This window comes from Nostoc sp. (assembly GCF_036919495.1).
Classification (GTDB): domain Bacteria; phylum Cyanobacteriota; class Cyanobacteriia; order Cyanobacteriales; family Nostocaceae; genus Nostoc.
Genome location: NZ_JBALBZ010000170.1, coordinates 172,410 through 230,080 on the forward strand (window position 1 = coordinate 172,410; position 57,671 = coordinate 230,080).

Here is a 57,671-nt window from a genome sequence, read left to right on the forward strand (position 1 = left end):
CTAAAATTCTGGCAAACTAACATTTTGCGGAAAAAATATAAATAAATCTGAAATAGGTGCTATATGAGAGTTTTGTGATTTGGATGCTCTCAGCTCACAGGGATTATGGCAGGTTAAGGAAGTTTTTGGTAAAAAAATCAAGTTATTTTCTTCCCCTATCTCCTCTGCTTACCTTCACCCATCATTTTTGGGTTGGTCAAGTACTAAGGTTTGCAGAGTGGTGAAATCTAACGCATCAGATCACTAAGAATTAGCTCCTCACTGGTGGGTTAATTTCAAAATGAATATGATTATCGTAACCACTCAGATAAATACAAAGTCTCTCTCCAATTAGCTGTTGATCGTTGAAAAAGACTGTCCGTAACAACTTTTGCTTATCAATAGACTTGAGAATAGCTCGTGCAGCATCTCGATCGTATTCAGTTTGATTGCGTCAAATAGTCCTCTGTCTCTGTCTGCACTGTTAGAATTACCTACCCATGTGTAGGCTAGCTCATGCAATTGAGCCTTTATAGCCTTAACGTCATCAGCTTTATTGACTCCGCCAATTCCCACACTACCAGCGAGTTTAATTACCTTCGCTCCTGGTAAACTGGATGCTGTAGGTTGTTGAGTGTTCATTATTGCTAAATCTTTCTTGAAATAATTGCTGGCTAAATCATCTAGTAATGACATATATTTGCCTATTAAAAAGCTTTTTGCATACCCATTTTTTTATAGAAATAGGGAATTCCTATGTTGGCAAATGAATTAGATTTTAAGAAGAATTCAGGAGTAAGAAGTTAGAATACACAACTGAATTTTGACTCCTGGCTCCTAAATTATGCTTGATAAATAGCTAATCTTTTTCTATAACTTTGCTGTATCCAGCAAAAAGAAAATGCTCGTTTCGGTTTACTTTTGTTTTATCAGGCCACTTAACCCAATAATGGTTTTCCTCAAAACGGACATCTAAAATAGGGTAACTCCCTGGCTCAATATCGAATAGAGATTCTTTTGGTAGCTCTGATGCCTGTTCTGTAGAAGGCTTTAAAACTGTTTTTGTTGTAACTTGTAAAATGTAACTTTTATCAGGTTTAACTTCATCTTTTGACTCACCAATTAATCCATCTTTAATTGCTTCGGCCATTTTTTCGGCATCAAAGCGATCCATATCTGTTTTAGAGTCACAGAAGCAGCACTCAATTAAAATAGCTGGCATTTGTGTATTCTTCAGAACAAAGAAACCTGTATTTTTAACCCCTCTACTATGAAAACCAAGTTTAACAATCTCTTTAAGAACTGATTGAGCAATACCTTGTGATGCATTACTAATGGCAAAAACTTCTGTGCCATTGGCTATACCGTTGAATTTATTAAAATGAATCGAAATATAGACATTAGCGTTATTGGCATTCGCCTTATTAGTTCTTTGTCTTAGAGAATCGGTTACACTGCTAGCGCTTGTAGGAGTGCAATCAATAGCAATATGACCTGCTGCTTTGAGTTTTTATATCAATTGTGTCCCAACTGCTTTAGTTAAAGCATCTTCTTGTTTTATACCTGTTGCTCCTGTATCTGGAGGGCAATTATGCCCCATATCAATACCAAATTTCATAGCGTTGATGTCCTTTTTGTCACTTTAGAGGTACGGTTTAACTTACTATACTGTATTAATTATTAACCCAAGTGCGATCGCTCTGTCAGTGACATAAAGTAAGTTTTTAGTGTAAAGAAATGTAATATTTAACGCAAAAATCCCATTAAAAACAGAAATCTCATAAGTTCAAGCTATAAATAAAGCAGGCTAACCCATGACGGCACAAGAGTCACTGAATCTAGCCGATAGTCTTTTATGCTCTATTTTTGAACAAAGACTCAATGAGGTTCAATCTCTAGTTTTCCTGGAAAGTTACCTGGGACTGACCTATGCGGAAATTGCGGTGTACATAAGTTATAAACACGACTACATCAAACAAGCCGATTCTCAGTCGTGGCGATCGCTTTCTTAAGTAGTTGGTGAAAACGGTTGTAAAAAATGTGCAATCTATTTTGCCTCGCTACCAGCAGTATCAAAGTAGTAATAATTAAAGATGATGTTTACGAGGGGCTACGCAGTTAGGCGTTTCAGACTAATATTCTCATAAAGGTTAGCGATCGCCACCATACCTACTTATCTGGTAATTAAAGATTGTTGTCATAAATTTGATGAATCTCGGATTTTAATCTCTACATCTCTATCACTGCATCAAGATGCAATCTTTTAATTTGCTTCTCAAATTATGGTGCTATTTCTAGCATGATAGAACTTAATTCTTGATTGAAGTTGTGCCCTCTCAAGCTCAAGACAAATAAAGCATAAATTAACAACTAAATCGTCAGCGCTCTATTTTTGAAAAATTTTAGACATAACAATTTTTAGGATATTTCATTATTTTGTGCCTTGTAAGTGAGAAAAAGTGAGTATTTACTTAAATAAATCTAAATTTAGCCTAATTATTTCATAAAACAGTTAAATACCACGAAATTTAACCAATATAGCCATAAAAACAAGTTTATGGCGAAGAATTAAAAGACAGTCATAAATTTACCTACCTAAAGATGGTTCACAGAAAAAAATTTCAATGTTAATTTATGTTAATTATAGTTGGACGACGGTCGCTATCTGGAAACATAAATTTTTCACCTATGTTGGTTAAGCAAGATAATTTTAGCTCAAAAAAATTAGTTTGCTAATTGCTCTAATCATAAAATCTTACAAATATGAAACGACCTAACTATTTTCAAAATAATTCCAAAAACACTTTAATAGAAAAGTATCACCTTTACAAAGGCGAAAAATTGAATTGGTTTCAAGTAACTCTTCGCCTTGAAAGGTCAATTATTTCTATCATTCTTCCTTGGGTAGTTTTGTGTACTGTCTATGGTATTTTTATATCATGTTTATATCATTTAGGATTACCAATAGCATTCGCAGATTCAAACAGTATTATTACTAATGCTGTTTTAAGTTTTAATATTGGTTTCACATTACTATTAGTTTTTCGGACAAATACAGCCCATGATAGATTTTGGGAAGGTCGTCAACTATGGGGATCTTTAGTTAATACATCTCGTAACTTAACTCGTGGAATTTGGATAATAGTTAAAGAGAAAACACCGCAAGATAAAGTAGAAAAAGAGGCAATGCTTCGGTTAGTAACTGCTTTTGCATTTGCAATGAAGTTACATTTAAGATCATCACCTTTAGACACTCAGTTAGCATCGTTAATATCTGAAAAACAATATTTTCAACTCCAAAATACTAATCATCCTCCCCTACAAATTGCTTACTGGATAGGAGATTACTTGCAGTATCAACATGATCGGAATTGTCTCAATGTCTATCAACTGACTACTCTACATAACTGTGTAGATGATTTAGTAGATATTTTAGGTGGTTGTGAACGTATTTTAAAAACGCCATTGCCTTTGATATATACTATTAAACTCAGACAACTGTTATTAATTTTTTGTCTGATCTTACCTTTGGAGATTGTTAGTTTGTTGAATTGGTGGACTGGTATAGCAATGGCTTTTGTAAGTTTTACCTTATTAAGTATTGAACAAATTGGTTCAGAAATTGAAGAACCTTTCGGGTTTGATCCCAATGACTTACCTTTAAATGCGATTTGCAATACAATCTCAAGCAATGTTGAAGAATTAATTAGGCTAGCTTCTAATAATGTTCGTTCTTCTTAAATTTATAAACAAGTTTTACCAGATAAATTGCTGATGAGATGAGAGAAAATTTATCTTTCCTTAAGAATAGATAATACTTGGGTTAAAATGCATAAACCTAGCCTGCCTGCACTTTTCTACAAGAGGCAGTATATAGCTTGCTTCCACAAAGCAGTACGGCAAGCTCAATGACCATTGTAGACATCGCTTAATAAATGTTTCGCCAAGCTTTCACTGTTACTTTGCCAATTTCGCTATCAACAGTTTGACCACCTTCCAAGACTAGTCTGATATTTAAGTTCTCATCGGGAGCATTTTTCAAAGCAGTGGCTAATTCTTGACTGACAGTAAAAGTGCCGGTTGAACCGTCTAATTAAAAAACTTTTTCCCTGATTTTAAGCAAAAGTTTATCGACTTTCTTGGTAGTGACAAACCTAAGAAATTCAGGTCTAGGATACACACGGCCTGCGGTGTAGAAAGGAGAGCTTGCTTCACCCGAATTTACAGTTACAAGAACTCGAATACTTGAAGGAGTCCACAAACTAATAACTTGCGTTGAACCCTCACGGAACAAATAGCCATCTAAGGAGTTGCGGTCAAAAACCCCAAGAAACTCCCCTTCAAAAGGGTCAACGATTCTCACGGCTTTCGACCAAGGCACATCCATATCGGGGGACAATCCTGCTGATTTGACTATTGGTAAATCATTTGATGCTTTGGCAAGGCTAACTACCTCTTGAACAGTGAATGCAGGACAAACTTGGGGTGAAAGTACAGCCAAGATAGTCCCTAAAAAAAGAACTGGAATTGTCTGCGGTAAGTTCATCATTAATCAGGGGTATAATCTTCAAAAAGAATAATCGGACAGTCTTTATTAGTCATCCCCCGCAAGACTTTTGTTTGCTATGAAGCTTTGACAATTTAGCAAATTCTAGTGTTTTGGGGCAATCTCTTAACTCGCCGCATCCTCTATGAGACGCTTTGCGTAGCTTACTATTAATAATACAGAAGTACTAATATTTACAGATACTTAAGTAATATCATTTAATATTGCTAAAAGGCTTGAGGTTTTTATGTAAAAGTTAGTAAATGAAATTTTATTTTTGACATACAGATAAAAGTAGACATTCCCAAACTAGCCGTGGTTGAGCGAAAGAAAGTAAGTATTTACGAGATTGTTCTAGCTGGTTGATGATGCTGGGTTGATGCCACTGCTGCCAGTAGAATTGCTGAAGATAATCAACTAACCACAGTTGGGCTTCTGTATCTAAATCCTTATCAATTTTCTTGGCTAACTCCAAGGCTTTGCGGTAAGAAGTAGGAACTTTTTTTAAGTCTTCGAGTAATTCAGAAGGAATAGCTTGTAATTGCTCGTAAGATGCGATCGCACTTCCGGCACTGCCAGCTGCTATGCTCAATACTGCCTGATTTGACAAAATTTCTTGATGACCAGTTTGTGTGAGTACAACAGCCAAAGACTGTGCATCTAAGCGATAAAAAGGAATACGTTGACAGCGTGACACCAAAGTTGGCAAAACAGACTCTAAGGTAGGTGCAATTAAAATTAACGTCGCCTGTCCTGGTTCTTCTAAGGTTTTAAGTAAAGCATTCGCTGCTGCTTCTGCCATTGTTTGGGCTTCTTCCAGCACCACTACATTCCTTGGTGCTTCCAAGGGTGGACGACTGAGAAACTGGGTAATTTCCCGAATTTGCTCTAGCCGAATGACAGGTGGTGCTTTACGCTTAAGTCCTTTTTCAGCCGCTTCTGCTGCTGTTAATCGTTGTCCCTGGTATTGGTACGTCGGTTGCACCCACAACAAAGCTGGGTGGTTCCCTTGACGCAAACGGTTTTGTAAAGCCGCAGTGATTCCCATCTCGCTAGAAAATAGCAACTCTACGAAACACTTGGCTGCTAAACTTCTTCCTACGCCATCTGGCCCCACAAATAGATACGCTGGAGCAACCCGATTTTGTCTAACAGCCTGAGTGAGTAATTCTATGGCTTGCTGTTGTTTTACAAGTGGTGCAAATGGGTTAATAGTTCAGTACCTTCGGCAAAACAATAATATAGAAAACAGAGGGCTGATGTAGTAGAGTTGTTGTCTTCTAGAACAACTTAGAAGCTACAAAATGCCAATATTTGACATACTAGCACTGTTGCAATGACTTCTACCACGTCAGGGTTGTATCCTTTTTAATGAATATCTAGTCTAGTTATCCAATTGACTAGGCAGAGCTAAGAGAAGTTGGAAAATTTTCAACTTTTCTCCCAAGAAAGTCACTTTTATACTGTATCACCTTAATCTTGGGCTAGAAGCAGGCGGATAACTACAAGATAATGCCACTACACAAAGCTAGAACTGCAAGATAGATATAATAGATTTAATGCTAGGCACAAAATTCGGTTTCATGCTGTGTGATTGTAGAACTGCGGTTCAATAATCCTATATCCCTAGTATTTATAGTAAGGTTACAGAGTTTTTCTAAATAGGGCCAACTTTCTGGCTGTAGGGGTCGTAAGGCAATGACACAAAACTTCATGCTCACACAGGAAACAATCTCAACATTTCAAGCACAAGTAGAGTTGTTTGAGCAATGCCTGCATTGTCCTAATGCACAACATGAAACCAGTGCCAAACTAGCCGAAATAGCTAACACTACAGGTATCTCACAGGATGAACTTAGACAAAAGATAGCCCAGCTTCTACAAAAGCTTGATAAACTTGTCAAACTACTTAAGAGAATTAGGGAAAGAGCGAACGAAGGTCAAGCAGTACTTTACTTTGTCAAATCTAATTTTCTTTTAAAGGAAATTTTAGATGACGGATATTGGTTTTTTTACTGGGGAGAAGACGTAAAAAAAACATTTGAAGAGCTAACATTAGGTTCTGTCGCTTTATACAAAGACCTCAAAAAGGCAGTTAGTCTTGAAACTCCTAAAAGAGACATAAATTATCTTGTCGTAGAAACTTTAAAACATAGTCTAAAGTCGCTGATTGAAGCAGGATTACGAGTAAACGCATTTTCCCAAGAGGAGGTTAACGCATTTAATTTAGGAGACATAACTCCTCAAGAATCAGAAACTGTGTTAATCTTCCTATCAACAATAAAAAAATGGGAACCGGTTTACAAGAGACTTGCAGCATCCTAAATTCCTTGGGAAAGAAGACGTAATCCGTATACATAATGAACTCGTCAGTGAAACTGGCGAGTCATCAAACATAATTAATGAAGGCTTGCTAGACTCCGCTCTTTACTCACCTCAAGCAACCTTTGGGGGAGAGTATTTGCATCCCACAATTTATGAACAGGCATCTGCATACCTATTCCATATAGCCTGCAATCACGCTTTTGAGCAAGATAACAAACGCACTGCTTTTGCTGCTATGGTGACTTTTTTAAATGCGAATGATAACGATATTGAGATAACAGAAGAAGAAGCTGAAAAATTAACTGTACAGATAGTTACGCATGAAATAAGCAAGGAAGAACTGGCTGCTATATTGAAAAATTACATCACAAATCTTATTTAACGTCGATTACAAAATCATCAACGCATTCGCTGTCCTCCGCAATCTATCTTGCAATTATCTGCAATATTCAGTCACGTTTTTTTGAAGGAAATTTGTTACAACAAATTTATGTAATCTTTTACTTAGGAAGTTTTTAATGTCGTACAAACAATTTATTCATTGGTGGCAAAAATACTTACCTCCTATCTTGTTACGTGCAGTGGTAATTATTTCTCTAACAGTAGGGGTATTGGGCATTTTGGGAAGCACTGCTTCTATGAGTAATGCTCAACTGTTAAGTACTACTAAGTGTATCCAAGATAAACAGACACAATTAAAATCAACAACGCTAAATGCTACTGTATATCACAGTCCCGATTGTAATTGTTGTGGCGGGTGGATTGACCACTTAAAGGCACAAGGTTTTCAAATCACAGACTTTTCCACGCCTGACATCGAAACAGTTAAACAAAAATATAATGTGCCAGATAACTTGTCATCTTGCCACACAGCAATTGTGAATGGATATGTTATCGAAGGACACGTTCCAGCAGACGACATCAAACGTTTGCTTCAAGAAAAGCCAAATGTTACTGGTTTATCTGTTCCTCAAATGCCCGTAGGCACTCCTGGGATGGAGATGGGGGATCGAAAAGACCCGTTTTCTGTGCTTTCTTTTGATCGTAAGGATTCAGTTGCGGTATTCAATGAATACCCATCCTCTTGATGTAATCTCGCTGTATTTCGAGGATGTTTTAAAAGCGGATTTTCATGTATTTTAGCGATTTCTAATCACCAAAGCCTTTTAAAACATCCTCACATTACCTGAATCAGTGGTGAGAGATATTACTGGTTAGAATCAGCTTTGATGAACTGCGATAAATGACTTAACCATCTCCCTAACCAGAAGGGAGATGCTGCACTTGAAACATTTTGAGAAAGAAGCTCAATGGCATGGTTACAATCTTGCAGACTTGCATCAAGTCCCATTGTGTGATAGATGTCACGCGCATGGCAAAAGGCATCCATCGCTTCTGATTCTCGATTGATTTTTTCTAATACCAGACCCAAATTAAACCAGGCGTTTGCTTCTGCATTTTGGTCATCAAGATTCCTTCTGATCTCTAATGAATATTTATGAAACTCAACTGCTTTTTGGTACTGTCCCAGAGCATTATAAGCATTGCCCAACGCACTCAAGGCCATGGCTTCCCCGTTGCGTTGGCTTTGCCCGCCGTAAGCATCGCAGATAAATCTAGCCAGTTCTAACCATTGCTCGTAAAACTCAATTGCCAGTTGGTATTGCCCCAAAGATTCATAAGTATTGCCCAAACTTCCCAGACAAATGCATTCTTCAGTCCAATCGCCTATTTTCCTGGTAATACTCAACCACTGCTGATAATACTCAATCGCTTGCTCGTACTTGCCCAGGCATTCATAAGTATTGCCCAAGCTTCCTAAGCAAATGCCTTCGCCAGTGCGTTGGCTTTGCCTGCCGTAGGCATTGCCTATTTTTCTGGTGATGCTCAACCACTGGTGATAATATTCAATCGCTCGCTGGTATTTTCCCAGTGATTGGTAAGCGTTGCCCAACCCAGATAAAGATTTGGCTTCCCCGAAGCGATCGCCTATTTCTTTCGCTATATCCAACCACTGCTGATAAAACTCAATTGCCAGGTGATACTCGCCGAGTGACTGGTAAGCATTGCCCAAACTTCCTAGACAAACGACTTCCCTATTGCGATCGCCTGTTTCTCTGGCTTTGTGTAAGCACCGCTTTTCAAACTCAATGGACTCAATGTTATTTAGTCCCCCGGATTTAATTACTTCTGTCATTCTCTATAGAAAAGGAAATTTGTGGTCGATAAGCTGTCGATTATACAATTTTCTGTGTCTTTCGCCCACTATAAGTACAATTTATAGACACAACTTCTCTCGAAATATATAAATCGTTTTTCAATATCAAACTTACTTTTATACACATAAATTACTGTGTATAAAAAGCTTTTATTTATATTGGTAACAAGCGCACGAATATACTACAATAAAAAATTTCGTTTTTTAAAAAGATATAAGAAAAACCAAATTAATCAGCAGCAGCATAATCAGGCAATGCGTTGAGTTGTAAATTAACAGCACTGAGATAATTTTGGTCATTTAAAAGTTGTGATGGTAATTTATCTGCATTAACAGCAGCCTTTACCAAATCTTTTGCAATAATATTTCTGTTCTGAGTTTGAAATATTAGCATTTCTCCACTAGGAATCCCGTGCTGCTTCAGACCTCCCTGATAAGCAAAAGTAACTAGATTGAAAGGCTGGAGGTAGCTAATAGAACTAGAACTACTGGATAAATTGTTAGAGTTAATAGCTATTTCACTACTGGTGCTAGTAGCTGTTTGAGCGCCAGCGATTCCAGGTACAAGAGTAATTAAAGCAAAAAGCAGTCCAGAATTTATTAAGGTAACAAGTTTCATAAGGTTTTTCTTAGGTAAAATGCGATCGCTGTTATTTACTAATAGTTTCCTCTTTATTCTTAATCTCAGCTTCCTTCAGTCAGGTCACCTGATGGGTTGATATATAACTCACCCAAAAGGGTGAGCTAATTGAGAAATACAAAGTCCAGACACACAACAGATTGGTTGAAATTTCCAATTAATTAACTGAGGCGAGTTGAACATTTATGCAATTTTTAATTCGCCTCTTGAGTTCCCTTAATGGGCAAGAATGCCTGAATATCTGCAAATTTAGTAATACAGATGTATTTATCTGTATAAAACTCATATTTTATTTTTAAATATACTAGGACTTACGCATTGACAAATTAGACCACAGATGAATTAAGGAAAATATGCGATCGCTCTTTGGGAAAACTTTTTGGTTTACTGTTACTCCAATTAACTTTGGTAGGTAGATTATTTGTATACTTAATCTTGTTAATGAGTAGAAATCCTATACCATCAATGTAGTAACAGCTGATCATTTTATAGTTTTGATGGGTTCAATGAGTAAAGTTGAACCCCGTATTCTGTCCTAGTCTTTTTCAAAAATAAAATCGAATTTCGATATTCAATCTATCTATAAGAATCCTTGTCCAAATTTCACAAAAGGAACAATATGCCAGGAAGTACATTAGCGACTGCTCAAAACATTGGTGTTCTCAAATCTTTTAAATACAATGATGCTATAGGGAATACAAATCCAATTGATTACTATAAATTCTCCCTAACCAGCACAAGTAATATTGCTTTGCTTTTAAGTGGAGTGACTCAAAACTATGTCGATGCAGCTATCTATTACGATAGCAACAATGATGGATTGATTGAGAGTGGAGAACAACTTTACTCTGATTATGCTGGGTCGAGTCGTAACGGTCAAATTACTGCAACCTTGGGAGCCTCAGGGAACTACTATGTTGGAATTACTCAAGATTCCAGCAATGTCAACTCTAACTATTCCCTACAGTTATCCGCAACATCTGCACCTCCTTCCATTGTTCCAAATCCTGGGAACACACTCAGTAGTGCTTATAATATTGGCAATCTAACTGGTACTAAAACTTTCAAAGAATTTGTCGGGAATGTAGACTCAGTTGATTACTACAAATTCTCCCTAACCAGCACAAGTAATATTGCTTTGCTTTTGAGTGGAGTGACTCAAAACTATGTTGATGCAGCTATCTATTACGATAGCAACAATGATGGATTGATTGAGAGTGGAGAACAACTTTACTCTGATTATGCTGGGTCGAGTCGTAACGGTCAAATTACTGCAACCTTGGGAGCCTCAGGGAACTACTATGTTGGAATTACTCAAGATTCCAGCAATGTCAACTCTAACTATTCCCTACAGTTATCCGCAACATCTGCACCTCCTTCCATTGTTCCAAATCCTGGGAACACACTCAGTAGTGCTTATAATATTGGCAATCTAACTGGTACTAAAACTTTCAAAGAATTTGTCGGGAATGTAGACTCAGTTGATTACTACAAATTCTCCCTAACCAGCACAAGTAATATTGCTTTGCTTTTGAGTGGAGTGACTCAAAACTATGTTGATGCAGCTATCTATTACGATAGCAACAATGATGGATTGATTGAGAGTGGAGAACAACTTTACTCTGATTATGCTGGGTCGAGTCGTAACGGTCAAATTACTGCAACCTTGGGAGCCTCAGGGAACTACTATGTTGGAATTACTCAAGATTCCAGCAATGTCAACTCTAACTATTCCCTACAGTTATCCGCAACATCTGCACCTCCTTCCATTGTTCCAAATCCTGGGAACACACTCAGTAGTGCTTATAATATTGGCAATCTAACTGGTACTAAAACTTTCAAAGAATTTGTCGGGAATGTAGACTCAGTTGATTACTACAAATTCTCCCTAACCAGCACAAGTAATATTGCTTTGCTTTTGAGTGGAGTGACTCAAAACTATGTTGATGCAGCTATCTATTACGATAGCAACAATGATGGATTGATTGAGAGTGGAGAAAAACTTTACTCTGATTATGCTGGGTCGAGTCGTAACGGTCAAATTACTGCAACCTTGGGAGCCTCAGGGAATTACTATGTTGGAATTACTCAAGACTCCAACAATGTCAACTCTAACTATTCCCTACAGTTAGCCAATGCTACCATCACAAGCAATCAGCGTCTCACTGGTAATGCACAGAATAACACTCTAATTGGCGGTAACGGAAATGACCAACTGCAAGGGTTAGCAGGAAATGACACCCTCCAGGGAGGTAATGGTAATGATATTCTCACTGGTGGAACTGGTGATGATTTACTTTGGGGAGGTAATGGTGACGATATTCTCACTGGTGGAGCCGGGAAGGATAAATATCTGTTCCAAAGTAGTGAGGTTTTTAACACAAACTTAGGTATTGATTACATCACTGACTTTGAAGCGGGACAAGACCAGATTGTGCTGAGTAAAACCACCTTCAATGCTGTCACTAATACTTCGGGACAGGTTTTAACTGACTTTGCAGTTGTCGCTAACGATCAACTCGTCAACGCTAAGAATGAACATATTGTCTATAGTCAAAGTAGTGGCAGCCTATTCTATAACCAGGATAGCAAGATTCTGGGTACTGGAGATGTGTTTGAGTTTGCTCGTTTAGGGAATCCTGATATTACTTTGAGTAGTAGCAATTTTAGTGTGATTGCCTAGTTTTTTAGCTATTAAGATGTAGAACAATTTTCGCTCTTTAGTTCCGATTCCAATTGAATTCGGAACTTTTTACCAATGATTGCGATCGCAGTTTTGATGCCGTACTCTCGGCGATCGCGTTTATTGGTGAGATGTTATAAAATACAACAGCGTTGCATTAAGACAATAGGCAAAATCCACACCTGAAAGTATCCGGTTTTGCTCACTAGCTTTGAAGCTAGCTTGTTAAGTTAGAGAAGTGCTAAATAGCAAGCTCAATCTTTACTCACAATAATAATCATTAACACTTGTAAAAACTATTGTCTTTAGGGTTTGCAGAAAAGTTTAATGCAAAGAAAAAAGTGGCTTTTAAGAACAGGACTTGCTCTCCTTATTTTTATCATGGTTGTAGCGGCGAAATTTATGGATAAAACTCATCCCATCTCAGAACTTTATGTATTTGGGGATAGTCTTTCGGATACAGGGATGGTATTCCGGGCGACAGGAGGAATGTACCCACCTAATCCAACTTACTTTCAGGGGCGTTACTCGAATGGTCGGGTTTGGATTGAGTATCTTGCCGAAAGCCTCCATCTCTCCTCTAAACAAACTCACAATTTTGCTTATGGAGGAGCAACTACTGGCAATGTTGGCAACAGCTATGTACCTAGCTTGCTAAATCAAGTGCAGACGTTTACGCAGACACATCAACATCTGAATCCAGATGCTTTGTATGTGCTGTGGGCAGGCGCAAATGATTACTTGCAAGGGGTAAGCAGTGCAAATGTTCCTGTTAAAAATGTGACAACGGCAATCAACTCTTTAACTGATGTGGGTGCTAAAAAAATTCTGGTTGCAAATTTACCAGATTTAGGACAGTTACCTGCCACTAGAAACAGTGCGAATTCTGTCAACCTCAGTGCATTAACCCAAGCACATAATCAAGGCTTGAGGCGATCGCTCAAGGTACTTAGTCAACAGCATTCCGATGTGGAGATTGTGCAATTAGATGCTAACGCGCTGTATCGAGATGCAATAGCCAATCCGGCAGGCTTTAAATTTACCAATGTTACCAGTTCATGTTTGTCTGGCTCTAACACCTGCGGTAAACCAGACCAGTTTTTGTTCTGGGATGGCATTCATCCGACGACTGCGGCTCATCGCATCATCGGGGAAACTGCTTTTTCAACAATTCAAGAAGCAGGGATGATTAATCCTCATTCGATGTTGGTTCCCTAACTGAGTCGATCAGTTTTTGCAGGGATAAAATTATTTATGTCAAAAATGCTGTAATTTAAAGCATTTTTCGTCTATTTTAACGATAATTATTGGTAGGGGCCCATAGCTAGCTGTGCGCCCCTACAGTATGTTTAATTAACTAAAAATAGCTGTAAAATACGGTAAGTCTGACGAATTACCGTTGATTAATCTAACAAGTATATTACTTTCTTCTCTAATTGGAAACTCAAATAACTGCTTATGTCTGAACAATATCGTTTTGAAACCCTGCAAGTTCATGCTGGACAAGAACCGGCTCCTGGAACTAATGCTCGTGCTGTACCAATTTACCAAACGACTTCCTACGTTTTTGACGACGCCGATCACGGAGCGCGGTTGTTTGCTCTCCAGGAGTTTGGCAACATTTACACCCGGATCATGAACCCGACGACGGATGTATTTGAAAAGCGAATTGCTGCTTTAGAAGGGGGTGTAGCAGCATTAGCAACAGCTAGTGGGCAAGCAGCGCAATTCTTGGCAATCACTACGATCGCTCAGGCTGGGGATAATATTGTTTCCACTAGTTTTTTGTATGGGGGAACATATAACCAATTTAAAGTATCTTTACCACGTTTAGGTATTAACGTCAAGTTTGTCGAGGGAGATGATCCAGAAAGTTTCCGTCAGGCGATCGACGATCGCACCAAAGCGTTATACGTTGAAACCATTGGTAATCCTCAATTTAACATTCCCGACTTTGCCGCTTTAGCTCACATTGCCCACGAAAACGGCATACCTTTAATTGTGGATAATACCTTCGGTGCTGGTGGGTATTTAGCTCGACCCATTGAACATGGTGCAGACATTGTAGTGGAATCTGCAACTAAATGGATTGGTGGACATGGTACTTCCATTGGTGGCGTAATTGTCGATTCCGGTAAATTTGACTGGGGTAACGGCAAGTTTCCCTTGTTTACTGAGCCAGCCCCCGGTTATCATGGGCTGAATTTCCAAGAAGTGTTTGGGCCTGGTGGAACATTTGGTAACATTGCCTTTATTATCCGCGCCAGAGTCGAGGGGTTACGGGATTTTGGCCCGTCCTTGAGTCCATTTAATGCCTTTCTTTTACTGCAAGGATTAGAGACTCTTTCCTTACGTGTAGATCGGCATGTGAGCAATGCCCTAGAATTGGCTCGGTGGTTAGAGCAACAAGAGCAAGTATTATGGGTTAATTATCCGGGACTTCCTAATCACCCATATCATGAACGAGCAAAGAAATATCTCCGGCATGGGTTTGGGGGAGTTTTAAACTTTGGCATCAAAGGTGGATTGGAGGCAGGCAAAGCTTTTATTAATCATGTAAAATTGGCGAGTCATTTAGCAAATGTTGGTGATGCTAAAACCCTCGTTATTCATCCCGCTTCCACAACCCATCAACAGCTAAGTGATGACGAACAGCTTTCAGCAGGTGTGACACCCGATTTGGTGCGGGTATCAGTGGGAATTGAACATATCGACGATATCAAAGAGGATTTCCAGCACGCATTCCAGCAAGTTAGGAGTTAATAAATGGGGAATGGGGAATGAGGCATTGGGCATTGGTTATTAATTCTTCTCCCCCTACTCCCCCTGCTCCCTCATCTCCCCACTCCCTACTCCCCACTCCCTATGATCTACTCAGACTTCATCTCACCGCAAACCCAGTTTTACCAGTTGACAGTGCCATTTCAACTTGAAGGGGGCGAAACATTAACTGGAGTTCAGGTTGCTTATCGCACATGGGGACAGTTAAATGCTCAAGGCGATAATGGGGTACTGATTTGTCATGCGTTAACTGGTTCGGCTGACGCTGATGATTGGTGGGAACCTTTGTTTGGTTCAGGGAAAGCTTTCAATCCAGAACGCGATTTTATTGTGTGCAGCAATATCTTGGGAAGTTGTTACGGCACAACTGGGCCAACTACTATCAACCCAATAACGGGAAAACCTTATGGCGTATCCTTTCCTGAGATTACAATCCGAGATATGGTTAACCTGCAAGCTGTACTACTAGAATACCTGGGTGTTCAATCTCTGCGGTTAGTAATTGGCGGTTCACTTGGTGGGATGCAAGCACTGGAGTGGGCGTTGTTATATCGAGAAAAGGTGAAAGCGATCGCACCTATTGCTGTTTCTGGAAGACATTCAGCTTGGTGTATTGGATTAAGTGAAACCCAAAGACAGGCAATTTATGCCGATCCAAACTGGCAAGGAGGGAACTACACCCTGGATGCGCCCCCAAACCAAGGACTAGCAGTGGCGCGGATGATGGCGATGAGTACTTACCGTTCTTGGGATAGTTTTACAACCCGCTTTGGGCGGCAGTATGATCCATCTGAGCAGTTTGCTATAGCCAGTTACTTACAGCATCAAGGTCAAAAGCTGACAGAACGATTTGATGCCAACACTTACATTACCCTCACCCATGTAATGGATCGCCATGATGTTGCACGCGATCGCACAGTTCCTAATTTATCAGGTTATGAATCTGTTCTACGAAGCATCCAGCAACCAACTTTAGTTATTGCAATTGATTCTGATATCCTCTATCCTCCAGTAGAACAACAAGAATTGGCAAATTTAATCCCTAATGCTCAACTGGCGTGGCTAAAGTCAACCCACGGACATGATGCATTTTTAATTGACATGGATGCATTGAATGAAATATTAATCTCTTTTGTGCAAAGTTTAGATTTCTCAGCCTCCTAACTCGACGGATTGAGAAAAAAGCTTGGTGTTCCGAGTTCCGAACACGAACTTCCGAGATAAAAGCTAGACCTTCCGAGTTCCGAACACGAACTTCCGAGTTCAGAGCTTGAATAATGAGGCTCAGAAGTGGAACTATAGAGAAAAAACCTTGGCGCATCGCATTTACTGCTACAAAAACAAATGTGGAGCGGTGATTTATGATTGCCAAGACGTGATGCATTGTGTAAATCACCTTCAGCACGAAGTAGATTAGGACATCTGTGCTAACCTACAAACTCTGAACAAGCGGTTGATAATTAGATATGCGATGTTTAACGACAAGCCGCTCTGTATCTACACATCCTTTGGCAATATACTTTTTCAGCAACTTACCCACAATCGAAATACCTTGCTCAATCTCCTCTGGCGGGAGACAGAAAGTCAGACGCATCGCTGGATAACCCTGCTTATCGGGGAAAAATGCCGAACCACACGCCAGGTAGACATTTTGTGCAAAGGCTTCTTTACGAATTGTCCCAATCGGAAAATCATCTGGTAATTGTACCCAGAGAAATAATCCACCCGTGGGAACTGTCCACCTGATCTCTTCAGGAAAATAACGCTCCAAAGCTTGCAACATGGTATTACGACTTTGCAGATTATCTGTGCGAAGTCGGCTAAGATGACGGCGGTAATGTCCTGAAGCGAGATATTCGCTAACTATTGTTTGCGAAATACTGGATGTGTGCAAATCATGGAGCAACTTCTGCTCAATAATTGCTTGATAATGCTTACCTGTAACTACCATATAGCCCACTCGTAAACCAGGCATTAAAGTTTTAGAAAAGGTACTTAAATAAGTGACCAAATTATTTTTATCTAAAGCTTTAATTGGCGCTGGCACAGCATCAAAATTTATTCCTTCATAAGCATTATCTTCTAAAATAGGACACTCATATTTTTCAGCTAATGCTAATAATTGCTGACGATGAGCTTGTGTTGTCGTCAATCCAGTTGGATTGTGGAAGGTACTAATCGTATAAATTAATTTCGGGCGGTGGCTGTGTAGATATTGCTCTAATAAATCTAAATTCATTCCCTCCGCAGTCATGGGAATGCCAATAATCTTAGCTCCTAAGTTTTCTAAGATTGAGATTGCACCATAATAGGTAGGAGCTTCGACAATCACCCAATCACCAGGTTGTACATAATAATTCATCGCTAATGACAACCCTTGCTGAGAGCCATTAGTAATAATTAAATCCTCGGGAAAAACCTCTAATCCTTGATGTACTAGCATTTGGGCAATTTGTCTGCACAGAGTTAGCTGTCCTTGAGGCATCTCATGAGGAAAGAAAATATCAGTATCATCTTGTCTTAATGCTCGTCTAGCAATCAGGTTAATATCTTTTGGTGGACGAGGATAACCGTAGCCAAAATTAATTATTCCTGGCTGTGTTTGTGCTTGCACCAGTGGAGTATACATCTCATAAAAAGAACACTTTCCTAGTTTTGTAATTATGACATTTTGGGCTGGAGCGAATTTAGATTCTAGGTTGGTGCTTTTAGGAGAAACGCTGCTGACAAAATATCCTGAACCTTGACGAGCAGAAATAATACCATCTGCTTCTAAAACGTTATACGCTTCAATAATCGTGAGTTTATTAACTTGTAAACTTTCTGCCAGAGAGCGGATAGAAGGCAGGCGATCGCCACTTTTTAGTGCGCCAGATTTAATCAGACGACTGATGCGATCGCGGATCTGCAAATAAATCGGTTTGTGTGACTGTCGTTCTAACAAAATTTTCATTTTGGCGCACTCGTTAATGACTAAAAAATCATCAATACTGGAAATATAAACTATTTTTACCAAGTTTACCTAGTACAGTTGTGAGTTTTTTTACTATACCAGTTGAGATGCCGCTTAACTGTACTAGATAAAATCTGCCAAAACTGTACCTTCTCAGTTAAAAATTCTTACGTGAAAGTAAAGGTAATAGTTCACTATTCATCAGGTTATTTCACTATGAATAAATTTAATTTCCTGTCAAATTTACGAAAATATTGGCAACATTTTACCATCTGGATCGCTAGTGCTTCTGACCTCCAAGTATGGCAGGAATCAGACTGGCGCGGTCAAATTTCTTATTGGCGTGCCTACGATCCAATGACAGGACGTTCTGCCTGTTTTGGTTCTGAAGAAGAAATGCGAATTTGGATTGATAAGTGTTATTACAAATAAAATATTTTGCCAATCAATATGAAAAGTAGACAGTTCAGAACAAGCGATGACATTTGGAAACTTTCAATTCAGGAAAATACTGGTACTAGGAGACTTTACCAAATCCGCCTCCGCCAGGAGTTTCTATTACAAAAACATCTCCAGGTTTCATCTCTACTGTTGCTGTGCTGTCTAAATTCTCTTCAATTCCATTCTGACGTTGTATCCAGTTGCGTCCGACAATCCCGGCTTCCCCACCATTTAATCCAAAGGGAGGGACAACCCGATGTCCAGAGAGAATATTAGCTGTCATGGGTTCTAGAAAACGGATGCGGCGGACAACTCCATTACCACCGGAATATTGCCCTTTACCACCGCTATCGGGACGAAGACTAAAGCTTTCTAAAAGTACAGGATAACGGGTTTCCAAAACTTCTGGATCGGTCAAACGGGAGTTAGTCATGTGAGAATGAACACCATCAGTTCCATCAAAATCAATTCCTGCCCCAGAGCCGCCGCAGATAGTTTCATAATATTGATATTGCTCATTACCAAAAGTAAAATTATTCATCGTTCCTTGAGAAGCAGCCATAACACCTAAAGCGCCATATAAAGCATCGACAATGGTTTGAGAAGTTTCGACATTACCCGCTACTACTGCTGCTGGATAAGTTGGATTCAGCATACAGCCAACCGGAATAATAATTTCTAGAGGGTTAAGACACCCGGCATTAAGTGGAATATTATCATCAACCAAAGTCCGAAAGACATATAAAACTGCGGCTTGAGTTACAGCTTTGGGAGCATTAAAATTACTATTTAGTTGCTCAGAAGTTCCAGTAAAATCAATGGTAGCACTACGATTTTCTTGATGAATAGTAACTTTAACTTTAATTCGTGCCCCACTATCCATTTCATAAACAAATGAGCTATCTTTGAGAAGATTGATAGCCATTCTCACCGACTCCTCAGCATTCGCTTGCACAAACTTCATGTAAGCTTGAACAGTATCGAGCTTGTATTGGAAAACCATTTTAATAAGTTCTTGTAGTCCCCGTTCATTTGCGGCAATTTGTGCTTTAAAATCAGCGATATTTTGGTCAGGGTTACGAGCAGGATAAGTATGAGTTGAAAGGTGCTGTCTGACTGCGGGTTCTCGAAAATTGCCCTCTTCAACTAAGAGAAAATTATCAAAAATAATTCCTTCCTCTTCTACTGTGGTACTGTGGGGAGGCATTGAACCGGGAGTAATTCCACCGATATCTGCTTGGTGTCCACGAGAAGCAACAAAAAAGAGGGGAGTGGGGAATGGAGTATTTTCACAACTCTCTAAAAAAACAGGGGTAATTGCAGTGACATCAGGGAGGTGGGTTCCACCGTTATAAGGATTATTAGATAGATATACATTCCCTGGTTTTATGGTGTCGCATTTTTCGTTTATTAAACTGCGGACACTTTCACTCATGGAGCCTAAATGTACGGGAATGTGGGGGGCATTAGCAACTAATAATCCAGATGAGTCAAAAATAGCGCAGGAGAAATCCAGCCTTTCTTTGATATTTACAGATGCAGCCGTATTTTGGAGAACAATTCCCATTTGTTCGGCGATAAATTGATAGAGATTTTTGAAGATTTCTAAGCGGATGGGATCGGGTTGAGATGTTGTGTACATTTTTAACTCCTTTTATAAAAAAACACAAAACTTAATAAATTATAAAGTAAGATACTCATCCTTCAAATCACTAATAAACATATATCCAGGAGAATGAGTAATTGCTAGTTCAGGTTTTGCTTGCATAATTGCAGTTTGAGTAGTGACTCCGCAAGCCCAAAAAACGGGAATTTCTCCATCACGAACTGTGACAGCATCACCATAATCAGGTTTTTCTAAATTTTAATTCCTATCACTTCTGGATTGCCAATATGCACAGGAGAACCATGTGCTTTATAATATCGACTCGTTACTTCTACAGCACGAACAACGTTATTAGCTGGAAGTGGACGCATCGAAACTACTAACGGACTGGAAAACATTCGAGTCGGTATACATTCAATATTTGTTTTGTACATTGGGACGTTTTTTTGCTCTTCTACGTGCCTAACTGGTAGTCTAGAGTTGAGCATGGCATTTTCAAAGGAAAAGGAACAACCAATTAAAAAGGCTACTAAATCTCTTCTCCAAAATGATTTGATATTGGTTGTTTCTTCAATTAATTCACCGTGTTGAAAAATTCTGTAGCGAGGTAAGTCTGTTCTAATATCGGCGCCTGGAGCGATTATTTTAGGTTCATAATCTCCAACTTCTGTGACATCAAGTATTGGACAAGATTTTGAATTTCGTTGACAAAAGAGTAAAAATTCAAATGCTAAAGAGTATGGCAATACAACTAAGTTCGCTTGAACAAACCCTAGTGCAAGCCCAGAAGTAGGTGTATCTAATTTTCCGTCTCGACAAAGCTGGCGTATTTCCGAAGGAAGAGAAGAAAAGTTTAACATTGAAAATCTCCTAATAATTTTCAGAAAGTAAGTAGGTTTGGTTAATAAAATTAAACTTTAAAGCTTTATGCAAGACGTTGCAAAATCAAATGATTACTTTTAGTTAATCTTGCTTGCCAGTTAGATTCAACTACAATTGTGCTAATTTTTTCAACAACGATCGCAGGCCCATTAATACTATCTTCTGGTTGCAAATCTTCCCGCCGATAAACAGGCGTATCATACCATCTATCAGCAGTAAACATCCTTACTATCTCAACGGCTTCGGTGGCTCCAGCTATAGAACATGTACGAGTAATTAAGGGTTCTTCGGGAGTCTCCATTTTCTGAATTACTTCTACTGATGCTGATTCAACAATTAAATTTTTATCTAATTGAATGAAACCATAACGGGATTTATGTTCATCCTCAAATCCTTGCCGCATCAATACCACATCATCGGCAAAGTTAACGGTTAAAGTAGAGTTAGTTCCTTCATATTTTAAGTTGACTTTCTGAACTATTTCTGTTTGAAGATTATCTTCATTAATTTCACTTCTAGCTTGAGTTTCTAAATATTCCATTAACTGGTGTAATTTAGAAATTAATGCTTGGGTTAAAGGCTGTTCTACTCCTGCTTCTCTAATCGCCCGGACATCAGCTAATCCCATTCCATAAGCAGAGAGAACACCAGCATAAGGGTGGAGAAATATTTTTTTCATTCCCAAAGTATCGGCAATTAAACAAGCAACTTGTCCGCCTGCGCCGCCAAAACAACAAAGCACATATTGGCTGACATCATAACCCCGTTGTAGACTGATTTTTTTAATTGCGTTCGCCATATTTTCGACTGCGATCGCAATAAATCCAGCCGCTACTTGTTCGGGAGTACAATGATTTAATGTAGCGCCTTGAATATCTTGGGCTAGTTGTGTAAATTGCTCAATTACAGTATCTCTATCTAAAGGTAAATTCCCATCAATTCCAAAAACCGATGGAAAATATTGTGGGTGGATTTTGCCTAACATCACATTAGCATCAGTAACCGCTAATGGCCCCCCGCGTCGGTAACAAGCAGGGCCAGGATTTGAACCAGCAGATTTAGGGCCGACACGATAACTAGAACCATCAAAAAAGAGAATTGAACCGCCTCCAGCCGCAATCGTATTAATTGCTAATACAGGAACTCGCATCCGTGCCCCAGCAATTTCTGAATCTAGTTGTCGTTCATACTCTCCTTTAAAGTGGGCGACATCTGTACTTGTCCCTCCCATATCAAAGGTAATAACTAACTCAAAACCTGCTCTTTTACTAGTTTGTACTGCACCGACAATACCTCCAGCCGGCCCACTTAAAATACTATCTTTGCCTTGAAATTGTTCGGCTGCAACTAAACCGCCGTCAGATTTCATAAACATTAATTTAACTTCAGGTAACTGACTCGCTATTTGGTTGACATAGCGACGGAGAATCGGAGTCAAATAAGCATCGACTACTGTTGTATCTCCTCGACTGACTAATTTCATTAACGGACTAACTTGATGAGATACAGATATTTGTGTAAAGCCGATTTCTTGCGCGATTTTGGCTATTTGTTGTTCGTGTTTAGGATAGCGATCGCTGTGCATCAAAACAATAGCACAACTTTGAATTCCTGTTTTGTAAACTTCTTCTAAGTTATTTTTGACTTCTTCAATATTTACAGGGGTTAATTCATTGCCATGAGCATCATAACGTTCATCAATCTCAATCACCTGCTCATAAAGCATAGTTGGTAAAATGATATGACGGGCAAAGATGTTAGGACGGTTTTGGTAGCCAATTCGTAGTGCATCTTTAAAACCTTTGGTGATGAGAAGAACGACGCGATCGCCTTTCCTTTCTAACAGCGCATTTGTTGCTACTGTTGTTCCCATTTTTACCACTTCTATGGCTTCAGTAGGAATGGGTTCGTTGCTAGAAATACCCATGATATCTCGAATTCCTTGGATGGCTGCATCTTGATATTGTTCGGGATTTTCTGAAAGCAGCTTGTAGACTATAATCCATTGCTGATTAGGCAAAGTCACAATTAAAAAACGTTCTGGATATCTTGAGAGTTTGTCTATAATTGCTTGATTATTAGTAACAGCAACAATATCTGTGAATGTACCACCGCGATCGGCAAAAACTTTTAACATAATTCTGTTTCCTCTACGCTATATAGGTAGCATAACAATGGCTCACGAAGTCTATCTACTTCAGGTGTGGAATATTTTTCTACAGATGTGTAATCTTAGATATAGTCAATTAGCTGGGAAACATAAATCTTAAATTGTCCACTGCCATTTAGACTGTTGTTTATTCCATTTTACGGCTACTATTTCTGCCGGGGGATTGATGCGATCGCCATTTTTTTCAAATTGGATAATTCCTGTAACTCCTTTCACTTGTTTTTTGTCTTCTTTGAAATATTTATTCATGTATATCAGTAAAGATTGACTATCCGAAATGTCAAATTGCTCTAAAATTCTCAGAATTATTAACACTGAATCGAAAGCTGTTGCACTACGCCATGTTAAGTTTTCTTCTCCCCATAATTGAGTGCCTAGTTGACAAAACTTTTGCCCTAGTTGATTTTCACTATTGCACCCATTTGTTTTGCTGTGCCAATGCCAAGGAACGCAAGCTATAATTTGACACTCATTTTGATTTACCAAATTATACTGACTTTGCTCATGAATCCAATGTAAAACATTCTCATGATAAAAAGTTGCTGAACCAGCTATTAGACAGTTATTGATTTGTAATCTACTAATCAGCCCAGCATTATCGAGGGAATTAGGTTCAATTCCTCCATCAGTAATTATGATAATAATATCAACGCCATTCTGTTTAATGTCTTCTAGATAAGCTTGAATCTGATAATATTTTTCGCTAATGTAACTACATTCTTGTAGAAAAATAAACTGTTCCTTATATTGCTCTAGACATTGTTTAATAGTATTTCTGTATGAAGTGCTATAACTACTATTTTTATTATAGATAATAGCTACTTTTTTAGGATTTTTACCAGGCAATATGTTTGTCAAATAATGAGCTAATTGTGTGGCATTTATGCTATCTTGAGTAGTCAGTCTAAAAAAGGATAAGCTTTTACCCCCAGATAAATGAGAAAGTTCATTAGAGGTACTGCTAGAGTTTACTAAAATTAGTCCATTTTGAGAATATAAATTTAGTGCCTTCTTAGTCATTTCACTTGAATAGTGACCGATGATAGAAATCAGGTTTAATTGTGGCGCTAAATTGGCTAAATTCTCTGCTGTTTGGCTATATGGTGCATATAAATTATTAGGATCATTGACAATTAAAATCTTGAAGGCTATTTGACTATCTGTATTATTTAGAGTAAAAATTTTATCGGGTTTTATCTCATCTAAATTTATCTCTTTTTCTAGTGAAATTTTCTCAAAGCTTTGAAGATTTACTTGGAGTTGAATTTGAGCAATACCTCGTAAAATTTCAGATGCAACATGACCTTGATTATGATAAAATGGCACAACTACAGCCAAAGTATAAATCTTAATTTTTTTCTGTTGTAAAAGAGATTCTTTATATTCGATTAAGCAGTTATTTATATAAATTAAAACTTCTGGATTCCCTGTACCATAAATTTGTCTTTCTTTTTTCCAAGCCCAAATAAAGCACTTTAATGCTTGATAATAAAGTCCTTGCTGATAAAATTTATTCCCTTGTATCTGTAACTCCACAATATCTTGATTTGGGGGAGAAAGGAAAATTTGTCTGCCAAAACTACCTTGAAAGCTATCATTGTTTAATTGAGGAGCATTCTGCAATTTATATCCGTTATTAGGATGAAGTAAGAAATTAAGCAGCTTAACCCACTTCCCAGCTATCTGTTCTTGGTCAATTTGCATCAGTTCTGCTATTCTGGGATAAATATTATTACTGAGCCTATCTCTAATTTGTTGGTCAGATAAATTGAAGATTGTAGCTAAATGTTGTCCTGAGTGTCCTAATAGAGATTGACAAATGATTTCCTTGTCAAGTTCACTGATTTGCTTTCTATTTGAAGCTGTCTCTAATTTCTGAAAGAAAAGGTCAATATTAATATTTAGCTGTTCTATAACCTGTTGACAGTTTTGACACACCATAATTATCCATCATCCTTTTTTCAAAATGATAGTCTAATTCCTAACTTAGGTGATCCTATGGGTGTCGAACTAATTTCTATCTATGTTGACAATTAGATAGCTTACTGGTTTAGCGGAATTACAATTACAATAAAAAAATATGAGTGGCAAATTAATTGTATTTGAAGGGGTGGAAGGCTGTGGTAAAACCAGCCAAATGCAGCTTTGTTCTGAGTGGCTGAAAAATCTGGGTATTTCTGTAGTTGTTACTCGTGAACCCGGTGGAACGGAGTTAGGCTTACATCTTCGCCGCTTGCTACTAGAAAAGGCAGAGGATAAACCAGTTGCACAAGTGACAGAACTTTTGTTGTATGCTGCTGACCGATCGCAACACGTTGAACAAGAACTCAAACCAAATCTGGCAGCAGGGAAATATATTTTATGCGATCGCTACACTGACTCTACCATTGCCTACCAAGGATATGGTCGCGGTCTTAACATGAGTTTAATCAATCAGCTTAATCATATTGCCACTGCTGGTTTAGAAAGTGACTTAACTATTTGGTTAGATGTCGATGTCGAAGTAGGACTAGCCCGTAAACGGGGAGATGGAATGGCATTAGACCGCATTGAACAAGAAACAATCGCTTTTCATCGGCGCGTTCAGCAAGGATACGCAGAGTTAGCAACATCCTATCCCTCAAGAATTGTGCGGGTAGATGGCAGTTTGAGTAAAGAAGCTGTACAACAAGTAATTCAAGGAATTTTGCGCGTACACCTGAAGGAGTTGTTATAGGCAAATGACCAATGATTAATCAACCCGCTTAACTTCAAATCCCCGCAACCCTTCTGCTTCTTCATACTCAACTACAACATCTTGAACTACAGCAGCAGGTGGCCCAGAGTGACACCAGCGAACCATGTTATCTACAACATCTTGCGCTCCTTCAAAGACTGCCTCTACTCGATTATCAGGGAGATTCCGCACCCAGCCGGTTAATCCCAACTGCCTAGCTGTATCTACAGTGGAATACCGATAACCGACTCCTTGGACTCGGCCAGAAATAAATACATGGGCGCGGATGATCTTTGGCAGTGCTGTGGAATTCTGCATAGACTGGTATAATCTTTACGATTTCCAGTCTACCTACTTTGTGTATACACAAGCTGTTTTTAACTCCAACTAGCGAAATTAATCCTGGTCATCATCACTGCGATGTCTGTACTGGCGTTATTGTCACCGACTATTCCCATAATTTTCCTCCTGAGTTAGCGAATCTCTTTATTCAGAGTCACTTTAGTAATTTGTCTATCTTTGGGAGTGTCGCAGAGTAGTGATAAAGTATTTTTCAATACCTACTAACTGTAGTGAATTTAATTAATCAGTAGTCAGTTTTTAAACTTGGAATTTTGAATTGCTTATGTCTAACTTGCCACCACTCAATACAGAAACAATTTGGGCAATTATTGACGAAAAACTTGATGATGCCACAGTCAACCAGTTGCTATGGCATTATTTAGGTTATCGCTATGATTCTTCAACTGCACAATGGGACATTAGCCTAGTTGCACCAGAATGGCAAAATGATTACCCCCAACCCCCAAATTTTATTGAATCTCGCCCCGCAACAGTCAAGTTGACTCGTTCAATTCCTGTTGAAAATAAACAACTGCTCAAAGAAAAGCTGGGTTTCAAAGGTTACAAAATTGGGGAATTTGGACCTCGGCAAACTCGCAGGGCGACAGCAGCAGGTTGGTTGTTAAGTTATCTGCAACAAACTAACGGCAAAATTGAGTAATCTTATACAGCAGATATTTAGCAATAACCATTTTAGTTTTACTTAATATCTGCTAATTAACAACTTAATAAAAACTTTTGAAATTTAGTATTATAGGCAGCAACTATACTAAATATAATCTGGATATTAGTTAAAAAACAAATTTTAAAAGCAGTCAAAAATAGCCAAATATTAGTAACTTTTATAAATAATTTATAAAATCATCCTCAAGATACAAGCGCTAGTTATGTAATTATTTCTCTAGAGCGATTTGTAAATTTAATTAAGTATCCGAGAATACTTCTATCAACCCTTGATATTACAAACAGTTCTATGGCAAAGCCAATTGAATTTAGTTTATTTGCACCTTATAACAAAGGAGCTGCATTAATTGGTTCTTTTTCTGATTGGCAAGAAATTCCAATGGAGAGAGGTGATGATGGTTATTTTCGTACAAGTGTTGAACTAGAAGACGGCGTTTATAAATATAAATTCCGTGTCCAGTCAAATTCATGGTTTTTTGAACCAGAACAATGGGTTGATGTTACAGACCCTCAGGCAACTGATATAGATGAACAGAGTGGAAAAGATGATGGTGTTATCCGGGTCAAAGATGGCAAAAGGATTACCGATACCTATATTTGGCAACATGATGATAAACCTTTACCTGCTGACCACGAATTAGTAATTTATGAATTGCATGTTGGTGACTTTTCTGGTGGTGAGGATGACCCTTATGCACGAGGTAAGTACAAACACGTCATTGAAAAGTTAGATTATTTATGCGAACTAGGAATCAATGCTATTGAGTTGATGCCACTTAAAGAATATCCTGGTGATTATAGTTGGGGTTATAACCCCCGTCACTTCTTTGCAACAGAATCTAGTTATGGTTCTACTGCTGAGTTAAAAAATTTGATTGATGAGTGTCATGGTAGAGGTATTCGTGTAATTCTTGACGGTATTTATAACCACTCAGAAGCATCTGCTCCTTTAACACAAATTGACCATGATTATTGGTATCATCACGAGCCTCGTGACCCTGATAATAACTGGGGCCCTGAGTTTAATTATGAACATTATGACGAAAAATTAGATATTAAACCTGCCTGGAAATTTACTGGTGAGGCAATTCGTTTTTGGATATCAGAATATCATCTTGATGGGATTCGCTATGATGCGGCGCGGCAAATTGCTAACTACGATTTCATGCACTGGATTGTTCAGGAAGCCAAAAAAACTGCTAGCATGAAGCCTTTTTATAACGTTGCCGAACACATTCCTGAAACTACCAGCATTACCAATGTAGATGGGCCAATGGATGGTTGCTGGCATGATAGTTTTTATCACTGCATTCTAGAACATATCTGCGGTGATACATTTGATTTAGAGCGTCTCAAAGATGTTATTGACTGCAAGCGCCAAGGCTTTTTAGGTACAACCAATGTAGTAAATTACCTCACCAACCACGACCATAACCATGTCATGGTAGAACTGGGGAACCGTGAGATTTTTAACGAAGAAGCCTTTAGGCGGGCTAAATTAGGAGTAGCCATCCTAATGACTGCTGTTGGCGTACCTTTGATTTGGATGGGAGAAGAATTTGGGGAGTACAAACCTAAACAACCCGAATCATCGAAAATCGATTGGACGCTGTTAGGTAATGATTTAAATCGTAGTTTATTTGAATCATACAAAGGCTTAACCAACCTGCGTAAAAGCAATCAAGCTCTTTACACAGAAAATATTGATTTTATCTACGAAAATCCAGAGGCAAAAGTATTAGCTTATACTCGTTGGAATGATGAAGGTTCTCGTGTAGTCGTAATTGCAAATTTCTCTGAAAACTTTCTAGCTGAGTATCATGTTCCTAACTTTCCTAGCACTGGTACATGGCATGAGTGGACAGGTAATTATGATGTTGAATCTGGTGACGATGGCATCATAACTGACTTGGGGCCATACGAAGCTAAAGTCTTTGTATGGCAGTAATTATATACACTACTACTGAGCAGGTAGCCCAATAGCAAATGAAAAAGGGGAAATATTTTCCCTTTTTCATTTATTTTTATTATTTTGAAATACAATACAATTAGAAATTTGTCAAGTAAAAAATAAGCCATTTTAAAATTTTATGGGTTTGTGTTACACTTTTGATTTGAAGTGCGTATATAGAATTGCCAGAGTATCACCATGCACAACAAATTATTTAATAGTAATATCAACAACGCTAACAGTAATATCGACAACGTTAACATTGAGAACGATCGCATTTTATTAACTCCCAATGAAATAAAATCAAAATTACCTTTAACACAATTAGCCGGGCAAAGAGTTTTAGCATATAGGCAGGAAATAGAACAGATCCTAGATTTTCAGGATCGTAGAAAATTTATAGTAGTTGGCCCATGCTCAATCCACGACCCAAAAGCAGCACTCGAATATTCTGAACGGTTGAAAAGATTGTCCGAGCAAGTTCAGGATAAGCTGCTACTAATTATGCGAGTGTACTTTGAAAAACCAAGAACAACTGTAGGCTGGAAAGGGTTAATTAACGACCCACATATGGATGATTCTTTCCATGTAGAAAATGGGTTATTAATTGCACGGGATCTATTATTAAAAATTACAGAATTGGGATTACCTGCTGGCACAGAAGCATTAGATCCAATCATACCTCAATATATTAGTGAACTAATTACGTGGTCTGCTATTGGGGCACGCACAACCGAATCACAAACTCACCGCGAAATGGCAAGTGGACTGTCGATGCCTGTGGGTTTTAAAAACGGTACTGATGGTAATATTCAAGTAGCTTTGAATGCCTTACAATCAGCTAGAAACCCGCATAATTTTATCGGAATTAATCAAAACGGACAGGTCAGTGTCTTTCAGACTAAAGGTAATGGCTACGGTCATGTAATTTTAAGGGGTGGTAGTCAACCTAATTTTGATACAGCGAATGTGAAACTGGTAGAAGAGAAATTAAAACAGGCAGATTTACCACCGAGGATTGTTATCGACTGTAGCCACGGCAATACCAATAAAGATTACAAATTACAAGGTGCTGTCTTAGAAAATATTATTCAGCAAATAGTACATGGTAATACATCAATAGTTGGCATGATGCTGGAATCGAATTTGTATGAAGGTAGTCAACCAATTACTGGTAAAGAACAATTAAAATATGGGATTTCTGTAACTGATAAATGTATTGGCTGGGAAGAAACCGAAAAAATTATTTTGGCTGCTCACGAAAAACTTAAATCAATACCATAGTGGAGGTTTTCAGACGCTTTGAATCTTACTCCCCAATGCAAGGAGGGCTTGTCATTACTTAATATATGGCAATCCCCGCTTCGGAATAGAATTCCAAGGTTAATATATACGGCGATCGCCACGAGAACACCGCAGGTATCGCAGATTGAGAAGCTTGGTTACACAATGACTTCGGGTGAGCAAGCGATCGCATATCAGCTAATTCGCTCTAGCAGTATGTCCCACAAGGAATTTCAGTTCCTTGCTAATAGCAAAAGTCATCTGAAGATGACTAAAATTTGAATTAGCGATGTTTACGACGAGCTAGTTTACTAAATGGTGCCCGTAGCTTGCTTCTGGGTAAGGGTACGCTAAAGCCAAGCAAATCTATTAAGCCTGTAATGCCTTAAACCACTTATTCAAAACTGTGCTGATGGTTTTCTTAATCTCATGCTTACGATTCCACTTCTGGAAGGCCATTTCATACTCTTCGCCTTTCATTTGAAAGGTATTCCAAACATCCAGTCCTACAGGCAATCCGCAGAATAGCAAAATGTACAGCGACCAAGAAATCCCGCCACCAGTGATTAAATTTAGGAGTATAAAAAAGCCATTGAAAATTGCATAATTCCCTAGACGCTTTTGAAATCTTCTGATGCGGTAAGTGTCAAAAGCCTTTCGGCGTTGGACTTGTCCCTGTTGTATTACCCAATCGCGTTCTGCTAACTTTAAAGACTCAGGTGAAATTTCTAACTCAGCAGCAATTTCTAATATCTGCTCATAAGAAAATTCTGTATCTTTATCGTCAGCTTGACGAGCGATCGCTAATTGCAGAATTTGTTGGACATCATCTTGGCTATAAGAGCGGAGGCTCTTGGGTTCAAATGTTGTCATAATTCTTTCTCTTATATTACTTTTAATAGAAATTTGCTGCCGGATAGATTTTAAACAGCTACGCCAGTACTATTTCCATTATTCCTACATTAGCAAATCTATTAGTCATTAGTCATTAGTTATTCTCCCTCTACCTCCCCACTCCCCACCAATATAAAGACTCTCCAGATATCTAGATATTATTAAGATGCAGCAGAGGATAATAACTAGGTAACAAGCAGTAAGAAGGATATAACTCAATGGTTGACGAAAATGGATCGATTCGCACCCTATCGGTTGATATTGGCGGTAGTGGCGTTAAGGCTATGGTTTTGGATATTACGGGGAATCCTGTAACGGAAAGAGCGCGTTTAGATACACCCCAACCTGCTACACCAGAGGTTGTAATTAATGCAATTGTGGTGTTAGCAGCCGCTCAAGGTGAATTTCATCGCGTTTCGGTCGGTTTTCCCGGTGTAGTGCGGTCTGGAGTCACGGAAACTGCGGTAAACTTACATCCAGATTGGATCGGATTTGATTTGGAAACAGCATTATTAAAACATTTAAATAAGCCTGTACGGGTGATTAATGATGCAGACATGCAGGGGTTTGGGGCGATCGCAGGTAAAGGTGTAGAATTGGTGATTACTCTGGGTACGGGGTTTGGTTCGGCTTTATTTGTAGATGGTAAGCTAGTGCCGAATATGGAAATGGGACATCACCCGTTTCGTAAAGGAGAGACTTTCGAGCAGCAGCTGGGACGTGCAGAGTTAGAAAAAATTGGTGAGAAAAGATGGAACAAGCGTTTAGAAAAAGCGATCGCATCTTTGCAACATCTGTTCAATTATGATTACCTTTACATTGGTGGTGGTGAAGCTGTAAAAGTGAATTTACAGCTACCGTTAAATGTAAAACTTATCCCCAATATCACTGGTTTGTTAGGCGGTATTGCTTTGTGGCGAGATGAGAAAAGGTAAAAACTTTTTCAGTATCCACAACTGGGCGTACTAAGCGATGTCTCTGAGGGGCTACGCCTACGCACTTTTTATTAAGGTGCTTCTTTCTCAATATTTTAAATTATTACAAAAATTAACACAGATTAGGTAAGAGAATTGTACAGACATAATGTTCAGTCCTACTGTGTAATTTTATTATGTATAGGACTTACGCAAAAACTCTCTGAAACTCTTGTTCCTTTGTGTCCTTTGCGACGGCAGTCGCTCATGGGGGAGACCCCCAAGACCGCGCGGCCTCTCCTTTGCGGTTCGTTTTTTCATGATTTTGCGTAAGTCCTGATGTAATAATCTAAATTCTAGTTAAAATTCAAGACTGTGCAACAACGTTGTACCGTTTTATTTTATTTACGTTTCGGGGATCTTCTTATGACTGAAATTGGCCTGATGATGACGAGCGTGTTAACAATAAGACAAGCATCTGGAGCCAATTTGCCACAGCAGCAATTAGTTCAGATGGAGAATGACATAAACCAATCAAAACAGAGTCAGTTAGAGATAACTGCTCAAGTCACACCACCTGAATTCATGCAGACAGATTGCATTTCTCAGGCTTATTCGTGTGCGATCGCACCAGAGAAAAAACATATACTTAAGAAAATCAGCAAAAAGAATCCGAAACTAGGTTCTTCTAATTTAGGTGAGTCTAATAAGTATTCTCAGTCTGGAGATCAAGTCCGTACAAAGGCTATAGGACAGTTCCAAAAGTTTAGTAGTCAACCTATGCCGACTCTTTCTTTCGGTAGCTCTGGTATTGCTGTCAGAGCCTTACAACGGTTGTTAGTGTCTAACGGTTATGCCGTTAGAGTGGATGGAATTTACGGCGCACTGACAGAGACTGCTGTCAAAGCCTTTCAAAATCAGCAGAATTTAGCAACAGATGGAGTAGTTGGTCAACGAACTTGGCGGGCGTTAACAATTTAGTCATTTGTCTTTAGTTTTTAACTAATGACAAATGACAAATGACAAACTAACGGTATTTATGCTGCTCTAATAGCTGTTGCGCTCTTGGCTTGTAAATTAAATAGAACAAAGCCTCAAGATAACGCAATAAATCTTCTCGATTCTCCTTCGAGGTAAAGTTCCAGAAGCCATAAATCCGTGCTAATGATAACAGCTTGCTAGTATGAATTTTCCAAGTATAGGTGCTATAAACTCGGTCAATTCCTCGCTGCGAAATTTCACTCCAATAGTTAGGATTTTGTTCGCATTTAGTGATAAAATCCACAATTTTTGTGGCTGTCTCGTCTAAATTTGTTGGGTTAATCAAAAAGCCATTAACTTTATCTTGAATAATCTCCAACGGGCCACCAAACTGTGTGGCAAAAGTCGGTAATCCTGAAACCATCGACTCTAAAATTGTCAAACCAAAAGCTTCAAATAAAGCTGGTTGTACAAAAATTCCCTGATGATCGGCAATGACTCGGTAAATTTCACCAGAATCAGTTTTAGTCAGGCGCACACCCAACCAACGAATCTTGCCGTGGAGATTGTACTCATCAATTATTTGGTAGAGTTTGATAATTTCGTCACGTTCTTCGTTGTCGCCTGATTCTTCGACGCGCAATTTACCCGCCACTAAAATTAAATTGCAATGCTCTTGTAGTTCTTTACTTTGACCATAACATTCAGCTAAACCTGTGAGGTTTTTGATGTGGTCAAGACGCGCCATTGAGAAGAGAGGGCGCTTGTTAGGATCGTCGAGTTTGCCAAAGATGTGCGCGGGATCTTCCAAAGTAAAGAGTGTTTCTGCAAGGCGTTGGCGATCGCTCTCTACTCGGTCTTTAGTCCGGGTGTAGGGGAAGTAATTATTTTCGTTTACTCCAGGCGGTACGACATTAAATTTGGGACTAAATAATTCAATGCCATTAGTCACATGATACAACTCCGGCATGGTGAAGCACTTATAAGACTCGTACTGTCCCACACTATCCGGTGTTCCCACAATTTCTTGATAGGTGCTGCTGACAACAAAATTGGCAGCATTCATTGCAATCAAGTCAGCTGTAAATTGTAATGAAAAATGATATTTCTCCTCTAATTCTTGCCAGTAGAGGTTACTGAATAAGTATTTAGATTTTTCCAAAGCATGGGCAACATTGCATTGGGTAACTTTCAAGCGTCGCGCCAGCAAGAATGCTATTAAATTCCCATCAGTATAGTTTCCAACTATTAAGTCAGGTGTGCCGTGAAATTCTGCCCGTAGTTCTCTTTCTGAATCAATAGCGAAAGTTTCTAGATAAGGCCAAAACTCAAACCGAGATATCCAGTTTTGAGTCATGTTAGGATTAAATTCCCGCAAAGGCACTCGCAAAATCCAGGCATTTTCGGTACCAAGGACTTTCTCTAGCCGTTGATTACAAAGGGTGCCATCACTATTGGGAATCAGGCGGGTGAGAATAATTACCTTTGGCTCAACATTCAATTTCTCTAAACCCGCAAGCAGGACATCTTCTTGTAGCTGCTTCTCTAGGCTCTTTGCCTGGTCGAGGACGTAAACTACCTGACCGCCAGTATCGGGACGCCCCAACACTCCCTCTTGCCCAAACCAACCGTGGGCTGACACCAAGACGATTTTAAAAATCATCGGGACACGAGAAATGAAGGCTTCTAGGGTCTGAGGATCGGCAGAATCAATCAATTCATCAAGAATATTTAAAGTTTCCCGGACTCGCGCTGCGGTGTTACCCCAACCGGGTTCAAAACCCATTGACTGCAATTGGAATCGGAATTGTTCGTAGGGTTCATCATCGGGACGATTATTGACAAAACTGATAGCTTTTTTGACTTGCTCGGAAAGTTGCTGCTGTGATTGAATGCGATCGTTAAGTAGCAATTGCATACCATTGTAGTGGTGCAGGCGCAAGAAATTCAATAAGCTGTCCAGCAATTCTTTGGGGTCTTGAAAGATTTGGCTGGATAAATAGCGGTTGAGAAATTCTACCCCCTTACCAATATTTTTGGGGTCGCGGATGACTGGGGTGTAGTCATAAAACGGGCCGAAGTCCAATTCTAGCAGGTCGCCCTCGTTGGGATGATATTTGTTCACCAAGCGATCGCGCAAATCTAACAGATCCTGCACAGTCATCGGCTCAATGCTCAAGTCTGATGTCAACCAATAAACTTCTTGGCTGGCAATCTTAGAACGGATGATGAAACAAAAATTTGAGTCTTCCTGAATAATTTCTTGAGTATAGTAAATCAGTTTGCCTAACTCAGAGGTAGTATAAAATTCCTCTGGTTTCTGAGACTTTGAGCAATACTCACTATATACATTAAGGATGTCGTTCCGCAGCAAATACTTCTTGTCTTGTTGGCGTAATTCACTAAGAAAGGAACGCAAATCACTTTTTTCTTCACTATCTAAGACTGCTTGAAGCAATTCAGACATGGCAACTCCAATTGATGACGATGTTTGCATTGTTGACTTTCAAGGCGAGGCCAATAAGCCTCCACCTTTTGTTAGACCACATATAAACATGAAATTACACAGATAAATTGTATTTATCTGTGTACCTACAATTATCAACTTTTCAGCAGGCACTTAAACCATGTTCTTCTTTACTTAAAGTATCTATGACTCAGTATTTTTTGCTCTAACTAAAGGTATACAATTTTTATTTCTTTTGATAGATGTTATTAAATAACTGCATAAAAATTTGGGCACAACTTGTCACGCCCTTAACTGCTTGATGTAATCTTTATAATATCATTTAAGGGAACAGCATACAAGTCTACATTTCGACGGCGATCGCCACCAAAACTTCTGGATCAATGGGTTTGGCAACGTGACGTTGAAATCCGGCGGCGATCGCTTGCTGTTGATCGAGTTCTCCGGCATAAGCTGTTAGAGCAATAGCGGGAATTTGTCCCCCCTGCTGAGGTGGAAGGGCGAGTGAGTAGACGATATACAATCCCGGTATCGATTCAAATAAGGTTTTAAAATTCAGCATCCATTCCCTCGCTCATGCTTCGCCAAAGTAATCGAGCAGTAGGGATTGAGGACTCGTTCGATAGGCTGAAACGAGGCTAAAACCCTCTTGCCTTCTGCCTCCTGTCTTATCCTAACGACAGATGTTGCTTGTATACATCATTTTTTATAAGAAGAATTCAGAACTCAGGAGTCAGAATTCAGTATGAATTCTGTACGAGTGGGTGATAGCGCCGGCGGCAAGCGAGTCCGCGAGCGTCTGAATATTGGTTAAAACCTCGCCCCTGGTGGGCGAAAAAAATTAAAATATTCTCGCCTGAAAACTCTATCCCTTTATGGGTAGAGTATTCTGAATTCTGAATTCTGTATTCTGACTCCTGTTTTATAAGATAAGCTAAGGAATTATAGTCGCCTTACAATCTTTCCAAGTCTATAAAGCTATAAATGACAGATCCTTGTTAAAGTGATGGTTATGAGTGTTAATACCACACAACCTACCTTTTACAGGAGTATACATATTAATATGAAATTATTTAGGGCGAACGATGGGAATTGAACCCACGAATGGTGGTACCACAAACCACTGCCTTAACCACTTGGCTACGCTCGCCATTCAACAATTTTGATTATAGCAATAATTTGGCAAGCGATCAAGGATTTTTATTTAAGGAACGGACTTAGTTGATTTAGAGTCTCTGAAATCTAACAATTATAATGAATTTTTGGCAAATATGAAATCCTTAACGATCATTGCATATACTGGTGCAGCAGCAGGACTCGCCGCCTTGGGTATGACAATGGCGAACACCAATCCCAGTCAGGTTGAGTATGAAGAATATGCTGTACAACGGCTGACAGAATACTTAAAAACCGATGTATGCAAAAAAACTACCAATATTATAGAAAATTTAATTCGTTTTAATTGTGATAAGTTGGTTGACTCGGCTAACCCGCAAATCCAAGAAATTATTGCCAGGACTACAGAAAGACAAAATTATATTATTTTTAGCATTTACCGTACAGATTTAAAAATAAACTCTTGGCTACCTTCTTACAAATTTGAAACGGTGGGAGCTTTTGATCAATTTTATACTTATACTGCCGAGAAAGAGTAAGCAGGGGACAGGGAGAGCAGAAGCTGATAGTTGTTTTCGATGCAGTAATTAAGTAATTTAATTTTTGAAGTTCCTTATACAAGTGATTAAAAATACTTCTATTTAGTATTTGATAATAGTTTCAATAATCACCTGACTACTTATTACCACCAGCTTAATCTTAAGTAAGATATGATAATTAGTCACTGAGAGTTAAAGCTTTGCCGATGTCATCTGCCTATCTGCTAGTATCTCACGGAAGCCGCGATCGCCGCCCAGAAATTGCTATGCAGCAACTAGCAAAGCTGGTACATAACAAATTGTCAGAAAACCACAACGCATTAAATAACGAACATCAGGTTGGCATAGCTGCTTTGGAAATGAATCCTCAGCCTTTACACGAGCAGATTCAGCAATTTGCTAAGAGCGCTTTTGACGATGCCTGGGTTGGACTACACCAAAGTAAACTATCTCAAAACGAGAATCGGATCAAAATTGTACCGTTATTTCTGCTGCCGGGAGTGCATGTAATGACAGATATTCCTGCCGAAGTAGCACTAGCACAACAGGCTATTGGTCAGGATATCATGATTGAGTTGCAACCATACTTAGGCTCTCACCCCAATTTAGAGAAATTGCTGGCCAAGCAAATAGCTGCGATAAAAGCAGAAGCATGGATTCTCTTAACTCATGGTAGCCGTCGCCCAGGTTCTAAAGAAACTGTGGAAGCAATAGCAGCGAGTTTACCAGCAGTGGCTGCTTATTGGTCTGTCCCTCCTAGTTTAGAATCACGAGTGAAAGAGTTGGTAGCTGCTGGTTATAAAGAAATTGCAATTTTGCCATACTTTTTATTCGCAGGTGGAATAACCGATGCGATCGCGGCCTCAATAGAGGAGCTAAAATTACAATTTTCTGCGGTGAATTTCCAATTGGCAGAACCACTGGGAGCAAGTGCAGAATTAGCAGAGCTAATTTGGGATTTAACAAGATAGATGAACCGCACAGAAAAACAGGAGAATAAGTATTTGGGAAAGGTTTATTTAGTAGGTGCGGGGCCAGGAGATCCAGGACTAATTACCTTGAAGGCAAAAGGTTTATTGGAATGTGCGGATGTAGTTGTTTATGATGCCTTAGTGAGTCCGGCAATTCTGGCAATGATTAATCCCCAAGCCGAGCAAATTAACGCTGGTAAGCGGAGAGGGAAACATTCGCTATTCCAAGAAGAAACAACTCAATTGCTGATTGAGAAAGCGCAGGATCATGCAATTGTGGTGCGGTTGAAGGGTGGCGATCCTTTTATTTTTGGTCGCGGTGGCGAAGAGATGGAAGAATTAGTTGATGCGGGAATAGCAACGGAAGTTGTGCCAGGTATTACATCGGGTATTGCAGCCGCCGCATACTCAGGTATTCCATTAACTCATCGGCTATATAGTTCTTCAGTTACATTTGTGACTGGTCACGAGGCGGTGGGTAAGTATAGACCGAAAGTGGATTGGAATGCGATCGCGCACGGTTCCGAAACCATTGTAATTTATATGGGAATTCACAATCTGCCTTATATTGTGGAACAGTTAAGTGCCGCCGGGTTGAATTTAGAAACGCCCATTGCTTTGGTGCGGTGGGGTACGCGCCCAGAACAAGAAGAATTGATTGGTACTTTAGAAACAATTGTAGAGCAGGTAGAGCAAACTGGATTTGGTGCGCCTGCGATCGCAGTCATTGGACAAGTAGTAAATATGCACAGTATTTTGTCTAGTTGTCGTCCAGTTTGATAATTCGCGCAAATGTGGAATCCCCTTTCTTTAACTTTCTCGAATCCAAAATGCCAATCCTCCAGCCCGGCCACGAGCCGCAATAAAATCTTCCGTCACTAAAAAGAAGCCAAAGAAAGGCTGTTTAGCTATGGACTGATTGTAGAAATCTTCTACTTGAATACCAGAACCCATTGGTCTGTTATAAACAACACGACCAAACAGACTAATAAGCATTTGGTTAAAGTCAAACGCCAATAAATTTTTCTTACTTAAATATTGCACTGGCCCCGTGAGGTTCAACAAAACTGGGCCAAATTCAACCTGATTACTAATTTCGCCCCTGTCTGAATCCTGTTCCAAAGTGGCATTAAAGGAAACATGGATTTTTATAAACTTGGGTACATATAAACCCTTGCCTAATACAATTCCGCCACGCTCTCTAACTTTCTTAGTACCAGTGGCAAAGCAAAGTTGCCATTTGCCCAGAAGAGACTCAAACGGATAAGTTAACCGTTCCTGCTTGGTAGATTTTTCTGCTTGTAGCAATGCATTTACTAATATTTCAGCACTAGGGCGTGTGCCTTCCTGTCCTTGATACGCAGCCGCAGCTTGGGATAGCACACTCACAAAGTCAAATGTCGCTTTAGATGTCAAATTAGCTGTCATAATTTAACTATTTATTTACTTTTCTGATAGATTGTACCGTTATGGGGAGTAGCAGAAGAGAATCGGGAAGAGGTATTTTCACGCTTGTTTGTCAGATTTTTTCGGCATAGAGCCTCTTTCATAAGGTATATTGATTGTTTTAAGTAGCATTACGGTGGGCTGTGGCAAAGGTTTAAGCCGCCGCTACCTCCCCTACAAAATACAGTACGTCCAAAGCTTTGGCTCTTGTTAATGACCAAATTCTGTGACAATGGTTAACAATCTGACAACTCAGGTGATGTGGAGAAATTAACGCGAAACCTAACCCCCCTTCCCTAATAGGGAATTGGGAGAATTAAAAGCTTCTCAACAACAGGAGAGAGCAGGAGGAGGTTTTCTAAATCCCGTGAAAAGTCAGGGTTAACAATAAGCCGGATACTGAATCTAAGGTACTCATGAGCCAGAGTTTTCAAAACAGCCCTTTGCCACGCAAACCCGTTCAATCATATTTCCATTGGTTATATGCTTTCTGGAAATTCTCTCGCCCTCACACGATTATTGGTACAAGTCTAAGTGTGTTAGGTTTGTATTTTATTGCCATTGCAATTAGTAATAGTACTGTTTCCCTATTCCCTACTCCCCATTCCCTAACGCCACTTGCTCGACTTGGGGATACCCCAGGACCGCAGTGGCTCCTCCCTGTTTTAGGTGCATGGATTGCTTGTCTGTGTGGCAATGTCTACATTGTGGGGCTGAATCAATTAGAAGATGTTGATATTGACAAGATTAATAAGCCTCATTTACCGTTGGCATCAGGTGAGTTTTCTCAACAGACGGGGCAATTAATTGTTGCTTTGACTGGGATTTTGGCGCTAGTTGTGGCATGGCTAACTGGGCCATTCTTATTTGGCATGGTAGCAATTAGTTTGGCCATTGGTACTGCTTATTCTTTACCGCCAATTCGTTTGAAACAGTTCCCATTTTGGGCAGCGCTGTGTATTTTTTCGGTACGCGGCACGATTGTTAATTTAGGGTTGTATTTGCACTATAGTTGGGTGCTGAAACAAAGCCAAGTAATTCCGCCCGTGGTGTGGGTGCTAACGTTATTTATCTTGGTGTTTACCTTTGCGATCGCAATCTTTAAAGATATACCCGATATGGAAGGCGATCGCCTCTATAATATCTCTACTTTCACTATCAAACTCGGTTCACAAGCTGTATTTAATCTAGCTCTTTGGGTGATAACTGCCTGCTATCTGGGGATAATTTTAGTTGGTGTGCTACGTGTGGCCTCAATTAACCCTCTATTTCTGGTAATTACTCATTTAGCCCTGCTAATTTGGATGTGGTTGCGGAGTTTGGCAGTAGACTTACAAGATAAAAGTGCGATCGCTCAATTTTATCAATTTATCTGGAAACTATTTTTTATCGAATACCTGATTTTTCCTATCGCCTGTCTTTTGGCTTAGACAATGCTAGAAACCTTTCCTACTAGTTCTATTATCCCTGCTTTTGTAGTTGTGCTTAGTCTGTCAATTCTTGGCTATTTCGCTTGGAAAACTTTGATTACCTCAGACTTGTTTCAAAAAGGAATCAATCTTGCTCAAGCCAAAGATTACCAAGGTGCAGAAGCAGCCTTTCGGAAAGTGATTTCCCTTAACTCTACTAATGATGTGGTGCGCTTGTTTTTGGGAGATGTTTTAAACCAACAAGGCCAAATAGAAGAAGCAACAGAATTATTCCGGGAAGTGATTCGCCGCAGTCCCAAAAATCCTGACGCTTACTTGCGTCTGGCAAATATTCTCATGCAGCAAGAGCGAGAAGATGAAGCTAAAATTAACCTGCAACAAGCTAAAGATTTATTGCAAAAACAACGCCAACCTGAAAAAGCTAAAAAAATCACTGAACTGTTAGATAAAATGAGTGATAAGTCTAGTAAATCTTAAGTTAAGTTAGAATTGCGGAGATTAAATTTTCCTGTTCCGTCTCCTAATTTTTTTACCATTCCTCTCATGATGGGGAGAATGAGTTTTATTTTGGAATTGACTACTGTCTGCCCTAATTATGTTCCAATGTTGAGTTACAGCTTAACTCTTTATTAAAGTCATTCTTTTAACGAACCGCGATTGCGGTTCGTTTACTCATTCTCTTATTCCTATCTTCAGACAAGATAATAGTAATAGTAAATTTAAAATATGCGAACAAATTGGGCTAATTAAAAAAAAATTTTATTAGTTAATTGTTATAGATTCAAAAAAGTCAAGTGTTTATGTCAGAAAATATATCAGGATTGTGGACTATTTTTTTTACATCAGAATCATTTATTCCACATGGACACTGCTATCTATGGCAAACGAATTTAGTTTGGTTACACATATTATCTGATGCATTTATAGCATTAGCTTATTACTCGATTCCAGCTACACTCTTCTACTTTGTTCGCAAGCGACAGGATTTGCCCTTTGATTGGATTTTTCTCTTGTTTAGTGCATTTATCGTAGCTTGCGGCACCACTCATTTAATAGAAATTTGGACGCTTTGGCATCCAACCTATTGGCTATCAGGGTTTGTCAAAGCAGTAACTGCAATAATTTCTGTAATTACAGCAGTACAACTTATACCTCTAGTTCCACAAGCGCTGGCACTTCCTAGCCCTGCTCAACTAGAACAAGGAAATCAAGAACTTCAAACACAAATAGGCGAACGCTTACGGGTAGAGGAGGAACTGCGAAAATATCAGAATCATCTTGAAGAAATGGTTGCTGTTCGCACCAATGAAATGACTAAAGCTAATGAGCAATTACAACAAGAAATCCTTGAACGCCAACGTATTTTAGAAATTCTTCGACAAAGCGAAGAACGCTACCGTTACTTGGCTGAGGCAATTCCTCAACTTGTATGGACAACCAATCCTAACGGTGAATGTGATTTTTTTAATCAAAATTGGTGCGAATACACTGGGCTAACATTAGAGCAGTCATTGGGTTCTGGTTGGTTGGCTGCATTGCATCCAGATGATATCCAAAATGCTGATGAAGTTTGGTGTAATGCTGTAAAAAATAGCACTATATATAACAATGAATATCGCTTTAAACGGGCTTCTGATGGCTCCTATCGTTGGCAGCTAGCGCGAGGTTTACCACTCAAAGATGAGCAAGGTATTGTAGTAAAGTGGTTTGGAACATGTACAGATATCCACGAACAAAAACAAATACTTGAAGAACGGGCACACCTGCTGGAATTAGAACAAATAGCACGAGCTAAAGCAGAAACAGCCAATCGAATTAAAGATGAATTTTTAGCCGTCCTCTCTCACGAATTACGCACTCCACTAAACGCAATTCTCGGCTGGTCAAAGTTGTTGCAAACCGGCAGGATAAACCAAACGAAGACATCTGAAGCACTAGCCACCATCGAGCGGAATGCCACGTTACAGGTTCAACTCATTGAAGACTTACTGGATATCTCCAGAATTTTACAGGGCAAACTGACGCTAGATATTACGAAGATTAATTTAGAGTCTACGATATTGTCCGGACTACAGACAATGCGTTTAGCAGCAGAAGCAAAGTTGATTGAGGTAAGTACAGTATTTGAACCCCTGATGGGGGAAGTTATGGGCGACTCTACTCGTTTGCAGCAAGTTGTCTGGAATCTCCTTTCTAACGCTGTAAAATTTACACCCAAAGGAGGAAAAATACAAGTGCGATTAAAGCAAGCCGATGGCTATGCTCAAATCATAGTTAGCGATACAGGTAAAGGAATTAGCGCTGAGTTTTTGCCATTTGTCTTTGATTACTTCCGCCAAGCAGATAGTACCTCTACGAGAAATTTTGGTGGATTAGGATTGGGATTGGCAATTGTACGTAATATCATCGAGATACATGGCGGCATTGTCAAAGCAGATAGCCACGGAGAAGATAAAGGGGCAACATTTACTGTTAGTTTACCGCTTCTGCAAGATGAAAAGCCAAGCCTGACTGATGAACAAAACGACCCTGTATTATTAACTTCTAAGTCTTTACCTCTCGCTGGCGTTCGGATTTTAGTTGTCGATGATGAGCCTGATTCGCTAGATTTTGCTGCTTTTGTATTAGAGCAAGATGGGGCTTTTGTTATCGGTTTATCTTCTGCTTATGAAGCATTACAAACTCTAGCAGAGATAAAGCTAGATGTGTTGGTTAGCGATATTAGTATGCCCGATATGGATGGCTATATGTTAATACGTAAAGTGAGAAGTTGGACAGCAGAGCAAGGTGGACAAATTCCAGCGATCGCTTTGACTGCTTTTGCTAGAAACGATGACCAGCAAGAAGCACTAAAAGCTGGGTTTCAGATGCATTTACCCAAGCCTTTTAACCCAGAAAAATTAATTGCAGCTATTGCTAAACTTGTTGAAGCAAACGTGTCAGCAATTACCTAAAAAAGGACTTTTTACTTCTAATAAAGCTCCATTTATTGTGTACAAATGGATAATTATATGAGAGTACACTTGTATCCAGTTAGGTTAATCACTTATAATTCCTGGTAGAACTCCGCCAAAGGTATGCTTTTACTCCCCTCCTGGCAAGCCTACTGTGTACACACAAGTCGAAAAATTCTCTACCCACATTTTTGTCAGAGTGAAACTGTCATACTCACCGCCATCCCGCCCAGAAATGAAGTTCAGGGCTGATAGCGAAAGTCCACTCAAGTGGACTAAATGATCAATTCAGTCCACTTGAGTGGACTTCAGCTATGAGACTCGGAATTCATTCCGAGGCGGGATAGAAAAGCAGTGCGAAATTTATATGTAAACCAAGCAGGTAAGATAATAAAAATGCTGAAAAACAAGAATGTCCTAGTAGTAGCTATTATCTGCTTGTGTTTAAATAATGGGAATAGTGCCTTTGGTAAAAATGTTAGCGTTGTTTTATCAAAAATTCATGATGCACAGTCCGCAGTTCCTCAGAGCAAAAACGCAGTTGCTAGCTTCGAGCAAGGAACCAATCTCTATAAACAAGGAGATTTCAAAGGAGCAGAGGCGGCTTTTCGGAAAGCAATTGAACTAGAACCCAACTTTGCCCAAGCTTATATTGCTTTGGCAAATACTCTCGACGATCAAGGTAAACCACAAGAAGCGATCGCACATTACAAAAAAGCCATTAACCTCGATCCGAAAAACTCTGGAGCATACTTTAATTTAGGTTTGACTTTAGCAAGACTCAATCAGTTAGAAGCTGCGATCGCACAATATAAAAAAGCTATCAGCCTTGAATCCAACTATGCAGACGCTCACTATAACTTAGGAAATGCTCTTTACGCTCAAGGCAAGCTAACAGAAGCAGCCACCGAATATACAGCAGCTATTCGCCTCAAACCCAATTATGCCCCAACTTACACGCGTCTAGGAAATGCTCTGTACGATCGAGGTGAGCTAGCAGAAGCAGTTACTCAGTACAAAAAATCCATTAGCTTTGATCCTAAATATGCAGACGCTCACTATTACTTAGGCAATGCCTTGTATGCTCAAGGAAAGCCAGACGAAGCAATCGCTGAATATACAGCAGCCATTCGCCTCGATCCAAAAAATCCCGCAGGTTATAACGCCTTGGGAAATACTCTGTATGCTCAAGGCAAACTAGAAGAAGCGATCGCACATTACCAAAAAGCCATAAGCTTCGATCCCAACTATGCAGACGCTCACTATAATTTAGCAAGCGCTTTTTACGCTCAAGGCAAGCTAACAGAAGCAATCGCCGGCTATAGCGAAGCGATTCGCCTCGATCCCAAACATGCACAAGCTTACACGGGTTTGGGAAATGCGATGGACGATCAAGGTAAACCCCAAGAAGCGATCGCACATTACAAAAAAGCCATTAGCCTTGTACCCAACGATGCATTCACTTACTATAATTTGGGGATTGCTTTGGGAAGAGAGCAACAACTAGAAGAAGCGATCGTTAATCTCAAAAAAGCCAGACAGTTATTCCAAGCTGAGGAAAACAAAGAAATGGTTGAGCAAGTCGATCAGCTAATCGAAAAAATGAATATCCGAACGAATTGAATAATGGGCATTGGGGATTAGGCATGGGGCTTTGGGCATTGGGCATGGCAGCAGAGGAGTGAAGTTCTTATCTGCGTCTGCGAGTATTAAAGACTCATCCGCGAGTATTAAAGACTCGCCCGCGAGTATCAAAGACTCGTCCGCGAGTATTAAAGACTCATCCGCGAGTATTAAAGACTCATCCGCGAGTATCAAAGACTCGTCCGCGAGTATTAAAGACTCGTCCGCGAGTATCAAAGACTCGTCCGCGAGTATCAAAGACTCGTCCGCGAGTATCAAAGACTCGTCCGCGAGTATCAAAGACTCATAAAACTATGTTGACAACAAGTTGTATTCTAAAATATATCTCTCTGTCCCTCTACCTCTTCCCAATGCCCAATGCCCAATGACAGCTGACCATGATTCAAGAAAAGGGTAAAGTCTACCTCGTAGGTGCTGGGCCTGGAGATGTGGCATACCTGACGGTAAAAGCTTACAATCTTTTAGCTGCTGCTCAGGTTTTAGTCTACGATGCCCTGGTAGATGCTCAATTGTTGCAGTGCGTACCACCTGATTGTTTGCAGTTAGATGTTGGGAAACGCGGTGGAAAACCCAGTACAACCCAAGCTGAGATTAACAAGTTACTAGTAAAGCATTGCCAGCAAGGAAAACAAGTTGTACGGCTTAAATCAGGCGATCCGTTGATTTTTGGGCGTTGTACTTCCGAAATTGAAGCGCTGAAAGCATCTGGTTGTGATTTTGAACTCGTACCAGGAATTTCCTCAGCCCTTGCAGCACCTTTGTTAGCAGGAATTCCCCTCACAGATCCGGTGTTGAGTCGCACTTTTGCAGTGCTTACAGCTCATGAACCAGAAGTTTTAGACTGGGAAGCACTCTCACGGCTAGAGACATTAGTAATTTTGATGGGAGGACGACATCTGCCAGAAATAATACATCAACTGGTGCGACACGGGCGATCGCACTTAACACCCATTGCCATCATTCGTTGGGCAGGAACTCCTCGTCAACAAATTTGGACAGCGCAACTGGGCAATATTGTAGAACAAACCACCGAATTATCCCTTTCTCCGGCAGTAATTGTTATTGGCGAAGTTGTTGGGCTACGGAAGTACTTACAACCTGAGAATATATATTTAGACTAAATTATCAAGCACGAGTCTGGAGAAAAACATTCCCAGATTCCGGCTGTGAACGAGAGTATTTTTATACCCCAACCTATGTTAAGTAACTTCCCCTCATCTAGTCTTCCTCTTAGTGGCAAAACAATCTTAGTGACACGTTCAGTTGGACAATCGAGCCAATTTAGCGATCGCCTCATCACATTAGGTGCGACAGTAATCGAAATGCCTACCTTAGAAATCGGCCCGCCCTCCTGTTGGGAAGCTTTGGATAATGCGATCGCTCATTTATCTGACTTCGACTGGTTAATTCTCACTTCTACCAATGCCATAGACTACTTTTTTGAAAGGCTAAACGCCCAAGCTAAAGATAGCCGTGCCTTAGCAGGCGTCAAAATTGCCGTCGTTGGTGAGAAAACAGCCTATTGTCTAAAACAACACTCTCTCCAAGCAGATTTTATTCCCCCAAACTTTATTGCTGATTCTTTAGTGGAAAATTTCCCAGAGGATCTGCATAATAAAAAGGTTTTATTTCCCAGAGTTGAAAGCGGCGGCAGAGAAATTTTGGTTAAGGAATTAACTCTCAAGGGAGCAAAGGTGATAGAAGTTGCTGCATATCAATCTTGTTGTCCGAGTGGTATTCCACCAGAGGCACAGCTAGCTCTCCAAAACCGCAAAATAGATGTGATTACTTTTGCCAGTTCTAAAACGGTGCAATTTTTCTGTCAACTTACTAACAAGATATTTTCCAATAACTCTGATGCTAGTCAATTCTTAGAAGGTGTTTGTATTGCCTCTATTGGGCCTCAAACTTCCAAAACGTGTCATTTTTTATTTAGGCGTGTGGATGTAGAAGCCCAAGAATATACTTTAGATGGTTTAACCCAAGCATTGATCGCATGGGCGACAAATTATTAGATGAGGGAGCAGAGGGAGAATGAAAAATGAAAAATGAAAAATGAAAAAACGTATAATCGGCTTAACTGGCGGTATTGCCACAGGCAAAACCACTGTCACCAATTATTTAGCTAGCACTTATAACCTGCCGATTCTGGATGCAGATATTTATGCTAGAGAGGCAGTATCTTTAGGTTCGCCTATTCTTGGTGCGATCGCAGGGCGTTACGGCGAACAAATTTTACTACCAGATGGCAGCCTCAACCGCCAAAAGCTAGGCGAAATTATCTTTAATCGTCAAGATGAACGCAACTGGATAGACAATTTGATTCATCCTGATGTGCGCGATCGCTTCCTCAAAGCGATCGCCCTATCTTCCTCACAAACACTGGTGTTAGTAGTGCCTCTCTTATTTGAAGCTGGGATGACTGATTTGGTTACAGAAGTTTGGGTAGTGCGTTGTTCACAAGAGCAACAGCTACAAAGATTGATACAACGAAACCATTTAAATAGAGAACAAGCACGAGCCAGGATCAACAGCCAATTATCTATCGAAGAAAAAGTGGCTCATGCAGATGTCGTTTTAAATAACTCTTCCACCCTAGAAGTACTACTGAAGCAAGTAGATGTAGCTCTAAAAACCACAACTAGGGACTAAATACTATTTATATGAAAAAATATACATAGATATCTTCTCAAAATATAAAAGGTTTATACAATAAATATTATTTAGTTAAGTTAAAAATACTCCTATCTAACCCAGATTTGTAAAATAATTCGGTGGTTTTACAGTTGAAGCTGTGGTTTATAGTAATGTAAATTTAAGTGGTTAATCAATAAATAAATGCTATAGACTTCTGGATAATATGATTGTAATGATGCTCTAAGTTCAATGTATAAAGTAATCAATAGTTAATTTTTACCTGATATATGCAAAATCATGAATGATTTCAAAGGGTTATTGAGCAAAAGATATCATTGTATAAAAATTAAATATTAATAACTAATAATTAAGATTTAAGAAAGCTTAATTGTAAATGATCCCTCATAATTTACAATTATTTTTCTAAGTACCTTGTCAACTAACTGTTTGTAATTTATTTTTGCTACTTGTGGGTGCAGGGGCTTAATTAGACATTGGGTGAAGTATTGGCTTTACTAGCTGTCAGTGCGGTTGATTGCTTGCTAACTAGATTTTTCACCCGTTCGATTCTGGATTGGTGATTGAAAGGAATTGAGATTCGCCTAGAGTCCAGAACTCTTCGTTATAGATTTCTTTTTGGGGAAAACTCACTTATGTCTTTGATCAGGACAAGTATGAACTTAAGTTTTAGTTTTTTAAGTAAGTTAGCCCTAGTTAACTTTCCAGTAAAGGAATTAAAACAGAAGCATAAAATACACGATTATAGCCAACTAGTTTCTGGAAGTGACTACGTATTTGAGCGCCTCAATGAAGGAACAATCGGATATATGACTGGAAGCGGGACAGCCATTAAACCCTCCGATCGCATTATTTTACAAGAAGGTTGTGAATCTTATCAATATCAAGTTGAGGAAGTTGATTATTACTCAGATCCGTCCGATATGTGGATAGCTTTACTCAAGCAAGTGACCATTGACTAAATATTAAAGTCAAGATAATTTATAATTTAAATTTTGTTCAAGGCTAATCGGTTTAATATTCTTTAACATAGTTCAACAGAAAAAGTTCTCCGCCGCAATCCAGAACTTTTACCCAATAAAGTAAGTTACTTATTTTAATTAGATAAAGTCGAATTAAGCTCTCGAAGAAACCCAATATTCAAATCTAGCTTTTCTCCTAACCATAAAGAATGAACTGCGTGGTCAGCCACAGCATCGCCTGTCTCAGGGTGAACGAGAATATCCAATCCCTCACGATTAAGCATTAACCAGGGAACGACTTTATCAAACTGATTCGGTAAAAAAGCAACTTGATACATTGCTTTTGGGTGGGGGCCGATGGGCTTGTCAAACCAGCGTCCAAGTTGCACCTCAAACCTAGCGCCCAATCCTTCACGTACACGCGCAGCTACATCCCGGCTGGCGGGATCAAAGTAAACATGAGCATGAAAACCAGCGATCTCAATAGTATCTTCTTCCATAGATCCACTTTTCGTTCTCAACTCTAATTTTGGGTAGCGGACTTTTTCTTTTTCACTGAAAAAGCTATGTCTACGCTTAATTTTAGCCCAATACCGTGCGGTTAAGGATCGGTTGTGGAGATTGAAGGAAGTAAGTAACCGAAAATAAACTACATTCAGAGTTTGACTCGCTCAGATTTCTGCAATGTTAGTAATTAGTTCACGCTTAAGCTGTTTGTAGTTTCTTTGACAACTTCATGTGTTTTAGGAGCAACTGAAAGATGTACAACATGCACCGTACAAGGAGCATGGTGAAGAACATAGTTACTCACACTACCGAGAAATAGTTCCATCAGCCCAGAACGACCCCGACGCCCCATCACAATTAGGTCAGCATCATAACTATGAGCAAAATCACAAATGATGCGACCAGGATTACCAATATTTTGTGTAAATTCCGTAGTTATACCTGCTGCGTTAGCTTGGGCACAGAACGATTGCAACATCTGGATTCCTAGATTTTTAAAGGTATCCCATTGCTTTTGGTATAACTCGAAGTTTTGACTGCTCAATCCTGGATAGTAGTCAAAATTAGACAGCATAGGTACGTAAGGACTACCCTCTTCTTCGGGAGATAGGACATGCACTAGCATTAAGCTAGCTTGTGTTAACTTTGCTAAACCCAAGGCTTCCTCAAAAACCTGTTGCCCTATTTCCGAGCGATCTAATGCAACTAGAATTTTTTTAAACATCATAATAGACCTCCGATTTCATTGGTAACTGGTCTTTACGGTTTCTGGTTTCCAGATGCTGGATTGTCAAAAACGACTAATCCCTCAACTATGTTTAGTTACTTGTGAATTTTAAATTTCTTAAAGGTTTTCGCCCTATATTTATGTTTATAGCAAAACAATTTGAAAAACTTGTGAAGAAGACATTTATCTTTAATTACTAGGAAGCATCCTGTTTTATAAACTACATTAACAAATAAGTATTTAGTTTGGGTAGATTTTCACACCTTCGCTATCACAAATATCACACGGCATTTGCCGCTTTACTAGGGCGTGTCATCAAATAGGTATCAATCTCGACACGCCACTATGCATTGCAAGATGAGATAAATGGGAACGCATCAAAGACTTACTACCAGGGCAAAAATAAACCGTAGGAGTAACGGCTAAAGATAATCGCTCGAAATGGAAGAATTCTGTTCTACTTGCTTTAATAGTTTACTACCAGACCAAAAACGGCTGGCTACGACTTGTTATCCATTATGCATTAGCATCTATAAAAGTTACCTACTCTTTAAATATTTTTATTACTAATTGATGTATTTAGAGACTGTTGTTGATTAAGAGCTTTTACTCTCATAACTGTATTGACAAACTGTTCAAGTATTCTAGTATTAGTGGATTAATTCATAATTACTAGATTGGGCGTAGTTTCTAATTAGTATTAATAAGCCATTGTATGATATTCTAATGGTTAAAATAATTTTTGTAGGTTCTTGTAATCTCAGAGTTTATAAGTTCCGAATCTAATGTACAGTCTTTCGTAAGTGGTATTGAGGAAAAAACGTGGAATTTCAGAAGTTGTTATATACTTTTACTCTAGTAAAGATTGCTACGTTTACTCTGGGTATACCTGTATTTGCTCAAATCGCGCAGACTCCCTCCAATTCTTCACAGTCGAGTTGTCGTGCAACTAAAGTAGATACTGCAATTTTCAAAGAACCTTCAACATCATCCAACGCTGTCAGAATACTGCCGGCAAAAACGAACATTGCTTTAGCATATATACCAGCTAGTGGAGATAGATTTGTCAGAATTAAATCTCCGATTTCAGGGTTTATTCAAACTGCTGTGCTGAAGTTTTGTCAGGCGAATAACAACATGAGTAAACCTACTATTGGTAGTGTATGTCGGCAAATTGTACAACCTGTAACTCTACGTGGTCAACCAAGCACAAAAGGAGCTTTTATTACAACACTTAATTCCAACACAATCGTGTTTGTGAACTTGGTTACAGGTAATATAGTTAAGTCATACAAATCTGAAAATTATATTTGGGTAGAAATCGATCTTGCCAGAAGTTTCCCTGGAGAGTTATCCGGTAATGGTTGGGTAGCCAATACTGACTTAGTAAATACTCCCGGATTAAGCAATCTGGCTTATTGTAGCTAGTAGTTTATTTCGTTCAATATTTCTACCCAGTATGAGTTTCTCCATGCGGTAGGGATAACTGGTTCAGCTTCCAACCCTATCTACGAGACTCTACGCGAACACCTACGGTGTACACAAGTCTTGTCGCAGCCATATCTTTTATGATTAACGGTATAGCCAAACACGCAATAGTGAAAGCAGTTGTTCAGTATCTACGGGTTTTGTAATGTAGTCTGATGCGCCGGCTTCAATACACTTTTCGCGATCGCCTTGCATGGCTTTAGCGGTCAGTGCAATAATCGGCAAAGATTTAAATTGCTCGTTTTGGCGGATTATGCGTGTTGTTTCGTAACCATCCATTTCTGGCATCATTACGTCCATCAAAACGACATCAATATCTGGTGTACTTTCCAATAAGGTAATCCCCTCCCTGCCGTTTTCAGCATATAAAACCTGCATTTGATAACGTTCCAGCATACTTGTCAACGCAAAGATATTACGTACATCGTCGTCTACAATTAGCGCTTTTTTGCCAGCGAGTAAATAGTCTATGGAATGCAGTTGTTCAAGTATTTCTCGTTTGGGTGCTGGTAAATTTGCTTGGACTCGGTGTAAAAATAATGCTGTTTCATCAAGGAGACGTTCGGGCGATCGCACATCTTTAATGATGATTGTTTCGGCAATTCGTCTGAGTTCCGTTTCTTGAGCTTTGCTAATTTCTCTACCTGTATAGACAATAATTGGTAAAGTTTTACCGTGAGGTAGAAGCTTTATCTGCTCGATAAGTTCAAACCCAGTCATGTCGGGTAGCCCTAAATCGAGAACGAGGCAATCAAAATGCTGTGAGCGAATAGCTTCTAAAGCTTCTGCACCAGTACCCACTGCTGTGGTATAAACATCGCTGTTGCCAATTAACTCAACAATACTAAGCCGTTGAGTGTCGTCGTCTTCGACTACTAGCAAATTTTTCACTTGGCGCTCAACAAAACCTTTAATTTTGGTCAACGCCTCGGATATTATCTCGCTGGTTAAGGGCTTTTGCAGATATGCGATCGCACCTAGTTGTAAACCGCGTTGTCTTCCTTCCTCAACGGTCATGATATGTACAGGAATGTGACGCGTATTTGGGTCATGCTTCAGACGATCTAATACAGTCCAACCATCCATTTCTGGCAACCTAATATCTAGCAAAATGGCTGAAGGCTGGAATTGCTGCGCTAACATCAAACCTGTACTGCCTGTTTGGGCAGCAATTACCTTGAATCCGTGCTGTTGCGCCATCTCTAGTAGGATACGCGCAAAATTAACGTCATCCTCAACAATTAGTAACACGCGATCGCCTCTTTCAATAACAGCGCGATCGTCATTAATCAGTGCTGTTAGCGGATAGCTAAGGTTTAGCCCGTCAGGAGTGAGGAGTGAGGAGTGGGTAGAGACGCGATTAATCGCGTCTGTGCTGGATTGTGTTGATGTTGACTCAGGACTCGGAACTCGGAACTCAGGACTCAATTGTGGGAAGTAAAATGTAAAGGTGCTACCTTGACCGGGTTGACTGATTAGTTTAATTTCGCCGCCAAAGAGACGAGCAATTTCACGGCTAATTGATAAGCCCAATCCGGTACCGCCGTATCTGCGACTGGTAGAGCCATCGGCTTGCTGAAATGCCTCGAAAATCACTTTCTGCTTGTCGGGGGCAATGCCAATGCCTGTATCGCTGACTGAGAAGGCGATGACAATCTGGGCGCGATTTAAAGTTTCCTGGTCTTTGCTCCATCCCTGCTTCGCCACCGCAATCTGTAAGCGTACCTCCCCTTTTTCTGTAAATTTAAAAGCATTGGAGAGGAGATTTTTTAACACCTGTTGTAAGCGTTTGACATCTGTGTAGATAGTTGTGGGCAATTCGGGAGTCAATTCAATTGTGAAAGCAAGTTTTTTACTCTGAGCAATTTGTCGGAAGGTGCGCTCAATCTGATCGCCCAATTCTGTCAATGGCATTTGGGTCATGTCAATGGACATAGTTCCAGATTCAATTTTGGCGAGATCCAGAATGTCATTGATTAACGCCAACAAATCATTACCTGCTGAGTAAATTGTTTGGCTGTATTCAACTTGCTTGGCACTGAGGTTGCGATCTATGTTATCTGACAACAACTTTGCCAAAATCAACAAGCTGTTTAGTGGTGTCCGCAGTTCATGGGACATATTGGCGAGAAACTCAGACTTGTATTTTGAAGAAAGGGCGAGTTGTTCAGCCTTGTCTTCCAAAGAGAGCCTTGCTTGTTCAATTTCCCGATTTTTGCGCTCGACTTCTTTCTTTTGCATAGCCAACAACTCTGCCTTTTCTTCTAACTCAGCGTTGGTTTGTTGCAGTTCCTCTTGCTGTCCTTTGAGTAAATCTTCTGAGGTTTTGAGTGATTGGGCTTGTTGTTCTAAGCGCTTGTTGGTTTCCCGGAGTTCATTTTGCTGGGTTTGGAGTTCTTCAGCCAAAGATTGCGACTGCTTGAGTAATTCTTCAGTTCGCATGGATGCTGCGATCGTGTTGAGGACGATCGCGATACTTTCGGTAAGCTGGTCGAAGAATGTCAGATGAATTTCGCTAAAGCGGCGGAAGGATGCTAATTCAATCACTGCTGTCACCTGTCCTTCAAAGAGTACAGGTAACACCACGGCATTCAGGGGCGTGGCTTCTCCTAAACCAGAGGAAATTTTGACATAATCGCTGGGTACTTCCGTCAGCAGAATTCGCTCTTTTTCTAAAGCGCATTGTCCCACCAAACCTTCACCCAAGTGGAAGCGGTTAGCTAGATGTCTGCGTTCGCGGTAAGCGTAGCTACTGATTAGTTTCAAATATGGTGTATGTTCAACAGACTCCATCAGGAAGAATACGCCGTGTTGCGCTCCTACTAGGGGTGCTAGTTCTGAGAGAATTAGTTTAGATACGGTTTCTAAGTCTCGCTGACCTTGCAGCATTCGGGTAAACTTGGCGAGGTTAGTTTTCAACCAGTCTTGCTCAGTATTTTTCTGCGTTGTCTCGCGCAGATTAGCAATCATCTGGTTAATATTGTCTTTGAGTATCGCTACTTCCCCTAGTGCTTCGACGGCAATTGAACGAGTTAAATCACCTTTAGTTACAGCTGTAGCAACTTCTGCGATCGCTCTTAACTGAGTTGTCAGTGTAGCAGCAAGTTCATTTACATTATCCGTCAAATCTTTCCAAGTTCCAGCCGCCCCAGGTACTCTAGCTTGTCCGCCTAACTTCCCTTCAATTCCCACTTCCCGCGCTACTGTAGTTACCTGATTGGCAAATGTCGCTAGAGTATCAATCATCTCGTTGATTGTCTCTGCCAAGGTTTCAATTTCTCCCTTAGCATCTAGCATCAGTTTCCGTTTCAAATCACCGTTAGCAACCGCCGTCACAACTCTGGCAATACCGCGCACTTGTGCCGTTAAATTACCCGCCATCGAGTTAACGTTATCCGTTAAATCTTTCCAAGTTCCTGCAACACCTTGGACTTGCGCTTGTCCGCCTAACTTCCCTTCAGTTCCCACTTCCCGCGCCACCCGCGTTACTTCACTTGCAAAGGAACTAAGTTGATCCACCATTGTATTGGTGGTGTTCTTCAAGTCTAAAATTTCGCCTTTGGCATCGACGGTAATTTTCTTAGATAAGTCGCCATTAGCTACCGCTTTAGTAACTTCCGCGATGTTGCGAACTTGTCCGGTGAGGTTCCCCGCCATCGAGTTAACGTTATCTGTTAAATCTTTCCAAGTCCCTGCAACTCCTCTGACGTAAGCTTGCACGCCTAATTTACCTTCCGTTCCCACCTCACGGGCAACCCTAGTAACTTCTGATGCAAAAGAATTTAGTTGATCCACCATTGTATTAATGGTGTTTTTAAGTTCTTGAATTTCACCTTTGACATCGACGGTGATTTTCTTGGATAAGTCGCCGTTTGCCACAGCTGTCGTAACTTCGGCAATGTTTCGCACTTGTGCCGTCAAACTTCCCGCCATGAAGTTTACGCTGTCTGTTAAATCTTTCCAAGTACCGGCTACACCTTTAACTTCTGCTTGTACACCCAGCTTACCTTCAGTTCCCACCTCACGCGCTACCCGCGTCACTTCACTTGCAAAGGAATTAAGTTGATCAACCATTGTGTTAACGGTGTTTTTCAACTCTAAAATTTCACCTTTGACATCAACGGAGATTTTCTTAGATAAATCGCCATTAGCTACAGCTGTGGTAACGGCGGCAATGTTTCGCACTTGTGCCGTTAAACTTCCCGCCATGAAGTTCACGCTGTCAGTTAAATCTTTCCAAGTTCCAGCTACGCCGCGCACATCTGCTTGTACACCTAATTTACCCTCGCTTCCCACTTCCCGCGCCACCCGCGTTACTTCCGAGGCAAAGGAGTTGAGTTGATCCACCATTATATTGATGGTATTCTTGAGTTCGAGAATTTCGCCTTTGACAGCAACAGTAATTTTCTTAGATAAATCACCATTTGCGATCGCAGTTGTAACTTCGGCAATGTTCCGCACCTGTGCCGTCAAGCTTCCCGCCATGAAGTTTACGCTGTCGGTTAAATCTTTCCAAGTACCAGCAACGTCTTTCACTTCCGCTTGTACACCCAATTTACCTTCAGTTCCCACCTCACGCGCAACTCGCGTCACTTCACTTGCAAAGGAACTGAGTTGATCCACCATTGTATTAATGGTATTTTTCAACTCCAGAATTTCACCTTTAACATCAACGGTGATTTTCTTGGATAAGTCGCCTGTTGCAACCGCCGTAGTTACTTCGGCAATATTCCGCACTTGTGCCGTTAAACTTCCCGCCATGAAATTCACGCTGTCGGTCAAATCTTTCCACGTACCAGCCACGCCGCGCACTTCTGCTTGCACGCCCAGTTTACCTTCACTTCCCACCTCACGAGCAACCCTTGTAACTTCACTTGCAAAAGAATTGAGTTGATCCACCATTGTATTAATGGTATTTTTCAACTCCAGAATTTCACCTTTGACATCGACAGTAATTTTCTTGGATAAATCGCCTGTTGCAACCGCCGTAGTTACTTCGGCAATATTCCGCACTTGTGCCGTTAAACTTCCCGCCATGAAGTTCACGCTGTCGGTTAAATCTTTCCAAGTGCCAGCTACACCGCGCACATCAGCTTGCACACCCAGTTTACCTTCACTGCCCACTTCACGAGCAACCCTTGTAACTTCACTTGCAAAGGAACTGAGTTGATCCACCATTATATTGATGGTATTCTTGAGTTCAAAAATTTCACCTCTAACATCAACGGTGATTTTTTTAGATAGATCGCCATTTGCGATCGCAGTCGCAACTTCGGCAATATTTCGCACCTGTCCGGTGAGATTACCCGCCATTAAATTAACGTTATCGGTTAAATCTTTCCAAGTACCCGCCACTCCCCGGACTTCTGCTTGTACGCCTAACTTACCTTCAGTTCCCACCTCACGCGCAACTCTTGTAACTTCCGATGCAAAGGAATTAAGTTGATCCACCATTGTATTGATGGTATTTTTCAACTCCAGAATTTCGCCTTTGACATCGACAGTGATTTTCTTAGATAAGTCGCCATTGGCAACCGCCGTTGTCACTTCCGCAATATTCCGCACTTGTGCCGTCAAGCTTCCCGCCATGAAATTCACACTATCGGTAAGGTCTTTCCACGTACCTGCTACCCCGCGGACTTCTGCTTGACCGCCTAATTTACCTTCTGCACCCACCTCACGCGCAACTCTTGTTACTTCACTTGCAAAAGAATTAAGTTGATCCACCATAATGTTGACGGTGTTTTTCAACTCTAAAATTTCGCCTTTGACATC

At 39.9% G+C, this 57,671-nt stretch carries 44 protein-coding genes, 1 tRNA gene and 3 pseudogenes (1 of these 48 only partly in view); 28 read left to right on the forward strand and 20 right to left on the reverse strand.

Annotation, left to right across the window (positions count from 1 at the left end; all coding sequences use genetic code 11):
* Positions 1–330 precede the first annotated feature (330 nt).
* Positions 331–675 carry a hypothetical protein gene (locus V7K25_RS24675; protein ID WP_335161483.1) on the reverse strand — a complete coding sequence of 115 codons (345 nt, stop codon included), beginning with the start codon at positions 673–675 and terminating at the stop codon, positions 331–333.
* A gap of 163 nt (positions 676–838) precedes the next feature.
* Positions 839–1,597 (reverse strand): annotated as a pseudogene (locus V7K25_RS24680) (N-acetylmuramoyl-L-alanine amidase).
* 196 nt (positions 1,598–1,793) lie between these two features.
* Between V7K25_RS24680 and V7K25_RS24685 the strand changes: the two are divergent.
* Both V7K25_RS24685 and V7K25_RS24690 read left to right on the forward strand, forming a co-directional pair.
* Positions 1,794–1,991 (forward strand): hypothetical protein, encoded by a 198-nt coding sequence (locus tag V7K25_RS24685; protein ID WP_335161485.1) that lies wholly within the window; start codon positions 1,794–1,796, stop codon positions 1,989–1,991.
* 751 nt (positions 1,992–2,742) lie between these two features.
* Positions 2,743–3,720, forward strand: coding sequence for a bestrophin family protein (locus V7K25_RS24690; RefSeq protein WP_335161487.1), 978 nt, complete (start codon positions 2,743–2,745; stop codon positions 3,718–3,720).
* Between the two features lie 352 nt (positions 3,721–4,072).
* Here the strand turns inward: V7K25_RS24690 and V7K25_RS24695 are convergent, their stop codons facing one another.
* Positions 4,073–4,528, reverse strand: a complete 456-nt coding sequence (locus V7K25_RS24695) for a hypothetical protein (RefSeq protein ID WP_335161489.1) — start codon at positions 4,526–4,528, stop codon at positions 4,073–4,075.
* Positions 4,529–4,796: 268 nt separating this feature from the next.
* Positions 4,797–5,738, reverse strand: coding sequence for a DNA polymerase III subunit delta' (locus V7K25_RS24700; protein ID WP_335161615.1), 942 nt, complete (start codon positions 5,736–5,738; stop codon positions 4,797–4,799).
* Between the two features lie 485 nt (positions 5,739–6,223).
* On the opposite strand from V7K25_RS24700, the gene V7K25_RS24705 reads away from it, so the two are divergent.
* The 3 genes from V7K25_RS24705 (at position 6,224) to V7K25_RS24715 (ending at position 7,938) form a co-directional block, all read left to right on the forward strand.
* Positions 6,224–6,850 (forward strand): hypothetical protein, encoded by a 627-nt coding sequence (locus V7K25_RS24705; RefSeq protein WP_335161491.1) that lies wholly within the window; start codon positions 6,224–6,226, stop codon positions 6,848–6,850.
* Positions 6,837–7,232: a type II toxin-antitoxin system death-on-curing family toxin gene (locus V7K25_RS24710; RefSeq protein WP_335161493.1), complete on the forward strand. Its 396-nt coding sequence runs from the start codon at positions 6,837–6,839 to the stop codon at positions 7,230–7,232. The genes V7K25_RS24705 and V7K25_RS24710 overlap by 14 nt, the downstream gene beginning before the upstream one ends.
* A gap of 136 nt (positions 7,233–7,368) precedes the next feature.
* The gene (locus V7K25_RS24715; RefSeq protein ID WP_335161495.1) at positions 7,369–7,938 is read left to right on the forward strand and encodes a DUF411 domain-containing protein; all 570 of its coding nucleotides are present in this window, start codon (positions 7,369–7,371) and stop codon (positions 7,936–7,938) included.
* A 119-nt stretch (positions 7,939–8,057) separates the two neighbouring features.
* Here the strand turns inward: V7K25_RS24715 and V7K25_RS24720 are convergent, their stop codons facing one another.
* Both V7K25_RS24720 and V7K25_RS24725 read right to left on the reverse strand, forming a co-directional pair.
* Complete coding sequence (locus tag V7K25_RS24720) at positions 8,058–9,047, reverse strand: tetratricopeptide repeat protein (RefSeq protein WP_335161497.1); 990 nt, start codon at positions 9,045–9,047, stop codon at positions 8,058–8,060.
* Between the two features lie 250 nt (positions 9,048–9,297).
* A complete protein-coding gene (locus V7K25_RS24725; protein ID WP_335161499.1) occupies positions 9,298–9,687 on the reverse strand; it encodes a hypothetical protein in 390 nt (129 codons plus the stop codon).
* A gap of 640 nt (positions 9,688–10,327) precedes the next feature.
* On the opposite strand from V7K25_RS24725, the gene V7K25_RS24730 reads away from it, so the two are divergent.
* The 4 genes from V7K25_RS24730 (at position 10,328) to metX (ending at position 16,336) form a co-directional block, all read left to right on the forward strand.
* Positions 10,328–12,391: a calcium-binding protein gene (locus tag V7K25_RS24730; RefSeq protein ID WP_335161501.1), complete on the forward strand. Its 2,064-nt coding sequence runs from the start codon at positions 10,328–10,330 to the stop codon at positions 12,389–12,391.
* Positions 12,392–12,718: 327 nt separating this feature from the next.
* On the forward strand, positions 12,719–13,609 hold the full coding sequence (locus V7K25_RS24735; protein WP_335161503.1) for an SGNH/GDSL hydrolase family protein: 891 nt from the start codon (positions 12,719–12,721) through the stop codon (positions 13,607–13,609).
* A 240-nt stretch (positions 13,610–13,849) separates the two neighbouring features.
* Positions 13,850–15,154, forward strand: coding sequence for an O-acetylhomoserine aminocarboxypropyltransferase/cysteine synthase family protein (locus V7K25_RS24740; protein WP_335161505.1), 1,305 nt, complete (start codon positions 13,850–13,852; stop codon positions 15,152–15,154).
* Positions 15,155–15,256: 102 nt separating this feature from the next.
* Positions 15,257–16,336, forward strand: coding sequence for a homoserine O-acetyltransferase MetX (metX, locus tag V7K25_RS24745; RefSeq protein ID WP_335161507.1), 1,080 nt, complete (start codon positions 15,257–15,259; stop codon positions 16,334–16,336).
* 268 nt (positions 16,337–16,604) lie between these two features.
* Here the strand turns inward: metX and V7K25_RS24750 are convergent, their stop codons facing one another.
* Entirely contained in the window at positions 16,605–18,125 is a 1,521-nt protein-coding gene (locus V7K25_RS24750) for an aminotransferase-like domain-containing protein (protein ID WP_335161509.1), read from the reverse strand.
* A 216-nt stretch (positions 18,126–18,341) separates the two neighbouring features.
* On the opposite strand from V7K25_RS24750, the gene V7K25_RS24755 reads away from it, so the two are divergent.
* On the forward strand, positions 18,342–18,557 hold the full coding sequence (locus V7K25_RS24755; protein ID WP_335161511.1) for a hypothetical protein: 216 nt from the start codon (positions 18,342–18,344) through the stop codon (positions 18,555–18,557).
* 85 nt (positions 18,558–18,642) lie between these two features.
* Here V7K25_RS24755 and V7K25_RS24760 read toward each other — a convergent pair whose 3' ends face one another.
* The 4 genes and pseudogenes from V7K25_RS24760 to V7K25_RS24775 all read right to left on the reverse strand — a co-directional run bounded on the left by V7K25_RS24760 (position 18,643) and on the right by V7K25_RS24775 (position 25,165).
* The gene (locus V7K25_RS24760) at positions 18,643–20,208 is read right to left on the reverse strand and encodes a hydantoinase B/oxoprolinase family protein (RefSeq protein WP_335161513.1); all 1,566 of its coding nucleotides are present in this window, start codon (positions 20,206–20,208) and stop codon (positions 18,643–18,645) included.
* Positions 20,209–20,247: 39 nt separating this feature from the next.
* A pseudogene (locus V7K25_RS24765) lies at positions 20,248–21,032 on the reverse strand (putative hydro-lyase).
* Positions 21,033–21,097: 65 nt separating this feature from the next.
* Positions 21,098–23,191, reverse strand: a complete 2,094-nt coding sequence (locus V7K25_RS24770; RefSeq protein ID WP_335161515.1) for a hydantoinase/oxoprolinase family protein — start codon at positions 23,189–23,191, stop codon at positions 21,098–21,100.
* Positions 23,192–23,320: 129 nt separating this feature from the next.
* Positions 23,321–25,165, reverse strand: coding sequence for an ABC transporter substrate-binding protein (locus tag V7K25_RS24775; RefSeq protein ID WP_335161517.1), 1,845 nt, complete (start codon positions 25,163–25,165; stop codon positions 23,321–23,323).
* A gap of 139 nt (positions 25,166–25,304) precedes the next feature.
* On the opposite strand from V7K25_RS24775, the gene tmk reads away from it, so the two are divergent.
* Positions 25,305–25,940, forward strand: a complete 636-nt coding sequence (gene tmk / locus V7K25_RS24780; RefSeq protein WP_335161519.1) for a dTMP kinase — start codon at positions 25,305–25,307, stop codon at positions 25,938–25,940.
* A 15-nt stretch (positions 25,941–25,955) separates the two neighbouring features.
* Here tmk and V7K25_RS24785 read toward each other — a convergent pair whose 3' ends face one another.
* Positions 25,956–26,258 carry an acylphosphatase gene (locus V7K25_RS24785; RefSeq protein WP_335161521.1) on the reverse strand — a complete coding sequence of 101 codons (303 nt, stop codon included), beginning with the start codon at positions 26,256–26,258 and terminating at the stop codon, positions 25,956–25,958.
* A 307-nt stretch (positions 26,259–26,565) separates the two neighbouring features.
* On the opposite strand from V7K25_RS24785, the gene V7K25_RS24790 reads away from it, so the two are divergent.
* The 4 genes from V7K25_RS24790 (at position 26,566) to V7K25_RS24805 (ending at position 30,483) form a co-directional block, all read left to right on the forward strand.
* Positions 26,566–26,943 carry a DUF1823 family protein gene (locus V7K25_RS24790; protein WP_335161523.1) on the forward strand — a complete coding sequence of 126 codons (378 nt, stop codon included), beginning with the start codon at positions 26,566–26,568 and terminating at the stop codon, positions 26,941–26,943.
* Positions 26,944–27,255: 312 nt separating this feature from the next.
* The gene (locus V7K25_RS24795) at positions 27,256–28,914 is read left to right on the forward strand and encodes an alpha-amylase family glycosyl hydrolase (RefSeq protein WP_335161525.1); all 1,659 of its coding nucleotides are present in this window, start codon (positions 27,256–27,258) and stop codon (positions 28,912–28,914) included.
* 201 nt (positions 28,915–29,115) lie between these two features.
* Positions 29,116–30,201, forward strand: coding sequence for a 3-deoxy-7-phosphoheptulonate synthase (locus tag V7K25_RS24800; protein WP_335161527.1), 1,086 nt, complete (start codon positions 29,116–29,118; stop codon positions 30,199–30,201).
* Positions 30,202–30,249: 48 nt separating this feature from the next.
* Entirely contained in the window at positions 30,250–30,483 is a 234-nt protein-coding gene (locus tag V7K25_RS24805; protein WP_335161529.1) for a hypothetical protein, read from the forward strand.
* A gap of 87 nt (positions 30,484–30,570) precedes the next feature.
* Here the strand turns inward: V7K25_RS24805 and V7K25_RS24810 are convergent, their stop codons facing one another.
* Complete coding sequence (locus V7K25_RS24810; RefSeq protein ID WP_335161531.1) at positions 30,571–31,074, reverse strand: 2TM domain-containing protein; 504 nt, start codon at positions 31,072–31,074, stop codon at positions 30,571–30,573.
* Between the two features lie 239 nt (positions 31,075–31,313).
* On the opposite strand from V7K25_RS24810, the gene V7K25_RS24815 reads away from it, so the two are divergent.
* Positions 31,314–32,030 carry an ROK family protein gene (locus tag V7K25_RS24815; RefSeq protein WP_335161533.1) on the forward strand — a complete coding sequence of 239 codons (717 nt, stop codon included), beginning with the start codon at positions 31,314–31,316 and terminating at the stop codon, positions 32,028–32,030.
* Positions 32,031–32,435: 405 nt separating this feature from the next.
* The gene (locus tag V7K25_RS24820; protein WP_335161535.1) at positions 32,436–32,990 is read left to right on the forward strand and encodes a peptidoglycan-binding domain-containing protein; all 555 of its coding nucleotides are present in this window, start codon (positions 32,436–32,438) and stop codon (positions 32,988–32,990) included.
* A 46-nt stretch (positions 32,991–33,036) separates the two neighbouring features.
* Here the strand turns inward: V7K25_RS24820 and V7K25_RS24825 are convergent, their stop codons facing one another.
* The 3 genes from V7K25_RS24825 to V7K25_RS24835 form a co-directional block, all read right to left on the reverse strand.
* Complete coding sequence (locus tag V7K25_RS24825; protein WP_335161537.1) at positions 33,037–35,457, reverse strand: sucrose synthase; 2,421 nt, start codon at positions 35,455–35,457, stop codon at positions 33,037–33,039.
* Positions 35,458–35,800: 343 nt separating this feature from the next.
* A complete protein-coding gene (locus V7K25_RS24830) occupies positions 35,801–36,019 on the reverse strand; it encodes a hypothetical protein (protein WP_335161539.1) in 219 nt (72 codons plus the stop codon).
* 515 nt (positions 36,020–36,534) lie between these two features.
* Positions 36,535–36,607: transfer RNA gene (locus V7K25_RS24835), tRNA-His, on the reverse strand.
* A 121-nt stretch (positions 36,608–36,728) separates the two neighbouring features.
* On the opposite strand from V7K25_RS24835, the gene V7K25_RS24840 reads away from it, so the two are divergent.
* The 3 genes from V7K25_RS24840 to cobA (V7K25_RS24850) all read left to right on the forward strand — a co-directional run bounded on the left by V7K25_RS24840 (position 36,729) and on the right by cobA (V7K25_RS24850) (position 38,863).
* Positions 36,729–37,112 (forward strand): DUF4359 domain-containing protein, encoded by a 384-nt coding sequence (locus V7K25_RS24840; protein ID WP_335161541.1) that lies wholly within the window; start codon positions 36,729–36,731, stop codon positions 37,110–37,112.
* A gap of 206 nt (positions 37,113–37,318) precedes the next feature.
* The gene (locus V7K25_RS24845) at positions 37,319–38,083 is read left to right on the forward strand and encodes a sirohydrochlorin chelatase (protein WP_335161543.1); all 765 of its coding nucleotides are present in this window, start codon (positions 37,319–37,321) and stop codon (positions 38,081–38,083) included.
* A complete protein-coding gene (gene cobA / locus V7K25_RS24850; RefSeq protein ID WP_335161545.1) occupies positions 38,084–38,863 on the forward strand; it encodes a uroporphyrinogen-III C-methyltransferase in 780 nt (259 codons plus the stop codon).
* A 30-nt stretch (positions 38,864–38,893) separates the two neighbouring features.
* On the opposite strand, the gene V7K25_RS24855 is transcribed toward cobA (V7K25_RS24850), so the two are convergent.
* The gene (locus V7K25_RS24855) at positions 38,894–39,511 is read right to left on the reverse strand and encodes a hypothetical protein (protein WP_335161547.1); all 618 of its coding nucleotides are present in this window, start codon (positions 39,509–39,511) and stop codon (positions 38,894–38,896) included.
* Between the two features lie 434 nt (positions 39,512–39,945).
* Between V7K25_RS24855 and V7K25_RS24860 the strand changes: the two genes are divergently transcribed.
* The 7 genes and pseudogenes from V7K25_RS24860 to V7K25_RS24890 all read left to right on the forward strand — a co-directional run bounded on the left by V7K25_RS24860 (position 39,946) and on the right by V7K25_RS24890 (position 49,174).
* On the forward strand, positions 39,946–40,959 hold the full coding sequence (locus V7K25_RS24860; RefSeq protein WP_335161549.1) for a homogentisate phytyltransferase: 1,014 nt from the start codon (positions 39,946–39,948) through the stop codon (positions 40,957–40,959).
* A gap of 3 nt (positions 40,960–40,962) precedes the next feature.
* Positions 40,963–41,436, forward strand: coding sequence for a tetratricopeptide repeat protein (locus V7K25_RS24865; RefSeq protein WP_335161551.1), 474 nt, complete (start codon positions 40,963–40,965; stop codon positions 41,434–41,436).
* A 323-nt stretch (positions 41,437–41,759) separates the two neighbouring features.
* Positions 41,760–43,913 (forward strand): hybrid sensor histidine kinase/response regulator, encoded by a 2,154-nt coding sequence (locus V7K25_RS24870; RefSeq protein ID WP_335161553.1) that lies wholly within the window; start codon positions 41,760–41,762, stop codon positions 43,911–43,913.
* A 396-nt stretch (positions 43,914–44,309) separates the two neighbouring features.
* Positions 44,310–45,536 carry a tetratricopeptide repeat protein gene (locus V7K25_RS24875; protein ID WP_335161555.1) on the forward strand — a complete coding sequence of 409 codons (1,227 nt, stop codon included), beginning with the start codon at positions 44,310–44,312 and terminating at the stop codon, positions 45,534–45,536.
* A 398-nt stretch (positions 45,537–45,934) separates the two neighbouring features.
* Positions 45,935–47,572: pseudogene (gene cobA, locus V7K25_RS24880) on the forward strand (uroporphyrinogen-III C-methyltransferase).
* A 40-nt stretch (positions 47,573–47,612) separates the two neighbouring features.
* On the forward strand, positions 47,613–48,209 hold the full coding sequence (gene coaE, locus V7K25_RS24885) for a dephospho-CoA kinase (protein ID WP_335161557.1): 597 nt from the start codon (positions 47,613–47,615) through the stop codon (positions 48,207–48,209).
* 659 nt (positions 48,210–48,868) lie between these two features.
* Positions 48,869–49,174: a hypothetical protein gene (locus tag V7K25_RS24890; protein ID WP_335161559.1), complete on the forward strand. Its 306-nt coding sequence runs from the start codon at positions 48,869–48,871 to the stop codon at positions 49,172–49,174.
* 134 nt (positions 49,175–49,308) lie between these two features.
* On the opposite strand, the gene V7K25_RS24895 is transcribed toward V7K25_RS24890, so the two are convergent.
* Together V7K25_RS24895 and V7K25_RS24900 are read right to left on the reverse strand one after the other, a co-directional pair.
* Positions 49,309–49,674, reverse strand: a complete 366-nt coding sequence (locus V7K25_RS24895) for a DOPA 4,5-dioxygenase family protein (protein WP_335161561.1) — start codon at positions 49,672–49,674, stop codon at positions 49,309–49,311.
* A 194-nt stretch (positions 49,675–49,868) separates the two neighbouring features.
* Entirely contained in the window at positions 49,869–50,405 is a 537-nt protein-coding gene (locus V7K25_RS24900; protein ID WP_335161617.1) for a universal stress protein, read from the reverse strand.
* A gap of 825 nt (positions 50,406–51,230) precedes the next feature.
* Between V7K25_RS24900 and V7K25_RS24905 the strand changes: the two genes are divergently transcribed.
* Entirely contained in the window at positions 51,231–51,836 is a 606-nt protein-coding gene (locus tag V7K25_RS24905) for a hypothetical protein (protein WP_335161563.1), read from the forward strand.
* Between the two features lie 144 nt (positions 51,837–51,980).
* Here the strand turns inward: V7K25_RS24905 and V7K25_RS24910 are convergent, their stop codons facing one another.
* Positions 51,981–57,671, reverse strand: partial view of a hybrid sensor histidine kinase/response regulator gene (locus V7K25_RS24910; protein WP_335161565.1) — the 3' portion only. Its footprint extends 951 nt past the window's final position; the window shows 5,691 of its 6,642 coding nt (coding positions 952–6,642); its start codon lies off the right edge, out of view; the stop codon is at positions 51,981–51,983.

What these genes read in the sequence shown, in the direction of transcription:
- V7K25_RS24675 (WP_335161483.1), bottom strand. Translation starts at nt 675, where the DNA reads ATGTCATTACTAGATGATTTAGCCAGCAATTATTTCAAGAAAGATTTA.
- V7K25_RS24685 (WP_335161485.1), top strand. Translation starts at nt 1,794, where the DNA reads ATGACGGCACAAGAGTCACTGAATCTAGCCGATAGTCTTTTATGCTCT.
- V7K25_RS24690 (WP_335161487.1), top strand. Translation starts at nt 2,743, where the DNA reads ATGAAACGACCTAACTATTTTCAAAATAATTCCAAAAACACTTTAATA.
- V7K25_RS24695 (WP_335161489.1), bottom strand. Translation starts at nt 4,528, where the DNA reads ATGATGAACTTACCGCAGACAATTCCAGTTCTTTTTTTAGGGACTATC.
- V7K25_RS24705 (WP_335161491.1), top strand. Translation starts at nt 6,224, where the DNA reads ATGACACAAAACTTCATGCTCACACAGGAAACAATCTCAACATTTCAA.
- V7K25_RS24715 (WP_335161495.1), top strand. Translation starts at nt 7,369, where the DNA reads ATGTCGTACAAACAATTTATTCATTGGTGGCAAAAATACTTACCTCCT.
- V7K25_RS24720 (WP_335161497.1), bottom strand. Translation starts at nt 9,047, where the DNA reads ATGACAGAAGTAATTAAATCCGGGGGACTAAATAACATTGAGTCCATT.
- V7K25_RS24725 (WP_335161499.1), bottom strand. Translation starts at nt 9,687, where the DNA reads ATGAAACTTGTTACCTTAATAAATTCTGGACTGCTTTTTGCTTTAATT.
- V7K25_RS24730 (WP_335161501.1), top strand. Translation starts at nt 10,328, where the DNA reads ATGCCAGGAAGTACATTAGCGACTGCTCAAAACATTGGTGTTCTCAAA.
- V7K25_RS24735 (WP_335161503.1), top strand. Translation starts at nt 12,719, where the DNA reads ATGCAAAGAAAAAAGTGGCTTTTAAGAACAGGACTTGCTCTCCTTATT.
- V7K25_RS24740 (WP_335161505.1), top strand. Translation starts at nt 13,850, where the DNA reads ATGTCTGAACAATATCGTTTTGAAACCCTGCAAGTTCATGCTGGACAA.
- metX (WP_335161507.1), top strand. Translation starts at nt 15,257, where the DNA reads ATGATCTACTCAGACTTCATCTCACCGCAAACCCAGTTTTACCAGTTG.
- V7K25_RS24750 (WP_335161509.1), bottom strand. Translation starts at nt 18,125, where the DNA reads ATGAAAATTTTGTTAGAACGACAGTCACACAAACCGATTTATTTGCAG.
- V7K25_RS24755 (WP_335161511.1), top strand. Translation starts at nt 18,342, where the DNA reads ATGAATAAATTTAATTTCCTGTCAAATTTACGAAAATATTGGCAACAT.
- V7K25_RS24760 (WP_335161513.1), bottom strand. Translation starts at nt 20,208, where the DNA reads ATGTACACAACATCTCAACCCGATCCCATCCGCTTAGAAATCTTCAAA.
- V7K25_RS24770 (WP_335161515.1), bottom strand. Translation starts at nt 23,191, where the DNA reads ATGTTAAAAGTTTTTGCCGATCGCGGTGGTACATTCACAGATATTGTT.
- V7K25_RS24775 (WP_335161517.1), bottom strand. Translation starts at nt 25,165, where the DNA reads ATGGTGTGTCAAAACTGTCAACAGGTTATAGAACAGCTAAATATTAAT.
- tmk (WP_335161519.1), top strand. Translation starts at nt 25,305, where the DNA reads ATGAGTGGCAAATTAATTGTATTTGAAGGGGTGGAAGGCTGTGGTAAA.
- V7K25_RS24785 (WP_335161521.1), bottom strand. Translation starts at nt 26,258, where the DNA reads ATGCAGAATTCCACAGCACTGCCAAAGATCATCCGCGCCCATGTATTT.
- V7K25_RS24790 (WP_335161523.1), top strand. Translation starts at nt 26,566, where the DNA reads ATGTCTAACTTGCCACCACTCAATACAGAAACAATTTGGGCAATTATT.
- V7K25_RS24795 (WP_335161525.1), top strand. Translation starts at nt 27,256, where the DNA reads ATGGCAAAGCCAATTGAATTTAGTTTATTTGCACCTTATAACAAAGGA.
- V7K25_RS24800 (WP_335161527.1), top strand. Translation starts at nt 29,116, where the DNA reads ATGCACAACAAATTATTTAATAGTAATATCAACAACGCTAACAGTAAT.
- V7K25_RS24810 (WP_335161531.1), bottom strand. Translation starts at nt 31,074, where the DNA reads ATGACAACATTTGAACCCAAGAGCCTCCGCTCTTATAGCCAAGATGAT.
- V7K25_RS24815 (WP_335161533.1), top strand. Translation starts at nt 31,314, where the DNA reads ATGGTTGACGAAAATGGATCGATTCGCACCCTATCGGTTGATATTGGC.
- V7K25_RS24820 (WP_335161535.1), top strand. Translation starts at nt 32,436, where the DNA reads ATGACTGAAATTGGCCTGATGATGACGAGCGTGTTAACAATAAGACAA.
- V7K25_RS24825 (WP_335161537.1), bottom strand. Translation starts at nt 35,457, where the DNA reads ATGTCTGAATTGCTTCAAGCAGTCTTAGATAGTGAAGAAAAAAGTGAT.
- V7K25_RS24830 (WP_335161539.1), bottom strand. Translation starts at nt 36,019, where the DNA reads ATGCTGAATTTTAAAACCTTATTTGAATCGATACCGGGATTGTATATC.
- V7K25_RS24840 (WP_335161541.1), top strand. Translation starts at nt 36,729, where the DNA reads ATGAAATCCTTAACGATCATTGCATATACTGGTGCAGCAGCAGGACTC.
- V7K25_RS24845 (WP_335161543.1), top strand. Translation starts at nt 37,319, where the DNA reads ATGTCATCTGCCTATCTGCTAGTATCTCACGGAAGCCGCGATCGCCGC.
- cobA (WP_335161545.1), top strand. Translation starts at nt 38,084, where the DNA reads ATGAACCGCACAGAAAAACAGGAGAATAAGTATTTGGGAAAGGTTTAT.
- V7K25_RS24855 (WP_335161547.1), bottom strand. Translation starts at nt 39,511, where the DNA reads ATGACAGCTAATTTGACATCTAAAGCGACATTTGACTTTGTGAGTGTG.
- V7K25_RS24860 (WP_335161549.1), top strand. Translation starts at nt 39,946, where the DNA reads ATGAGCCAGAGTTTTCAAAACAGCCCTTTGCCACGCAAACCCGTTCAA.
- V7K25_RS24865 (WP_335161551.1), top strand. Translation starts at nt 40,963, where the DNA reads ATGCTAGAAACCTTTCCTACTAGTTCTATTATCCCTGCTTTTGTAGTT.
- V7K25_RS24870 (WP_335161553.1), top strand. Translation starts at nt 41,760, where the DNA reads ATGTCAGAAAATATATCAGGATTGTGGACTATTTTTTTTACATCAGAA.
- V7K25_RS24875 (WP_335161555.1), top strand. Translation starts at nt 44,310, where the DNA reads ATGCTGAAAAACAAGAATGTCCTAGTAGTAGCTATTATCTGCTTGTGT.
- coaE (WP_335161557.1), top strand. Translation starts at nt 47,613, where the DNA reads ATGAAAAAACGTATAATCGGCTTAACTGGCGGTATTGCCACAGGCAAA.
- V7K25_RS24890 (WP_335161559.1), top strand. Translation starts at nt 48,869, where the DNA reads ATGAACTTAAGTTTTAGTTTTTTAAGTAAGTTAGCCCTAGTTAACTTT.
- V7K25_RS24895 (WP_335161561.1), bottom strand. Translation starts at nt 49,674, where the DNA reads ATGGAAGAAGATACTATTGAGATCGCTGGTTTTCATGCTCATGTTTAC.
- V7K25_RS24900 (WP_335161617.1), bottom strand. Translation starts at nt 50,405, where the DNA reads ATGTTTAAAAAAATTCTAGTTGCATTAGATCGCTCGGAAATAGGGCAA.